General features: G+C 68.4%; 60 protein-coding genes and 2 pseudogenes (2 of these 62 only partly in view). 32 read left to right on the top strand and 30 right to left on the bottom strand.

Features of this window, described 5'->3' with window-relative positions; all coding sequences use genetic code 11:
* On the bottom strand, positions 1-1,043 hold the 5' portion of the coding sequence (locus NO345_RS15145) for a DUF8130 domain-containing protein (protein WP_256300560.1). It extends 274 nt beyond the left edge of the window; 1,043 of the gene's 1,317 nt are visible here — the first part of the coding sequence; the start codon lies at positions 1,041-1,043; its stop codon lies beyond the left edge, outside the window.
* A gap of 117 nt (positions 1,044-1,160) precedes the next feature.
* On the opposite strand from NO345_RS15145, the gene tenA reads away from it, so the two are divergent.
* Entirely contained in the window at positions 1,161-1,820 is a 660-nt protein-coding gene (tenA, locus tag NO345_RS15140) for a thiaminase II (RefSeq protein ID WP_256300558.1), read from the top strand.
* 18 nt (positions 1,821-1,838) lie between these two features.
* On the opposite strand, the gene NO345_RS15135 is transcribed toward tenA, so the two are convergent.
* Positions 1,839-2,258 carry a CBS domain-containing protein gene (locus tag NO345_RS15135; protein WP_256300556.1) on the bottom strand — a complete coding sequence of 140 codons (420 nt, stop codon included), beginning with the start codon at positions 2,256-2,258 and terminating at the stop codon, positions 1,839-1,841.
* A gap of 104 nt (positions 2,259-2,362) precedes the next feature.
* Entirely contained in the window at positions 2,363-2,590 is a 228-nt protein-coding gene (locus NO345_RS15130) for a DUF2249 domain-containing protein (RefSeq protein ID WP_256300554.1), read from the bottom strand.
* Positions 2,591-2,704: 114 nt separating this feature from the next.
* Between NO345_RS15130 and NO345_RS15125 the strand changes: the two genes are divergently transcribed.
* Together NO345_RS15125 and NO345_RS15120 are read left to right on the top strand one after the other, a co-directional pair.
* A complete protein-coding gene (locus NO345_RS15125; protein ID WP_256300552.1) occupies positions 2,705-3,355 on the top strand; it encodes a helix-turn-helix domain-containing protein in 651 nt (216 codons plus the stop codon).
* Positions 3,356-3,361: 6 nt separating this feature from the next.
* Positions 3,362-3,763, top strand: coding sequence for a DUF7342 family protein (locus tag NO345_RS15120; RefSeq protein ID WP_256300551.1), 402 nt, complete (start codon positions 3,362-3,364; stop codon positions 3,761-3,763).
* 24 nt (positions 3,764-3,787) lie between these two features.
* Here NO345_RS15120 and NO345_RS15115 read toward each other — a convergent pair whose 3' ends face one another.
* Positions 3,788-4,270 carry a halocyanin domain-containing protein gene (locus tag NO345_RS15115; RefSeq protein ID WP_256300549.1) on the bottom strand — a complete coding sequence of 161 codons (483 nt, stop codon included), beginning with the start codon at positions 4,268-4,270 and terminating at the stop codon, positions 3,788-3,790.
* Between the two features lie 581 nt (positions 4,271-4,851).
* Here NO345_RS15115 and NO345_RS19990 point away from each other — a divergent pair.
* From NO345_RS19990 to NO345_RS15085, 6 genes and pseudogenes are all read left to right on the top strand, one after another.
* A pseudogene (locus tag NO345_RS19990) lies at positions 4,852-5,170 on the top strand (nitric-oxide reductase large subunit); the annotation flags it as partial.
* Between the two features lie 120 nt (positions 5,171-5,290).
* Entirely contained in the window at positions 5,291-6,367 is a 1,077-nt protein-coding gene (gene nirK / locus NO345_RS15105) for a copper-containing nitrite reductase (protein WP_256300545.1), read from the top strand.
* 122 nt (positions 6,368-6,489) lie between these two features.
* Positions 6,490-7,014, top strand: coding sequence for a transcription factor (locus NO345_RS15100; protein ID WP_256300543.1), 525 nt, complete (start codon positions 6,490-6,492; stop codon positions 7,012-7,014).
* On the top strand, positions 7,014-7,688 hold the full coding sequence (locus NO345_RS15095) for a DUF2110 family protein (RefSeq protein WP_256300541.1): 675 nt from the start codon (positions 7,014-7,016) through the stop codon (positions 7,686-7,688). The genes NO345_RS15100 and NO345_RS15095 overlap by 1 nt, the downstream gene beginning before the upstream one ends.
* A 1-nt stretch (position 7,689) precedes the next feature.
* Positions 7,690-8,505, top strand: a complete 816-nt coding sequence (locus NO345_RS15090) for a DUF5803 family protein (protein WP_256300539.1) — start codon at positions 7,690-7,692, stop codon at positions 8,503-8,505.
* Positions 8,506-8,553: 48 nt separating this feature from the next.
* On the top strand, positions 8,554-9,246 hold the full coding sequence (locus tag NO345_RS15085) for a competence/damage-inducible protein A (RefSeq protein WP_256300537.1): 693 nt from the start codon (positions 8,554-8,556) through the stop codon (positions 9,244-9,246).
* A gap of 6 nt (positions 9,247-9,252) precedes the next feature.
* Here NO345_RS15085 and NO345_RS15080 read toward each other — a convergent pair whose 3' ends face one another.
* Positions 9,253-10,404 carry a site-2 protease family protein gene (locus NO345_RS15080; protein WP_256300535.1) on the bottom strand — a complete coding sequence of 384 codons (1,152 nt, stop codon included), beginning with the start codon at positions 10,402-10,404 and terminating at the stop codon, positions 9,253-9,255.
* A 317-nt stretch (positions 10,405-10,721) separates the two neighbouring features.
* Here NO345_RS15080 and NO345_RS15075 point away from each other — a divergent pair, with 317 nt between their 5' ends.
* Entirely contained in the window at positions 10,722-11,786 is a 1,065-nt protein-coding gene (locus NO345_RS15075; RefSeq protein ID WP_256300533.1) for an ATP-NAD kinase family protein, read from the top strand.
* Between the two features lie 128 nt (positions 11,787-11,914).
* Positions 11,915-12,946 carry a phosphate signaling complex PhoU family protein gene (locus NO345_RS15070; protein ID WP_256300531.1) on the top strand — a complete coding sequence of 344 codons (1,032 nt, stop codon included), beginning with the start codon at positions 11,915-11,917 and terminating at the stop codon, positions 12,944-12,946.
* 72 nt (positions 12,947-13,018) lie between these two features.
* On the opposite strand, the gene NO345_RS15065 is transcribed toward NO345_RS15070, so the two are convergent.
* Both NO345_RS15065 and NO345_RS15060 read right to left on the bottom strand, forming a co-directional pair.
* The gene (locus NO345_RS15065) at positions 13,019-13,474 is read right to left on the bottom strand and encodes a DUF7528 family protein (protein ID WP_368407883.1); all 456 of its coding nucleotides are present in this window, start codon (positions 13,472-13,474) and stop codon (positions 13,019-13,021) included.
* Positions 13,475-13,588: 114 nt separating this feature from the next.
* Positions 13,589-14,824 carry an LEA/WHy family protein gene (locus NO345_RS15060; protein WP_256300528.1) on the bottom strand — a complete coding sequence of 412 codons (1,236 nt, stop codon included), beginning with the start codon at positions 14,822-14,824 and terminating at the stop codon, positions 13,589-13,591.
* Positions 14,825-14,936: 112 nt separating this feature from the next.
* Between NO345_RS15060 and NO345_RS15055 the strand changes: the two genes are divergently transcribed.
* The 6 genes from NO345_RS15055 to NO345_RS15030 all read left to right on the top strand — a co-directional run bounded on the left by NO345_RS15055 (position 14,937) and on the right by NO345_RS15030 (position 18,485).
* Entirely contained in the window at positions 14,937-15,152 is a 216-nt protein-coding gene (locus tag NO345_RS15055) for a DUF7525 family protein (protein ID WP_256300526.1), read from the top strand.
* Positions 15,153-15,205: 53 nt separating this feature from the next.
* Positions 15,206-15,430, top strand: coding sequence for a DUF7123 family protein (locus NO345_RS15050; protein ID WP_256300524.1), 225 nt, complete (start codon positions 15,206-15,208; stop codon positions 15,428-15,430).
* A 44-nt stretch (positions 15,431-15,474) separates the two neighbouring features.
* Complete coding sequence (locus NO345_RS15045) at positions 15,475-15,909, top strand: SRPBCC family protein (protein ID WP_256300522.1); 435 nt, start codon at positions 15,475-15,477, stop codon at positions 15,907-15,909.
* Positions 15,906-16,718, top strand: a complete 813-nt coding sequence (locus NO345_RS15040) for a nitrilase-related carbon-nitrogen hydrolase (RefSeq protein ID WP_256300520.1) — start codon at positions 15,906-15,908, stop codon at positions 16,716-16,718. Before NO345_RS15045 ends, NO345_RS15040 begins: the two co-directional genes overlap by 4 nt.
* Before the next feature lie 485 nt (positions 16,719-17,203).
* Positions 17,204-17,668: a hypothetical protein gene (locus NO345_RS15035; protein ID WP_256300519.1), complete on the top strand. Its 465-nt coding sequence runs from the start codon at positions 17,204-17,206 to the stop codon at positions 17,666-17,668.
* 4 nt (positions 17,669-17,672) lie between these two features.
* The gene (locus NO345_RS15030; protein WP_256300517.1) at positions 17,673-18,485 is read left to right on the top strand and encodes a hypothetical protein; all 813 of its coding nucleotides are present in this window, start codon (positions 17,673-17,675) and stop codon (positions 18,483-18,485) included.
* A gap of 60 nt (positions 18,486-18,545) precedes the next feature.
* Here the strand turns inward: NO345_RS15030 and NO345_RS15025 are convergent, their stop codons facing one another.
* Positions 18,546-20,081: an aldehyde dehydrogenase family protein gene (locus NO345_RS15025; protein ID WP_256300515.1), complete on the bottom strand. Its 1,536-nt coding sequence runs from the start codon at positions 20,079-20,081 to the stop codon at positions 18,546-18,548.
* Positions 20,082-20,235: 154 nt separating this feature from the next.
* On the opposite strand from NO345_RS15025, the gene NO345_RS15020 reads away from it, so the two are divergent.
* Positions 20,236-20,679, top strand: a complete 444-nt coding sequence (locus tag NO345_RS15020; RefSeq protein ID WP_256300513.1) for a cupredoxin domain-containing protein — start codon at positions 20,236-20,238, stop codon at positions 20,677-20,679.
* A gap of 22 nt (positions 20,680-20,701) precedes the next feature.
* On the opposite strand, the gene NO345_RS15015 is transcribed toward NO345_RS15020, so the two are convergent.
* A complete protein-coding gene (locus NO345_RS15015; protein WP_256300511.1) occupies positions 20,702-21,466 on the bottom strand; it encodes a hypothetical protein in 765 nt (254 codons plus the stop codon).
* 4 nt (positions 21,467-21,470) lie between these two features.
* Positions 21,471-24,914 (bottom strand): DUF4350 domain-containing protein, encoded by a 3,444-nt coding sequence (locus NO345_RS19850; protein ID WP_256300510.1) that lies wholly within the window; start codon positions 24,912-24,914, stop codon positions 21,471-21,473.
* A 194-nt stretch (positions 24,915-25,108) separates the two neighbouring features.
* Between NO345_RS19850 and NO345_RS15005 the strand changes: the two genes are divergently transcribed.
* A complete protein-coding gene (locus tag NO345_RS15005; RefSeq protein ID WP_256300508.1) occupies positions 25,109-26,251 on the top strand; it encodes an acyl-CoA dehydrogenase family protein in 1,143 nt (380 codons plus the stop codon).
* Here NO345_RS15005 and NO345_RS15000 read toward each other — a convergent pair whose 3' ends face one another.
* On the bottom strand, positions 26,252-26,509 hold the full coding sequence (locus tag NO345_RS15000; RefSeq protein ID WP_256300506.1) for a hypothetical protein: 258 nt from the start codon (positions 26,507-26,509) through the stop codon (positions 26,252-26,254). It abuts the gene before it with no gap.
* Positions 26,510-26,607: 98 nt separating this feature from the next.
* Here NO345_RS15000 and NO345_RS14995 point away from each other — a divergent pair, with 98 nt between their 5' ends.
* On the top strand, positions 26,608-26,811 hold the full coding sequence (locus NO345_RS14995; protein WP_256300504.1) for a hypothetical protein: 204 nt from the start codon (positions 26,608-26,610) through the stop codon (positions 26,809-26,811).
* Between the two features lie 68 nt (positions 26,812-26,879).
* Complete coding sequence (locus NO345_RS14990; protein WP_256300502.1) at positions 26,880-27,422, top strand: GNAT family N-acetyltransferase; 543 nt, start codon at positions 26,880-26,882, stop codon at positions 27,420-27,422.
* 22 nt (positions 27,423-27,444) lie between these two features.
* On the opposite strand, the gene NO345_RS14985 is transcribed toward NO345_RS14990, so the two are convergent.
* The 3 genes from NO345_RS14985 to gdhB all read right to left on the bottom strand — a co-directional run bounded on the left by NO345_RS14985 (position 27,445) and on the right by gdhB (position 30,998).
* Positions 27,445-28,701 carry a Glu/Leu/Phe/Val family dehydrogenase gene (locus tag NO345_RS14985; RefSeq protein ID WP_256300501.1) on the bottom strand — a complete coding sequence of 419 codons (1,257 nt, stop codon included), beginning with the start codon at positions 28,699-28,701 and terminating at the stop codon, positions 27,445-27,447.
* Positions 28,702-28,781: 80 nt separating this feature from the next.
* Positions 28,782-29,636: an HpcH/HpaI aldolase/citrate lyase family protein gene (locus NO345_RS14980; RefSeq protein ID WP_256300499.1), complete on the bottom strand. Its 855-nt coding sequence runs from the start codon at positions 29,634-29,636 to the stop codon at positions 28,782-28,784.
* Positions 29,637-29,714: 78 nt separating this feature from the next.
* A complete protein-coding gene (gdhB, locus tag NO345_RS14975) occupies positions 29,715-30,998 on the bottom strand; it encodes a glutamate dehydrogenase GdhB (RefSeq protein ID WP_256300497.1) in 1,284 nt (427 codons plus the stop codon).
* 292 nt (positions 30,999-31,290) lie between these two features.
* Between gdhB and NO345_RS14970 the strand changes: the two genes are divergently transcribed.
* Positions 31,291-31,779, top strand: coding sequence for a MaoC family dehydratase (locus tag NO345_RS14970; RefSeq protein WP_256300495.1), 489 nt, complete (start codon positions 31,291-31,293; stop codon positions 31,777-31,779).
* 4 nt (positions 31,780-31,783) lie between these two features.
* Here NO345_RS14970 and corA read toward each other — a convergent pair whose 3' ends face one another.
* Positions 31,784-32,752 carry a magnesium/cobalt transporter CorA gene (corA, locus tag NO345_RS14965; RefSeq protein ID WP_256300493.1) on the bottom strand — a complete coding sequence of 323 codons (969 nt, stop codon included), beginning with the start codon at positions 32,750-32,752 and terminating at the stop codon, positions 31,784-31,786.
* Positions 32,749-32,910 (bottom strand): hypothetical protein, encoded by a 162-nt coding sequence (locus NO345_RS14960; protein WP_256300491.1) that lies wholly within the window; start codon positions 32,908-32,910, stop codon positions 32,749-32,751. Before NO345_RS14960 ends, corA begins: the two co-directional genes overlap by 4 nt.
* Before the next feature lie 81 nt (positions 32,911-32,991).
* On the opposite strand from NO345_RS14960, the gene NO345_RS14955 reads away from it, so the two are divergent.
* Positions 32,992-33,426 carry a DUF3054 domain-containing protein gene (locus NO345_RS14955; protein WP_256300489.1) on the top strand — a complete coding sequence of 145 codons (435 nt, stop codon included), beginning with the start codon at positions 32,992-32,994 and terminating at the stop codon, positions 33,424-33,426.
* 9 nt (positions 33,427-33,435) lie between these two features.
* Here the strand turns inward: NO345_RS14955 and NO345_RS14950 are convergent, their stop codons facing one another.
* The gene (locus NO345_RS14950; RefSeq protein ID WP_256300487.1) at positions 33,436-34,665 is read right to left on the bottom strand and encodes an MFS transporter; all 1,230 of its coding nucleotides are present in this window, start codon (positions 34,663-34,665) and stop codon (positions 33,436-33,438) included.
* A 274-nt stretch (positions 34,666-34,939) separates the two neighbouring features.
* On the opposite strand from NO345_RS14950, the gene NO345_RS14945 reads away from it, so the two are divergent.
* Positions 34,940-35,179 (top strand): DUF8015 family protein, encoded by a 240-nt coding sequence (locus tag NO345_RS14945; protein WP_256300485.1) that lies wholly within the window; start codon positions 34,940-34,942, stop codon positions 35,177-35,179.
* Positions 35,180-35,232: 53 nt separating this feature from the next.
* Positions 35,233-36,231, top strand: coding sequence for an ornithine cyclodeaminase family protein (locus NO345_RS14940; RefSeq protein ID WP_256300483.1), 999 nt, complete (start codon positions 35,233-35,235; stop codon positions 36,229-36,231).
* 21 nt (positions 36,232-36,252) lie between these two features.
* On the opposite strand, the gene NO345_RS14935 is transcribed toward NO345_RS14940, so the two are convergent.
* Positions 36,253-37,020 carry a DUF7509 family protein gene (locus NO345_RS14935; protein WP_256300481.1) on the bottom strand — a complete coding sequence of 256 codons (768 nt, stop codon included), beginning with the start codon at positions 37,018-37,020 and terminating at the stop codon, positions 36,253-36,255.
* Positions 37,021-37,153: 133 nt separating this feature from the next.
* On the opposite strand from NO345_RS14935, the gene NO345_RS14930 reads away from it, so the two are divergent.
* Positions 37,154-37,546 carry a winged helix-turn-helix domain-containing protein gene (locus NO345_RS14930; protein ID WP_256300479.1) on the top strand — a complete coding sequence of 131 codons (393 nt, stop codon included), beginning with the start codon at positions 37,154-37,156 and terminating at the stop codon, positions 37,544-37,546.
* A 52-nt stretch (positions 37,547-37,598) separates the two neighbouring features.
* Here the strand turns inward: NO345_RS14930 and NO345_RS14925 are convergent, their stop codons facing one another.
* The 5 genes from NO345_RS14925 to NO345_RS14905 are packed head-to-tail and all read right to left on the bottom strand — an operon-like array spanning position 37,599 to position 41,167.
* Positions 37,599-38,300 carry an SDR family oxidoreductase gene (locus tag NO345_RS14925; RefSeq protein WP_256300477.1) on the bottom strand — a complete coding sequence of 234 codons (702 nt, stop codon included), beginning with the start codon at positions 38,298-38,300 and terminating at the stop codon, positions 37,599-37,601.
* Positions 38,301-38,357: 57 nt separating this feature from the next.
* Positions 38,358-39,383, bottom strand: a complete 1,026-nt coding sequence (locus NO345_RS14920; RefSeq protein WP_256300475.1) for a presenilin family intramembrane aspartyl protease PSH — start codon at positions 39,381-39,383, stop codon at positions 38,358-38,360.
* Between the two features lie 57 nt (positions 39,384-39,440).
* Positions 39,441-39,662 carry an H/ACA ribonucleoprotein complex subunit GAR1 gene (locus NO345_RS14915; RefSeq protein WP_256300473.1) on the bottom strand — a complete coding sequence of 74 codons (222 nt, stop codon included), beginning with the start codon at positions 39,660-39,662 and terminating at the stop codon, positions 39,441-39,443.
* Positions 39,659-39,940, bottom strand: coding sequence for a signal recognition particle subunit SRP19 (srp19, locus tag NO345_RS14910; protein WP_256300471.1), 282 nt, complete (start codon positions 39,938-39,940; stop codon positions 39,659-39,661). The genes NO345_RS14915 and srp19 overlap by 4 nt, the downstream gene beginning before the upstream one ends.
* A gap of 45 nt (positions 39,941-39,985) precedes the next feature.
* On the bottom strand, positions 39,986-41,167 hold the full coding sequence (locus tag NO345_RS14905) for a PGF-CTERM-anchored ABC transporter substrate-binding protein (protein ID WP_256300470.1): 1,182 nt from the start codon (positions 41,165-41,167) through the stop codon (positions 39,986-39,988).
* A 70-nt stretch (positions 41,168-41,237) separates the two neighbouring features.
* On the opposite strand from NO345_RS14905, the gene btuC reads away from it, so the two are divergent.
* The 4 genes and pseudogenes from btuC (at position 41,238) to NO345_RS14890 (ending at position 44,540) form a co-directional block, all read left to right on the top strand.
* A complete protein-coding gene (gene btuC / locus NO345_RS14900; protein ID WP_256300468.1) occupies positions 41,238-42,365 on the top strand; it encodes a vitamin B12 ABC transporter permease BtuC in 1,128 nt (375 codons plus the stop codon).
* A 56-nt stretch (positions 42,366-42,421) separates the two neighbouring features.
* Positions 42,422-42,847, top strand: a pseudogene (locus NO345_RS20040) (ABC transporter ATP-binding protein); the annotation flags it as partial.
* A gap of 21 nt (positions 42,848-42,868) precedes the next feature.
* Positions 42,869-43,600 carry a hypothetical protein gene (locus NO345_RS20035; RefSeq protein ID WP_497007331.1) on the top strand — a complete coding sequence of 244 codons (732 nt, stop codon included), beginning with the start codon at positions 42,869-42,871 and terminating at the stop codon, positions 43,598-43,600.
* A 43-nt stretch (positions 43,601-43,643) separates the two neighbouring features.
* On the top strand, positions 43,644-44,540 hold the full coding sequence (locus tag NO345_RS14890) for a hypothetical protein (protein WP_256300464.1): 897 nt from the start codon (positions 43,644-43,646) through the stop codon (positions 44,538-44,540).
* Positions 44,541-44,546: 6 nt separating this feature from the next.
* Here NO345_RS14890 and NO345_RS14885 read toward each other — a convergent pair whose 3' ends face one another.
* From NO345_RS14885 to NO345_RS14860, 6 genes are all read right to left on the bottom strand, one after another.
* On the bottom strand, positions 44,547-44,840 hold the full coding sequence (locus NO345_RS14885) for an SUI1 family translation initiation factor (RefSeq protein ID WP_256300462.1): 294 nt from the start codon (positions 44,838-44,840) through the stop codon (positions 44,547-44,549).
* Between the two features lie 50 nt (positions 44,841-44,890).
* The gene (locus tag NO345_RS14880; RefSeq protein WP_256300460.1) at positions 44,891-45,313 is read right to left on the bottom strand and encodes a CoA-binding protein; all 423 of its coding nucleotides are present in this window, start codon (positions 45,311-45,313) and stop codon (positions 44,891-44,893) included.
* A gap of 212 nt (positions 45,314-45,525) precedes the next feature.
* Entirely contained in the window at positions 45,526-46,554 is a 1,029-nt protein-coding gene (locus NO345_RS14875) for a tyrosine-type recombinase/integrase (RefSeq protein ID WP_256300458.1), read from the bottom strand.
* The gene (locus tag NO345_RS14870; RefSeq protein WP_256300456.1) at positions 46,551-46,961 is read right to left on the bottom strand and encodes a DUF5805 domain-containing protein; all 411 of its coding nucleotides are present in this window, start codon (positions 46,959-46,961) and stop codon (positions 46,551-46,553) included. The genes NO345_RS14875 and NO345_RS14870 overlap by 4 nt, the downstream gene beginning before the upstream one ends.
* A gap of 759 nt (positions 46,962-47,720) precedes the next feature.
* The gene (locus NO345_RS14865; protein WP_256300454.1) at positions 47,721-48,620 is read right to left on the bottom strand and encodes a phosphoribosyltransferase HisG-related protein; all 900 of its coding nucleotides are present in this window, start codon (positions 48,618-48,620) and stop codon (positions 47,721-47,723) included.
* A gap of 41 nt (positions 48,621-48,661) precedes the next feature.
* Positions 48,662-50,302 (bottom strand): hypothetical protein, encoded by a 1,641-nt coding sequence (locus tag NO345_RS14860; protein WP_256300452.1) that lies wholly within the window; start codon positions 50,300-50,302, stop codon positions 48,662-48,664.
* A 98-nt stretch (positions 50,303-50,400) separates the two neighbouring features.
* On the opposite strand from NO345_RS14860, the gene NO345_RS14855 reads away from it, so the two are divergent.
* Both NO345_RS14855 and NO345_RS14850 read left to right on the top strand, forming a co-directional pair.
* The gene (locus NO345_RS14855) at positions 50,401-51,234 is read left to right on the top strand and encodes an MBL fold metallo-hydrolase (protein WP_256300450.1); all 834 of its coding nucleotides are present in this window, start codon (positions 50,401-50,403) and stop codon (positions 51,232-51,234) included.
* Positions 51,235-51,431: 197 nt separating this feature from the next.
* Entirely contained in the window at positions 51,432-53,078 is a 1,647-nt protein-coding gene (locus NO345_RS14850; RefSeq protein WP_256300448.1) for a rhomboid family intramembrane serine protease, read from the top strand.
* Positions 53,079-53,106: 28 nt separating this feature from the next.
* Here the strand turns inward: NO345_RS14850 and NO345_RS14845 are convergent, their stop codons facing one another.
* On the bottom strand, positions 53,107-53,292 hold the 3' portion of the coding sequence (locus tag NO345_RS14845; RefSeq protein WP_256300446.1) for an METTL5 family protein. 447 nt of this gene lie beyond the right edge of the window; the window shows 186 of its 633 coding nt (coding positions 448-633); its start codon lies off the right edge, out of view; the stop codon is at positions 53,107-53,109.

The following is a 53,292-nucleotide window of genomic DNA, read 5'->3' as shown; positions in this document are numbered from 1 at the left end:
AGGGAGAGGACGCCGAAGGGAGCCGGTGCGCCGCTCGTCACCGAGACGGTACCGTCGGCGTCGTTCCGCAGCCGGAGCTCGAACGCCGGAACGTCCAGGTCGGTGACGACCGTCGCCGACACCGAGACCGGCAACGGCTCCCGGTTCTCCACGTAGGTCGTGTAGAACCGGCCGTCGAGGTAGAGGTAGTCGTGGGCGTCGAGCCCGTCGAGCAGGCCCGCGGGCGGGTCGTCGAGGGCGAACGTCCCCGAGGTCGTCGCAGCCTCGGAGAGGGTCGAACGGACGTCGGCAGGGGCGTCCCGGGCGTCCCAGACGGGCTCCTCGACGAGGTCGGTCGGTTCGACCGCGGTGGCGGTGACGGTGAAGGGTGGTGCCGCGTCCTCGGTGGACCGGGTCAGGCGGACGACGCCCTCGCCGCGGTACTCCACCGCGTCGTACGCCGTGAGGAACTCGTCGAGCGACGGCCAGACGTACGGCGTCCTGAAGCCGTCCTCGAGGGCGATGCGGACGAGGCCGGAGAAGACGACCCCATCGTGTGTCACCGCCTCCCGGTAGGCCTCCTGCGAGGCGACGCTGTCGACCTCGCTCTCGTCGACGCGCTCGCCGGTGATCTCGGAGACGGGGAGGGTGTGCTCGAGCCGGTAGTACTGCTCGCCGTCGACCACGTGCCGTGTCCGGGCGACGAGGCGCTGGAGCCACAGTGGCGTCTCGTCGGTCTCGTACCCACCGTCGAGGGCCGCCTCGACGACGGTTCGCTCGGGGTCGTCGAGCTCGGAGACCGCCGCGGGTTCGGCCGCCGGGCCTCGCCCCAGGTCGTTCAACCGGAGGACGTACTGCCCCTGGTTCGTCGACTCGACGGCGAGGTCGGTGACCGACGGCGAGCCGTCACCGCCGTCAGTCGTGGCCCTCGTGGTCGTCGGGTCGCCCGTGGATGGGGTATCGGTTCCGGCCGGGTCCTCTGCGGAGAGGGAGTCGGTACAGCCGGCCAGGAGCCCGCCGAGTGCGGCCGTCGGGAGGAGCTTCAGGGCGTCTCGTCGCTGCATGCCAGGAGGTTCGAGACGCCAGCGCAAAAGCCCGGTCCAAGCTCAAACGTCCGTTGCACCGTGTACAATCTAGTTGTATTCGTAAGTTATACACGCCCCCGCGCCGATGACGGACGCATGGCCTTCAGCGACGAACTCCTCGCGGCGGGCGATCACATCTGGAAGGCACAGTACGAGCACCCGTTCGTGACCGAACTCGCGGACGGCACGCTCGACGAGGCCGCGTTCCGGCACTGGGTCGAGCAGGACTACCGCTACCTGCTGGACTACGCGCGGACGTTCGCCATCGCGGGGACGAAGACACGCGACGAGGCGACGATGGCCCACCTCCTCGGCGTCGCCCACACCGTGCTCGACTACGAGATGGACCTCCACCGCGAGTTCGCGGCCCAGTACGACCTCACGCCGGGGGACCTCGAATCCGTCCGGAAGACCCCGACCTGCGTCGCGTACACGAACTACCTCGTCCGGACGGCACACGAGGGCTCCGTCGCCGAGATCGCCGCGGCCATCTACCCCTGCGGGCAGGGCTACCTCGACGTCGCCCGGCACATGGCCGACCGGATGGACGACGAGCACCGGTACACCCCGTTCGTCGAGAAGTACACGAGCGACGAGTTCGTGGAGGCCGTCGGCTGGCTGCGCGAGTTCGTCGACCGCTGTGGCGAGCGCTACCCCGGCGAGCACGACGCCATGCGCGAGGCGTTCCTCACGAGCGCCCGGCTCGAACACTCGTTCTGGGAGATGGCGTACACGCGGGAGGACTGGGCGGTCTGAGGACCAGGGGGTCGGCGGTCAGTACTCCGGGCGCTGGGCGCGGACGAGGTCGGCGAGGTGCTGTTGCTCGTCGGCGAGGAGCTCGGTCAGGTCGTCGGCGGTGATGATCCCTTCGAGGGACTCCCCTTCACAGACCGGGAGGCGACGGACCCCGTTTTCGGCCATCGTGGTGGCCGCCTCGTAGAACCCGTCCCCGCGCTGGACCGTACAGAGGTCCTCGGTCATCACGTCCCTCGCGGTCAGGTCGGTCGGGTCACGCGCCGCTGCGAGGACCCGGACGGTCAGGTCGCGGTCGGTGACGATGCCGGCGGGCACATCGTCGCGCGTGACGACGACGCTCCCGACCGATTCTTCGTCCATGGTCGCAGCGAGGCTTTCGATCGATGTGTCTGGCGGTGCGGTCACGACGTCGCTTCTGGCTAGGTCTTCGATTGGCATTGGTGCTCCCCTCCAGTCCGAACTACGCGGAGTACCACATAAACAATTGTTATGGTTCTCGGTTCGGAGGAACGTCGCCGGGGCGCTCGGTCGACGGCGGACCGTCAGACCGCCTCGATGGTGACGTGCCACTCGTCGGGCGCGACCTGTTCGGTCCCGTAATCGAAGCCGCGCCGTTCGAGGACGTCGTACAGCGGGACCGGCTCGAAGGCGTTCACGAGCAGCAGTCGCTCGCTGTCAGACAGTTCGGCGAGCGCGTCGTCGATGTGGCCGAACGGCTCGCCGTCTACGTCCCGTACGTCGAGCACCCGCGTGGGCTCGTCGGTGTGCATACCGGCAGTTGGGATGCGTGACGGGTGGGCATTCTCCCGAAGGTGTTCGGCACGGTCCGAACATGTTCGGGAACACTGATTGGGGTGCGGTCCCACTACGGTGAGACAGGAACAATGCCACGCGCAGAACTCACCCTCACCGTACCCGAGGGGGTCTGGATCGGCGACATCTCGCGGGAACACCCCGAGGCGCGCCTCCGGATCCTCGCCGCGCTCACCGACGACGACGCCGGCGTCGGACTGGCGGAGGTCATCGCGGCGGACCTCCCACCGGTCATCACGGCCATCGACGCGGACGACACGGTCACCGAACTCGAGGTCCTGCAGGCCGACGACGGCAAGGCGCTGGTCCAGTTCGAGACCACGACACCGTTCCTCCTGCTCCCGGTGCAGGGCTCCGGTGTGCCGCTCGAGATGCCGTTCACGCTGGAGAACGGGAAGGCGGAGTGGGAGATCACCGCACCCCAGCACCGACTCTCGGCGCTCGCCGAACAGCTCGACACGTTCGGCATCCCCTACACCGTCGAACAGGTGAGCCAGCGCGTCGAACCCGAGCGACTGCTCACCGACAGCCAGCTCCGCCTGCTGCTGGCGGCCGTCGACCACGGCTACTACGACACACCCCGTGACTGCTCGCTCACCGAGCTCGCAGACGAGCTGGGGATGGCGAAGTCGACGGCCTCCGAGACGCTGCACCGCGCGGAGGAGGCCGTCGTGAAACGGTTCGTCGAGAACGTCGACGAGGACGTGCTGGTCGAGCACTGACCGACCATGAGCAGTGACAGCCTCGCCGTCGATAGCGACAGCCACGGACAGCCCGACCCTCGCGCGGTCGTCGGCGCGCTCGCCGACGACGACTGCCGGGCCATCGTCGAGTTCCTCGACGAACCCGCGACCGCAGGCGAGGTCGCCGAGGAGGCCGATGTCCCGCTCTCGACGACCTACCGGAAGCTCGACCGGCTGGTCGACGCCGGGCTGGTGACCGAGCGCACGGACGCGCTCCGGCGCGGCCAGCCGACGACGCGGTACCGACGGGCGTTCGAGTCGGTCCGGGTCGAGACGGACGAGGGCGGCTCGCTCGCGGCTGTCGTGGAGGAGCGGGCCGAGACTGCGGACGAGCGCCTCGAGGACCTCTGGACCGAACTCCGGATGGAGACCGGCGGCGGGACGTAACGCGAGAAGCGAAGGCCAGGGCTCCTATTCGACGACGACTGCGCCCCTCATCCCCTGTTGCTCGTGGGGCGTGCAGACGTACTTCGTCGTGCCTGTGGCGTCGAACGTGTGGTCGAACGTGTGGCCCTCGCTCCCGACGAGGTCGCTCTCGAAGCTCCCGTCCTCCGCGACGACGTTGTGGCTCCCGCCGCTGCCGGTCCACTCCCAGACGACGGTGGTGCCGGCGTCGACGCGGATGGCCGGCGGGTCGAACGCGAACGCGCCGCCGTTGCCCTGGGCACCGACGGTCACCGTCACCTCGGACTCGCCGGTGTGGTCGGCGACGCCGTCGAAGTTGCCGACGTTGTCGAACCAGCCGTCGAACTCGGTGTCGCCGCCGTCGTCGCCGTTCTCGTCGTCGTTGTCGCCACCCCCGCCGCCGAGACAGCCAGCGATGCCGGTGAGGGCGGTCGCGGTCGCTGCGGTCTTCACGAACGTCCGTCGGTCGAGTCTCGTATCGCGAGCCATTACAGGCGGGACTTACCCACTCGTCGGGAAAGGCGTCGCTCAGATTCCAGCCGGCCGAGAAGGCGTCCGAACACGTTCGCCGGGCGAAGGCCGCCTGCTCGTCGCTCACGAACTGGTTCATCTCCCGGTCCTTCCGCTGGCGAACCTGTTCGACCGGTCTCCTGTGGCCGGGGACCGGGGGTACCGTCACAAGTGGCCGACGGTACCAGCTCCGCCTGTATGCGAGTGAGACGAGGCACCCTCGCGAAACTGCTCGCCGTCGTGTTCAGCCTCGTCGAGATGGGGCCGGGGGCGCGCGCTACTCGTACCAGCACACCCCGCCCATCCCGACGGAGGTCGCCGGACCCGACGGCGACGTGGCCGTGACGGACGCACAGGTGCGTGAGGGCGAGACGGTGATGTAGCAGAACGGACTGATGAACCACGGCACCATCCTCGACGACGGCGAGGACTCCACCGCCGACGTGCTGGAGCTGAAGACGCGGTTCATGCGCGAGTACTACGCCGAGGAACGCTACGGCGGGGCCTCCGACGCGCTCCTGGCCGAGGAGCAGGCGGCGGAGTTGTCCGCCCGCCAGCGGCTGCGCTGGGCGTTCTGGCTGTGGAACGTCGGGCTGGCGGTGATGGTGTTCGTCTCCGTCCTGCCCGTCGGCTTCCTGCAGCTCGACGCCGCGTTCACCGAGAGCAACGCCTACGCGCGCAGTCTGGAGTTCTACAACAGCGAGACCAGCCAGCTGCTGTTCTGGGCGTGCCTCCCCGGTGACACGCTCATCATCCTCGGGACCGGGGTCTTCGCCTACGACGTGCGGCTGAAGCGGTTCTCGCTGCGGGACGTCTCCAGCAGCGAGGACCGACCCTCCTCCATTCCCGAACCGGGTGCTCGACGAGGACGACGACTGACCCCATCGCCCCGTTTAAGTACCTCGTCCGAACACCTTCGCGGTGGTTTCACCCGGGTGAGAACCGCCTACTCGGTTGATGTGGGGTCCGTGACAAGCAACGCACGTGGGGTGACCACCAATGTTTGACACCACGCGGCGGCGCGTCGTACAGGCCCTCGGTCTCGGTGGCGCAGCGAGTCTCGCCGGCTGCACCATCGGCGGACAGGAGGCACAGGGCACCCAGTCGACCACGGTAGCGTCCACCCGGAGCCAGGACGGCCCGGCCGAGACGACGGTCGACCGCATCGCGGCCGATCCACGCGACCTGCCGGATCCGGTCGACTGGAGCGAGCCGCGACGCCACGAGGTCGAACTCGAAGTCACCGAGGAGACCGCCGAGATCGAACCCGGCGTCACGTTCGACTACATGACCTTCGACGGGCGCGTGCCCGGGCCGATGCTCCGGGTGCGCCGGGGCGACACGGTCAACCTGACGCTCTCCAGCCCCGACAGCAACTCGATGCCGCACAACATCGACCTGCACGCGGTGTACGGGCCGGGCGGCGGGGCCGAGGCGACGAGCATCAACCCCGGCGAGAGCGCGACCATCGAGTTCCGGGCGATGTACCCCGGCGTCCACATCTACCACTGTGCGGTGCCGAACCTCGACCAGCACATCAGCGCCGGCATGTTCGGGGCCATCCTGGTCGAACCCGAGGACGGCCTGCCCGAGGTCGACCACGAGTTCTACTTCGGCCAGCACGAGATCTACACCGACAAGGCCGCCGGCGAGGAGGGTCACCACGGCTTCGACTTCGAGGCGATGAAGAAGGAGGAGCCGAGCTACGTCGTCTACAACGGCGAGGCGTACGCCTTCACCGAGAACGGCTACGGGCCCGTCGAGGTGGACAAGGGCGACCGCGTCCGCATATTCATGTCCAACGGCGGCCCGAACCTCACCAGCTCCTGGCACGCCATCGGCAACGTCTGGACCGACTTCTACCGGGACGGCGCGCTCGCGAACGAGCCCGAGAACTACGTCGAGACCGCGCCGGTCGCGCCGGGCACGGTGGCCTGCGCGGAGATCGACACGCCCGTCCCCGAGCCGATCAAGCTGGTCGACCACGCCCTCACCCGGGTCGCCCGGAAGGGCATGATGGGCGTCATCCAGGTGAACGGCTCGCCCGAACCCGACATCTTCGACCCGGACCCCTGACCGGTGACCGTCGCGACGGCACCCGCGACCGCAGCCCGGCGGGCGACAGCGGTCTGTCGTCCCGACGCCCGCACGGGGGCGGAGCGGTACTTTTAAACGCGTGAGACCCCCGAATTACGGTAATGGCTTTTGAGGAGCTCCTGGAAGACCCTGTCATCCAAAAGTACCTCCACGAGCTGGTCGGTCCGAAGGGCATGCCGGTCGCGGCCGCCCCGCCGGACGGCGAGGTCACCGACGAGGAACTCGCAGAGGAACTGGACCTGGAGCTCAACGACGTGCGCCGGGCCCTGTTCATCCTCTACGAGAACGACCTCGCCTCGTACCGACGGCTCCGCGACGAGGACTCCGGCTGGCTCACCTACCTGTGGACGTTCCAGTACCAGAACATCCCGGAGAACCTGGAGGAGGAGATGTACCGACTGCTCGATACGCTCGCGGACCGCAACGAGTACGAGCGCAACCACGAGTTCTACCTGTGTGAGGTCTGCTCCATCCGCTTCGAGTTCGGCGAGGCGATGGACTTCGGCTTCGAGTGCCCCGAGTGTGGCTCGCCGGTGGAGTCGATGGACAACGAGATGCTGGTCACGGCGATGGAGGAGCGCATCGCGGACCTCCGTGACGAACTGAACGTGGACGCGAGCGCATAATGGTCGTCCTCGCAACCAAGGTGTACGTCGAGGGCGACGCGCGGAACCGGTCGCTGGACGCGCTGCGCGCGCTGGTCGACAACGAGGTCGGCGAGCTCGACGTCGAGTACGACATCGGCGTGCGACACGACGACTTCCCGACCGTGACAATCGAGGGGCCGGACGCCGTCGCGGCCCGGAACGTCCTCGCCGAGGAGTACGGCGAGATACTGCCCCAGCTCGAAGCCGGCGAGACGTACGTCGGCACCCTCCAGCGGTGGGACGACGAGGGCTTCGTCCTCGACGCCGGCCAGCACGTCCGCATCCCGGCGGACGAGCTCGGCCTCGGCCCCGGCAGTCCGGAACAGATCCGCGACCGCTTCGGCATCGTCCAGCACCTCCCGATGCGGTTCGTCTACGGCGGCGACGACGAGCCCTCCCGGCTGGCCGACGAGGAGCGCGACCGGCTGTACGAGTGGACCCGCGGCACGGGCCGGCTGAACGTCAACAGCGCGACCCGCGGCGAGGTCCGCGCGACCATCAACCGCGCCGGTCACGCTCAGGACATCGTCACCGTCGAACGCCTCGGCCTGCTCGAGCACTCCGTGGTCTGCCGCGAGGGCACCGACCCGCCGGGCCTGCTCGCCAGCGTCGGGGAGTACCTCCCGGCCGAGCTGAAGTGCGTCGTCCCATAGTATGAACCGTCGACTGCTGCTCGGAGCCGGGCTGGCCCTGCTGCTCGTCGCCAGCGCCGGCTGTCTCGGGTTCTTCGACGACGGCATCTCCGACGCACGGCTGGACCGCAACGCCACCTACGAATGGGAGGAGGTCCCGAACTGGGACACCACGAACGGCACACCCGAGCCCGTCGAGACCGACGAGACGACCGACGTGTACGTCAACGTCACCGGCGGTGCGTACCACGCGGTCTACCACATCGACAACCGCACCGACGAGGAGTTCGAGGTGTGGACCCGCGGCATCAGCAACGACAACCCCGTCGACATCTCGGCGCTGCGGTTCCGCTACGCGAACGGGACCACGGTGAACGGCTCCGAGCTCCGGGTGTACAAGACCAACTACCGGACCCACGTCGTCCTCCCGACCGAGGAGGAGGGCGACACGGTCAACGGGACGCTCGCGTTCTCCGGTCCCGCCGAGCCCAAGCACTTCCGGATGTGGAACTACATGGAGGGTACCTACGAGGTCGTCCTGCCGGCCGGCTTCCGCACGTCCTTCTTCCTGTTCGGGCAGGTCGTCCCCTCGGCGGACAACAGCTACGTCGACGACGACAACCGGCTCCACCTCGAGTGGACGGACGAGGAGAGCCCCGTCTCCGGCCGGATGACGATCAAGTACTACCTCCAGCGCGACTACTACATCTTCACCGGCACCGCAACCATCCTCGGGCTGGCGGCGGTGTTCGGGCTGGGCTACTACTGGTACCAGATCCGGGAGCTCACCGAGCTGCGCGAGGAGATGGGCTTCGACAGCGGTGACGACTCCGGATGACTCCCCGCTAGCGCGCGTTTTTTGTCCACGCCGACCCTTGCCCGAGGTATGCGCGTAGCCGTCGTGACCGTCGGCGACGAACTCCTGAGTGGCGACACGGCGAACACCAACGCGACGTGGCTCTGTCGCCGGCTCACCGAGCGCGGCGTCGACGTCGAGCGCGTCCTCACGGTGCCGGACGACGTGGGCGACATCGCCCAGGTGGTCAACGAGTCGCTGGCGGCGTACGACGCGGTCGTCGTGACGGGCGGGCTCGGACCGACGCACGACGACCTGACGATGGAGGGTGTGGCGGCGGCGGTCGGCCGGGAGGTCGAGTCCAGCGCGGAGGCCGAGGCGTGGCTCACCGAGCAGGGAGGCTACGCGGCGAGCGACCTCGCACCCGGCACTACGCACCTCCCGGCTGGAGCGCGGGTGCTGCACAACGAGGCCGGCGTCGCGCCGGGCTGTGTCGTCGAGTCCGTCTACGTCCTGCCGGGCGTTCCCGAGGAGATGGAGGCGATGTTCGAGCAGGTCGCCCCGGAGTTCAGCGGGACGATACGCCACGTCGAGGTCGTCGACGCCGACGAACCCGAATCGGCGCTCGTCGAGCGGGTCGCCGAGCTGCGCGAGCGCTTCGACGTACGGGTCGGCAGCTACCCGGGCGAGACGGTGTCGGTGAAGCTCTCCGGGGTCGACGAGGACGAGGTACGGGCGGCGGCGACCTGGCTGCGCGAGCGGGTCGACGAACCCGGAACGTAGGCCCGGTCAGGCAACCCGGTCGTCGGGTAGCCCGGAGCCGAACTCGCGCTGCATCGAGAGCGCGTGGGCGAAGTCGGCCTCGGAGAGCACGCCGATGACGGAGCCGTCCCGCGTCACCAGCGCGTTCTTCGCTCGCGTGCTGTTCAACGCCGCCAGCGTCTCGAAGGCGTCACCGCTGGCCTCGAACTGGGGTACCTCCTTTGCGACACTGCCGACCGTGGTGGTCTCCCTGTCGTCCGGATCGACGGAGCGCATGTCGGCGAGCGTGACGATACCGACGACGGTCCCGGCCTCGTCGGTCACCGGGTAGGTCGTCCGTCGCTCGCGAAACATCCGGTCGGTGAACGCGGCGACGGTCTCGTCGGCGGGGACCGTCGGCACGTCCCGGCTCATGACGTCCCCGACGGTGATGCCCTCCAGCAGCTCGTCGAGCAGCACGGTCCGGGACTCGGAGGTCGCCGCGCCGTAGATGAACAGCGCGAGCAGCAGCAGGATGGGGTCGAAGTTGATGGCGCCGACGACCGCGAAGAGCATCGCGAACACGATCCCGATCCGAGCCGCGATGCGCGTCGCGCTCCCGTACGGCCGGTTGCGTGCGAGCAGCGCCCGGAGGATGCGGCCGCCGTCCATCGGGAAGGCGGGCAGCATGTTGAACACCGCGAGGATGACGTTCGCGACCGCCAGCCACCCGAAGACGAACTGGACGACCGGCAGCGACGACGGCGTCACGAGCAACAGCCCGGCGGCGACGGCGGCGGTGACCACGCTCGTTATCGGCCCGGCGATGGCGATCCAGAACTCCTTGTTCCACTCGCGGGGGATCTCCGAGAGCGCGGCCAGTCCGCCCAGAATCCAGAGCGTGATGGACTCGATGCCGAGCCCGTACCGGAGCGCGACCCAGGCGTGGCCGAGCTCGTGCAGCGTCACGCTGACGAACAGCCCGACCGCGGCTGCGGTGCCGACGACCCACGGCGTCGAGCCGGTACTGAGTGCCTCGGTGTCGACCGCGACGCCGAACGCACTCTCTATCCAGCCCGCGTAGAGGCCGATCTGTGTGCCGCTGCCGAGCAGCCAGGCGAGTATCGGCAGGAACACCACGAGCGAGATGTTGATGCGGATTGGGATGCCCCAGACTCTGAGGACGGTGAGATTTCGCATACCCCCCTCTAGGGGCCTTGGTGGGTTAAAACGGGCGCACGGATAGCGGTCTACCGGTAGATGTGGAGCAGCCAGCCGACGGTCAGTGCCAGGCTCGCGACGAGGACGACCCACCCGGTGCCCGGGAACGGCAGCGCGCTCTGCAGGACGAAGTTCATCATGGCTCGCGCTTGCGTCCCCGATAGCTTAAACGTTCACATGTCGGGCAATGCGGGGACCGGGCTTTCGGGTGCTGCAACGTCGGGGTGGCGTCGTGCAGGGCGATTCGGGTACCGGAAACGCGTCCTTTTTCCACCGGACCGACCAAGGGACGGCAAATGCGAATCGGGGTCGTCGTCAATCCCATCGCCGGGATGGGCGGACGCGTCGGACTGAAAGGGACCGACGGGAAGGTCGCCGAGGCACGCGAGCGCGGCGCGGAGCAGCGCGCACCCGAGCGTGCGGTCGAGGCACTGACGACGCTCCGCGGGGCCGCGGGCGAGCCCGTCGAGCTGTTCACGGCCGGCGGTGCGATGGGCGAGCAGGAGGCCCGCGAGGCCGGGTTCGAGCCGACCGTCGTCACCGAGACCGGCGACGAGACCGATGCTGGGGACACGCGCGCGGCGGTCGAAGCCTTCCTCGACGCCGACGTCGACCTCGTGCTGTTCGTCGGCGGCGATGGGACCGCTGTCGACGTGGCGAAGACGCTCCAGGCGGCCGGCGTGGACACGCCGATGCTCGGCGTGCCCGCCGGCGTCAAGATATACTCCTCTGTGTTCGGCGTGACGCCCAGGGACGCGGGGCGCGTCGCGGCGACGTTCGACCGCGTCGCGGACCGGGAGGTGAACGACATCGACGAGGACGCCTACCGCGGCGGCGAGGTACGGACGACGCTCCACGCGGTCGTCCCGGTGCCGGTCGCGGAGGCGGTGCAGTCCTCGAAGCAGGTCGGTGGCGGCACCGTCGACTCGCTGGCGGAGGGGTTCGCCGAGGAGGTCGACCCCGACGTGACGTACATCCTCGCACCGGGGAGCACCGTCGGTGCCATCAAGCGCGAGCTCGGCTTCGAGCCGTCGCCGCTGGGTGTGGACGTCTGGCGCGACGGCGAGGTGCTGGCGTACGACGCGACCGAGGACGAGATACTGGACGTGCTCGGCGAGCGGAACGTCATCGTCGTCTCGCCCATCGGCGGGCAGGGGTTCATCTTCGGCCGGGGCAACCATCAGATCTCGCCGGCGGTCATCGAACGCAGCGAGGTCGAGGTCGTCGCTTCCCGGGACAAGCTCGACGACGTTGGCGTCCTCAGGGTCGACACCGACGACGAGGCCGTCAACGAGTCGCTGCGGGGCTGGCAGCAGGTCCGGGTCGGCCGATACGAGCGACGGCTGCTCAAGGTCGCCTGAGTCGTCGGCCCCCAGAGGCGGCTAATCCTGCCACACCCGGAGTTTCGTAAGGGGTGGTATTATCAGGTACTACGGGATATAATCCCGAGGGAGTCAAATATAAGGTCTCCCCATGGCTACGGGAGGGCATGGAAACGCGAAAGGTCCAGCGGCTCGGACCGTCCACGCTGGCGATGACGCTGCCGGCAGAGTGGGCGAAGGAGCAGGACGTCGAGAAGGGCGACGAGGTGTCGCTGCGGATGGGTGGCAAGGGAACGCTGACGGTGATGCCGGAGTCGGCGAGCACCGAGGAGTCCGAGGCCATCATCCACGCGGACAACCTCGACGCGGACGCCGTCGAGCGCGCCATCGTCGCGCAGTACGTGCTCGGGCGGCGGGTCATCCGCGTCGTCCACGAGGGCGGCACGCTCCCCTCGGAGCACATCAACGCGGTCTACCAGGCCGAGACGCAGCTGATGGGTCTCGGCGTCATCGAGGAGACGCCCGAGAGCATCGCCATCCGCTGCTCCGTCGACCCCGAGGACTTCACGCTCGACAACCTGCTCGAGCGCCTCGAGTCCACGGGCTCGACGATGCGCGGCGAGGCCATCAAGGCGCTCGCCCACGGCAACCCCGACATGGCCCAGCGCGCGCTCAACCGCGAGCGCCAGGCGAACAAGATCTTCGTGCTGATGCTGCGGCTCATCTTCACGGCCTACCAGAACCCGAACCTCGCCCGCGCGGTCGGGCTGGACGAGGGCTTCCCGCTCATCGGCTACCGCTCCATCGCGAAGAACCTGGAGCTGACCGCGGACAACGCCGAGGACATCGCCGAGATCGTCATGGAGACGGAGAATCACACCCTCAACGTCGACCAGCCCGTGATGCGCCGCATCCGCGAGTTCACGGAGAAGGTCGACGAGATCACCGCACTCGCGGTCGAGGCGGCCGTCGAGCGCGACTACGACAAGACCATCGAGGTGCGCCGGCTGTTCCACGAGATCAGCGACCGCGAGCGCGAGATCCTCGACGACCTCCCCGAGATGGACAACAAGGACCTCCTGCAGGTACGGGAGGTGCTCGTCAGCCTCCAGCAGACCGCCCAGTACGCCATGCGGAACGCCGAGATCGCGGTCAACCTCGCGCTCAACGAGGAGTCCGAGCACGTCGAGATCAACTGAGCGCGCAGTACTCTCGTTCTCCGTCCGGAGCTACCGCTCGTCGAGGCTGTTGGAACCCGGACGGCGTCGGCCTCAGTCGGCCGTCGCCTCCGGCATCGGCTCCTCCTCGTTCGCGTCCGCGGACTCGGAGTCGGTCTTCGCGACCGTCAGCGGACTCCGGCTCGTGATCTCGCAGTCGAAGGCCGGATGCTCCGCGAAGTGTCGCACCAGCATGTGCCGGCGCGAGCCCGTGATACCGGTCCGACCGACCGCGTCGGCCCCGAACTCGTCGGGCAGGCGGTCGTACAGCCGGCGGACGGTCTCGAAGCTCTCGAACACCTTCGCGTTGCCCGCGGAGTCGGCCCCACGACGGGTCACCTCGTAGGAGCCGTCCTCGCGGTGGACGCCCGTGGTGCGGAAGAACTCGCGGCGTTCGACCAGCGCGTCGCCGATCTGGTCCTGCAGCGCCATGGCTTCTCGGCGCGTGAGCGTGCGGTTCGATTCACCGATAGAAACGACGATGGACTCTGGAGTGGATTCGACGGTGATCTCGTTACCGTCGGAGAACTCGACCAGGAGACTGGGTACTCCGGTTCATGTACGCTACTGTGAGCGTGCCGGGATAATAAGCGTGTTGCCGGCGTCAGCACTCGCCGCACCCGTTCACGCGAGTCTTGCCGCATCTGTCGGTGCCGCACCAGCCGTGCGGGCACCGAGGATGCCGCCGCCGTCGGTGGTCGTCCCGCCACCGCTCGTCGTGCCGTCGTCACCGGAGCCGTCGTCGGTCGTGGTCCCGCCGTCCGTCGCGGTGTCGTCACCACTCCCGGTGGTCCCGTCGTCGGTCTCGGACCCATCCGTCCCATTCTCACCGCCCGCGTCGGTCGCGTTCTTCGTGCCGAAGATGTCCGTCTCGATGGTCTCGGTGTAGGTGAACCGGTCCATCGGGATCTGGATGCTCGTCCCGCCGATCCGGGTGGTCACGCTGAAGTCGATGCGGAGGTCGGTGACCTGATCCCGCTGGAGGTGGCTCACCCACCACTCGTCGAGGTTCGTGTTGTCGATGGTCGTCACGGTCCTGACCTGGGTCACCTCGCCGGGTTCGAGGATGTACTCGCGGTCGTTCGTCCCCTCGCCGACGGTGATGTCGTTCATGTTCACCGCGTACTCGATCTGGGAGATGGGGATCGCGTAGGACTTCGGGTTGTAGACGTAGAAGTCGAGCACGATGGGCGTCGACTCGTTGGTCACGTCGCCCCACTGGCCGGCGGTCCGGTTGACGTACAGCACCGGGTCGGACACCAGCGGCCGGTCCGCGTTCACCTCGCGCGTCTCGGTGGAGTTGAACGACGAGAGCAGGTCGGTCCGGATGGTCCGCTCCTGTGGCACCGCGAACGAGCGACCGACGAGCCCCGAGCGGACCGTCGCGTCGATGCGCACCTGGGTCTGCTCACCACGACGGATGTGGCTGGCCCACCAGCGCGGTATCTCCTCGTTCTGGAGGTAGCTCCGGGTCGTCACCGTCGACTGCCCCGGCTGGACGTCGATGTCGTCCCGCCCGCCGGTCGCCATCGTGATGTCGTTCATGTTCACCTCGTAGTTCGCGGAGACGTCGAGGAAGCCCGTCCCGACCGGGTTCGGGTTCTGTACCCCGAGCTCGGTCTCGATGACCGTCGTCGACTCGTTCGTCTCGCCGAAACGGTTCTCGACGCCCGTCACCGACGGGACACCGAGGAGGCCAAGCAGGTACGCCGCGACGACCATCCCCACGAGGCCGACCACGACGACGGCACCGACCCGGAGTTTGCTCCCGAACAGGAGGCGCTTCACCGTCGCGGGCCCACCACCACTGCCCGTCTTCGCACTTGCCGACCCGTCACCGCCGTCCGTTCCCTCTGTCATTCCGCTTGACCGAAGTGCCCCACCGGTAAAAGCTCTTGAGCCAACGTCCGTAGGATGGTGGGTCGCACCGTCGACAGCAGGGATTAAGACCCTCCCCTCGATAGTCACGCCCATGAGTCAACACACGTCCGGGTCGAGCGACAAGGCGATCGGCTTCTCCACCGCCTTCGGCATCGCCGCCGTCCTGAGCGCCGTCGCGATGGCCGTCTTCGGCATCCAGTATCTCGGTGGGACGTCCAGCGCACAGGTGGCCGGCAGCGCGGCGTTCGCGGGCGCGATGGTCTTCGCGATGCTCTCGGTCTTCGCGCTGCAGTGGTGGGACCGCTGACACGGTGGAGCAAAAATCGTTATTAGCGTGAGGCCCCTACCTCCAGTTAGACGATGAGCGATTACTCCGACGAGGAGCAGCGGATACTCGCCTACCTGCGAGACAGCGTCTCGAAGGGGCAACAGTACTTCCGTGCGAAGAACATCGCCGACGCCATCGACCTCTCCTCGAAGCAGGTCGGCTCGCGGCTCCCACACCTCTCGGAGAAGTCCGAGGACGTGGACATCGAGAAATGGGGTCGCTCCCGGTCGACGACCTGGAAGGTAACGGTCAGTTAACCCGATTCCGCTGCGTTTTTGGCCACGAGGGAACCAGATATCGTATGACAGTCCGGGTCGAGCGCACGTTCGAGTTCCCGGTTACCCCCGAGCGGGTCTGGGCGTTCATCGCGGACCCGGAGCTCCGCGCTCGCCCCATCAGCGTGGTGGACCGCTTCGAGCTCCGCAACGAGGACGGCACCGAGGCGACGTGGCACGTCGAACTGCCGATCCCGCTCATCCGGCGTACCGTCGCCATCCGGACCCGCGACGTCGACCGTCGCGAGCCCGAGTTCGTCCGGTTCGAGGGCCGTTCGAAGGTGATGCGGGTCACCGGTGAACACGAGATCCGGGAGACGGAGGAGGGCTGTACCCTCACGAACCGGTTCATCGTGGACGGCAAGCTCCCCGGCGTGGAACGGTTCTTCGAACGGAATCTGGACGGCGAACTGGACAACCTCGAAGCCGCACTGCGCGAGTATCTGGAGCTGCCGGCATGAAGCTCGCACTCGCCCAGCTCGAGGTCGAGCCCGCCGCCGTCGACGCCAACGTCGACCGCGCGGCCGCGGCCGTCGAGTCCGCCGCCGACCGTGGTGCGGACCTCGTCGCGCTGCCGGAGCTGTTCAACGTCGGCTACTTCTCGTTCGACGTCTACCAGCGCGCCGCCGAGGGACTCGACGGGGAGACGCTCACCCGGCTCGCCGACGTCGCCGCCGACAACGACGTCGCGCTGCTCGCCGGCACCGTCGTCGAGGACCTCGCGGAGACCGCCGCCTCCAGCGCGGTCCCGACGCCCGCCGAGGACGGGCTGGCGAACACCGCGGTGCTGTTCGACGCCGACGGCGAGCGCCAGCTCGTCTACCGCAAGCACCACCTGTTCGGCTACGGCTCCGCCGAAACCGAGCTGCTGGTGCCCGGCGAGCGCATCCCGACCACGGAGCTCGGCGGTTTCACCGTGGCCGTCACGACCTGCTACGACCTGCGGTTCCCCGAACTCTACCGCGAGCTCAAAGACCGGGGCGCGACCCTGACCCTCGTGCCGAGCGCGTGGCCCTACCCCCGCGTCGAGCACTGGCAGACACTCCCCCGTTCCCGGGCCATCGAGAACCTCTCCTACGTCGCCACCATCAACGGCAGCGGCGCGTTCGACGACGCCACCCTGCTCGGCCGTTCGACCGTCTACGACCCGTGGGGCACGCCCGTCGCGACGACGGACGACCGCCCCGACCTCGTCGTGACAGCGGTGGACCCGGGCGAGGTCGACCGCGTCCGCGAGGAGTTCCCCGCCCTCGACGACGCTCGTCTCTGAGCGCTGTCAAAGTCGCGGAGTTTATACGTTCGCGCTCCAAAGCAGTGGTTGCCGGAGAGACGCTTTTCACGTCGATTCCGGCAAACGCCCGTCGCACCTACGCCCGCGCCCACTTCCGTTCCGCGGGGCTACCTAGGAGCCTATCGCGGAACGGAACTCTCGCCTCTACCTTGCCCGAAGCGGCGGCGGCGTCGCTTCGAACCCGCCACTCTCGTGGCCCGCACTCCTGTCCCTCGCGGGCCGTCGTTCGCGGCGACCGACAGCCATCCGTTGCCGTGAGGAGCCATCGCTGTTTCCGTGTCCCGTCAGCCGAGGCATTCCCACCAGCTATCGACGATGCGCACTGGTCAATTCTCATACATTTGCTCCGCGAGGGCGCCCGACAGCGCCGAGGACTGCCGCAGAACGTAACTGACTCCCCGACTGTTCAGGTTCACGAAGTACGTCGGGTCCCGATTTATACCCCCTCGGGGGAGACGCTCCCCATGGTTCGACACGAATCACCGAAATCTTCGGGTGGCCGACTGCCCGACAGGTCGGGCGACGAACCCGGCGGAGCACGTGACGGCGTGGTGAACAGGCGGACACTCCTTCAGACGATGTCGCTCGTCGGGGGCGTCGGTCTCGCGGGGTGTGCGACGATAGAGGCCTTCGTCGGGGGAGATGACGGGTCGGACGAGTCGGACGAGCAGACCACGACGTTCGGGTACGGCGGCACCCCGACGCCGACCGCCACGTCGGTGGCGACCACGGTCGCCACGACCGCGGCCGGCTCGAGCACGACGACGGCCACTCCGACGCGGACCGCGACCGAGACGTCCACGCCGACGGCGACGCGGACCGCGACCGAGACGTCCACGCCGACGACGACCAGAACGACGACGACCACTCCCGAGGACGATTACGGCGAGCAGGGCTACGGGCAGTACGGCTACGGGGGGACCCGCTGATACGATGACCGACAATCACTCCTACAACACGCCCACGAGAGGGGCGACCGACTGGCACGTCCCGCTGAACGACAACTTCGAGCGACTCGACGCCGACGTCGAGGTGAGAGACCGCGAGTCGAACCGCGACGACTACGCCGCGAAGGCCGGCGCGAAGTTCTTCGCGACGGACACCGGTGCGACGTTCATCGGTGACGGCTCGAACTGGAACCGGCTCGCGACGACCGGCGAGGCTCCGACCTACCAGAACGTGAGCGTCACGGACCCGCCCGCCGCGAACACGGACGTCGCGCGCAAGGCCGAACTCGACGGGAAGGCGGACACGGCACACACCCACTCCGGGGACGACATCTCGCCGGAGACCGTGACCGCGGACCGAATCGAGGCGACCACGGTGGTCGCGTCCGACGCCGGCACGACGGTCTGGGGGGCCTACCAGCATCCGGTCCCGTCGGGAACCACGACGACCGTCGAGTTCGAGAGCGTCGAGACCGACCAGCGTAGCCAGTGGGACGACGCGAACCACCGCATCGAGGTCACCGAGCCCGGGAACTACCTCGTCTCCGCGGGGGTCTCCTGGTACGACACCCCCAGCGAGGGCACGAACCACTGGTTCACGGTCAGACGGAACGGGAACCTGGGCGTCCTACAGGACTTCGACAGGGGAACCGCGGACTCGACGCTGCAGGCGACCAGGCCGGTGCTCGGCGTCCAGACCGGCGATACGTTCCAACTGGAGGTCGAGCAGTACGAGGGGAGCGAGCTCCGAATCGGCGGCAGTCGTATCTCGACGTTCCTCTCGGTCGTCCAGCTCTGAGCCGTCCCCCGTGACTACCCAGCTTAAAGAAGAGAGCGAGTACGTAGCGTCGCCGGGTCCTCAGTCGTCCGTCTGCGTCTTGATGTCCGCGCTCAGGCCCTGTGCCATCTCGATGTCCTTCGAGTTGTTGAGCGTCCAGGCGGTGCGCTCGGTGACGGCCTCGATGACCTCGCGTGCGCTCGGGTAGCCGTTGCCGGACTTCTTGACGCCGCCGAAGGGCAGCTGGACCTCGGCACCGATGCAGGGTAGGTTGCCGTAGGCGAGGCCGATCTCGGCGTTGTCGCGGTAGTAGTTGATCTGACGGTAGTCCTCGGAGATGATGGCACCGGCGAGCCCGTACGGCGTGTCGTTGTGGATCTCGACGGCGCGCTCGATGTCACCCGAGTACTCCAGCAGGGCGACGTGCGGGCCGAAGCACTCCTCCTTGATGCAGCGCAGGTCGGTGTCGTACTCTATCTCGTAGACGAACGGGCCGACCCAGTGGCCGTCCTCGTGGCCGTCGGGGATCTCGTCGTCGTTGAGCTCGAAGCGGTCGACGAGCACGTTCGCGCCCTCCTCGCGGGCCATCTCGTTGTGGCGGCGGATCTTCTCGACGTGGCCCTCCTCGATGGCCGGGCCCATGAACGTGTCCTCGTCGAGCGGGTCGCCGACGGCGATGTTCTGTGCGACCTCGACGTAGCGCTCCTTGAACTCGTCGTAGACGTCCTCGTGGACGATGAGGCGCTCGGAGGAGACACAGCGCTGGCCGGTCGTCTTGAAGCTGGACATCACGGCGGAGTGGACGGCGACGTCGAGGTCGGCCTCCTCGGTGACGACGATGCCGTTCTTGCCACCCATCTCACAGGCTGCGAGCTTGCCGGGCTGACCGCCGACCTTGCTCGCGACCTCGTGGCCGACCTCCGCTGAGCCCGTGAACAGCACCGTGTCGGTGATGTCGCTGTCGACGATCTCCGCACCCGCGTCGCCGAAGCCCTGGACCATGTTGAACACGCCGTCGGGGATGCCCGCGTCGACGAACATCTCGGCGATGATCTGGGCGCACCACGGCGTCTGCTCGGCGGGCTTGAACACGACGGTGTTGCCCTCGACGAGCGCGACGGCCATGTGCCAGAACGGGATGGCGACCGGGAAGTTCCACGGCGTGATGCAGCCGACGACGCCGCGCGGTTTCCGCCGCATGTAGGCGTCCTTGCTCGGGATCTCGGAGGGGACCACGTCACCCTTCGGGTGGCGGGCGTCGCCCGCGGCCCACTCGACCATGTGCGCGGCCTCGACCACGTCGGCCTTGCCCTCGCTGATCTCCTTGCCGCACTCCTTGGTCACGACCGCGCCGAGCTCGTCGGTGCGCTCGCGCAGCTCGTGGTAGATGTCCCAGAGGTACTCCGCGCGGTCGATGTGGGACATGGCCTGCCACATCTCGGCGGCCTCGTCGGCGGCCTCCAGGGCCTCCTGTACGTCCTCGGGTGTTCCACGGTGGAACTCGCCGAGGGTCCCGCCCGTCGCCGGGTTCTTGCTCTCGAAGGTCTCGTCGCCGTGACCGTCGGTCCACTCACCGTCGATGTAGTGCTGGTAGGTGTCGATGTCCTGCTGGCTCATAACGAATCAGGTAAAATTTTCGCTGCCACCCGTCAAAAAGGCTGCTATGTGCGGGACTGCGCGTCCCGCCCATGGTCGGATACACGTTCAAATCCGGTGTTGGTTTCACACGCAGAAATGTAATTTTATCGACTGGACGTGGGTGTCTCTGGGTATGAACACCTCGCGCCGCGAGCTGCTCGCCGCGACCGGCACGTGCCTGGCAGTGGGGGTGTCCGGCTGCAACGACGGTGGCAGCAGCGACCCAGCGACGACCGCACCGCCGACCACCAGCCCATCCCCCGCCGACGCGACCGTCGAGGTCGACGCCGCGGGCTTCGAACCGCTGTGCGTCTCCGTCGACCCGGGCGACCGCGTCCGCTGGGGGAACGTCGACGCGACCGCACACGACGTCACGCCCGACACCGATGTCGGCGGTGCCACCGACTGGTCGTTCGACGCCGAGACCGTCGCGGCGGGCGAGCCGCTCGACCGCGTGTTCGAGGAGCACGGACTGTACGCCTACCGGTGCAGCATCCACGGGCGCGAGGCGATGTGCGGCGCGGTCGTCGTCGGCGACGTGAGCGTCGACACGGCGTTACCCTGTCAGGACGGATAGGAGGAGACGCTGAACCCAGTTCTCAGTGCAGGCGAGGACCTGCGACGAGCACCAGTGCCAGCGCAGCGACGGTGAGCAGCCCGCCGGCCGCACCGAACCCGAGCCCGACCGAGCCGTCATCGTCGTCCGTCGTCGTCGGGGCCGGCCCCGTCCCGGGCTGGTCCGTCGCGCTCGGCGTGCCCTGCTGGTCGGTCGTCGGTGCCGGCGTCGGGGTGGCCGTCGGCGTCGCGGTCGTCGCGTCGCCGACGGTCAGCAGGCCGTCGTCGGCCGTCGGGTCGACCCGCGCGCCGTCGTCGTCGTCGACCTGCTCCACCGACAGCACGAGGCCGACCTGTCCGGCTGTCTCGCCGGCGAGCGTGACAGTTCCGAGGGTGACGGGGCCGTCACCCGGGCCGACCTCGTCGTCGAGGTCGGCGGACTTCAGGCGGACCGAGCTACCGTCGTCGGCGACGACGACCGAGCCGTCGCCGATGGCCGGGAACGGCTCGGCGAGCGCCGCGTCGGTGACCGTCGCCGTCTCCGTGTCGGCGACGGCGACCGTGACGTTGAACCCGGAGAGCCCCGCGGGCACGGCGGACAGCGTCAGCGTCGTCTCGGTGGTCCCGCCGGGGTCGACGCTCTCGTCTGCGACGACGAGCGTCGGGTCGTCCGCCTGTGCGCTCTCGCCGGCGGCACCGGTCGTGCCGGCGAGTGCGGGCGCGAGCGCGAGCGCCAGTACGAGCACGATGACGGACGCATGCGTGGCGAACGCCGACCGGTGGTCGGTCGTCCAGTCGCGGCGGTCCATCGCTCTATATCTCCTCGAACAGGGTCGTGATGTCGTCGAAGTCGATGCGACCGTTGTCGTTGAAGTCGAAGGAGTCGACGTAGTCCTGGATGGCGTCCGACTCGCGGTTCTCGAAGAAGACGACGACGTCCTCGAAGTCGAGCTGGCCGTTGCCGTTCAGGTCCTCGTAGACGCCGTCGTCGTCCGGGTCCGTCGGCAGGTCGTTGTCGCCGATGCGTTCGACGGGGGCGATGGTCAGGTCGCCGGTGCTGGTTCCGGCGTCGATGACCGATCCGTCGTCGGCGTCGAGCGCCCCAATCTCGAGGTCGATGCCGGTGGTGCCGGCCGACTGCGGTTCGAGGGAGACCGTGGCGAGCGGCACGTCCGACGCCCCGGTGCCGACGTTTTCCTCGATGTCCGCGGCCTCGAGGGAGACCGTCGAGCCGTCGGCGCTGATGGACGCCTCGGTGGTCGAGTCCGGGAAGACGTCGTCGAAGCCCACGTCCGTCACGGCGGCGACACCGGTGTCGGCGATGCTGATGGTCACGTCGAAGCCGGCGAGTCCGTCGGGCGCGTTCGACAGGGAGAGGTCGGCCGGGACGGCGCTGCCGGCACCGTTGCGCTCGGGGAAGCTGACAGAGAGCGTCGGCTGGCCCGGCTCTCCGCCGCCCGTGCCCGGCTCGTAGACGTCGAACAGGTCGAAGTCGTCGTGGAAGTTCGTCGTCGTGACGAGTCCGGCGTCGCCGTTCACGTTGTTCGAGCCGTCGGTGACGGCGTCGCCGGTGAGACGCAGGTCGGAGCCGAGGGCGCTCGCGAGGGAGTTCAGGTTCTCGCGTGCCGCGTCGGTCGCGTCGGCGTCGCCGAGCAGGACGATGGCACCGCCGTCGTCGCGGAAGCTCCGCAGGGCATCGACCTCCGCGTCGGAGAACGCCTCGGTGGGGCTCGTGACGAGCAGCGCACGACCACGCGAGAGCTTCTCGGCGGTCGGCTCGTTCACCTGCTCGAAGTGCAGGCCCGCGCCCTCGAGGAACCGCTGGTAGTAGGCCGCGTCCTCGTTCGAGAGGGCGAACTCCGCGCTGAACTGGCCGTGACCGCCGTCGACGAGCACGTCGCCCTCGCGTCCGGAGAGCGAGTCCGCGAGGTTGGAGACGAACGTGAAGTTCTCGAAGCCGGAGACGTCGTAGCCCGAGCCCTCGGCCTCCTCGTGGGACTCGTCGACGAGGAGACCGCCGAGCATCGCGACGCTCTTGCCCTGGTCGACGCCGACGAGCGGGGCCTCGCTCTCGCTGGCGCTCGACTCGGCGTTGACGGGGACGCGACCCTGGCCGAGCGCGCCGTTCGCGGAGCCGACGGCCGCGGGCGTCGGGACGAACAGGTCCTCGACGGGCCGGTTCCGGTAGCTCGGGGCGGACACGACGTCGCTCTCGGCCCAGAGGCCGGTGCCGGCGGTGCGGGCGTCGTGTTCGTAGCTCCAGAACTCGTCGTGCTTCGAGAGGCCGGAGCCGTAGACGCGGGCGTACCCCTCCTCGATGAGCCGGGCGTTGTACAGCGTGTCCTTGCTACCGTCGCCGGTGGCGTCGTACGCGACGTAGCCGAGCAGCCGGTCGAACGGGTCGGTGACGCCCTCGTTCTCGTCGAAGCTGACGACGACGTCCGCGCCGGAGAGCTCCTGGGCCGCGAACTCCGTCGCCTCGCCGGCCCACTCCTGGAGGTGCGCGAGCGGGTCCTCGCTGTCGCCGCCGAAGTACGGCGCGTAGCTGTCCGTGTTGAACTGCTCGGTGCCGAACGAGAAGTCGCCGTCGACGACGACCTGCGCGTCGTTGTAGCGGAACGCTGCACCGATCTCGGAGAGGACGGTGTTCAGCGCCTCGGTCCGGTCGAAGTCGTTGTAGTCCGACTTGCCGATGAAGGTCACCGGGTTACCGTCAGCCGCGAAGCTGGCGACGGCGGCTAGGTTCGCGTCCGAGAGCGCGTTCGGCGACGAGAGCACGAACGCGTCCGCGTCGCCTGCGGCCGCCGCGAGGTCGCTGGCGGACTCGAGCGTGTAGCCCGCGTCCTCCGCACGCCCCTCGAAGTTGCCGAACACGTCGCCCAGGTTGTCGAACTGGCCGTTGTCGAGCCAGACGACGGTGCCCTCGCCACCGAGCTGGGCGTCCCAGACGTTCAGCACGAAGTCGCAGTTGTCGCCGTCCCACCCGCCCTGGTCGTTGACCATGTTGGCGCTGAGCCCCACGAGGTTGCCGTCCTTCACGGCGAGCGGGATGTCGGCGTCGGGGTAGCTGACCGCGTCGCCGCCGTTCTGGTCGGTGACGGTGGCGTTCGACGGTGCCCAGTAGAGGACCGTCGCGGCGTCGGTGAGCGGCTCCATCGCGTCGTCCAGGAAGCAGGTGCCGCTGTAGTGCGAGAGTGTGTCGACGGGACGGGCGTCGCTGGCCGTCTCGTAGGCGAGGCCCTCCCACTCCTCGGGGCGTTCGGCGCTCGCGTTCTCCGGGCTCTCCGGCGTGTCGACGCCGAGGACGCGGATGGACTGTGCGCCCACGTCCTGGTTCTCGAACTCCACGGTGAAGGTGTCGCCGTCGGCGACGCTCGTCACGGTGCCGGGGTAGCTCTCGCCCGGTTCGAACGGGAGTTCACCGCCGCCGCCGATGCCCTCACGGGCCGCGAACAGCTCGGGGTACTGCTCGGTGTTGCCGTTCTCGGTGAGGATGACGAAGTTCTCGAAGCCGCTGTTCTCGTCGTCGTACACCTGGTCGTCGTTGAACCGGAACGCCGCGCCGACGGTCTCGGCGACGGCGTTCAGGTTCGCGGTCTGGTCCTGGTCCTGGAAGTCCGAGGCGTCGTGGAGGAACAGCGCGCCACCGCCGTCGACGAACGAGGCGACGGCCGAGAGCTCGCTGTCGGAGAGTGCCGTCGTCGGGCGGGCGAGCACCAGCCCGTCGGCGCTCCCGAGGTCGGCCGCGAGGTCGGTCGTCGCGTTCACGGTGTAGCCGTTGTCCTCCGCGTAGCCGGCGAACGTCGAGATGTCGGACCGCGTGATCGCGTTGTCGTGGCCCTCGTCGACGAGGACCGTCGCGTCGCCGCCGGTGAGGTCGTCCCACACGTTCAGGAGGAACTCCTCGTTGCCGGCGTCGCTGAACGACTCCTGGTTGTTGACGAGGTCGTTGCCGATGCCGACGACGGTCCCGTCGATGCCGGCGAGCGGGATGTCGGTGCCGTCGGGGTAGCTGACCGCGTCGCCGTTGCCGTCCTCGTCGGCGTTGTACGCCGTCGGCTCCGCCCAGACGAGCACGTTCGAGCCGTCGGTGAGCGGTTCACCGGACGCGTTCAGCAGGCTGCCGGTCGAGTAGAACCGGAGTTGGCCGACGTCGAGTGCTGCGCTCTGACCGAACGATGCTCCCGCTCCCGTGGCCGACACGACGCTCCCCAGCGAGGTCGCGGCGAGTGTGGCCATGAAATCACGTCGTTGCACACCGAACCAACTCGTAGAAACCGATATAAATACACTGGTCTGTTTTTCAGATTAAAGATATAGAGTATATAGTATTATAAGGGACTATATCTGTACGAACGAGCCGAAGATACCTGTCTCTCGGTCTCCCGGACGGGCGTCCCGGTGGGGTCGACCTTCGGCATTTTTATTTCGACCCTCGGCAAGTGTTGCGTATGGACTTCACGCTGCCGGACGAGCACCGGATGATCCGCGAGGAGGTGCGGCGCTTCTGCGACGAGGAGATCGAACCCGTCGCACAGGAGATCGAGGACGAGCACCGGTTCCCCGAGGAGATATTCGACCAGCTCGCCGAACTCGACGTGATGGGCGTCCCCATCTCCGAGGAGTACGGCGGCCTCGGCGGCGACACGCTGATGTACGCCGTCGTCGCCGAGGAGCTGGGTCGCGTCTCCGGCTCTGTCGCGCTCTCGTACGTCGCCCACACCTCGCTCGCCTCGAAGCCCCTCGAACTGTTCGGCACCGAGGCACAGAAGGAACGCTGGCTCACGCCGCTCGCCTCCGGCGAGTACCTCGGCGGGTGGGCGCTCACCGAGCCGAGCAGCGGCTCCGACGCCTCCGACATGGACACGACCGCCGAGAAGGAGGGCGACGAGTGGGTGCTCAACGGCACGAAGCAGTTCATCACGAACGCGAGCGAGGCCGGCAGCGTCCTCGTGAAGGCCGTCACCGACCCCGGCGAGGGCTACGGCGGCATCTCGACGTTCATCGTCGACCCCGAGGCGGACGACGGCTTCGAGGTCACGACGCTCTGGGACAAGATGGGCCTGAACGCATCGCCCACCTGCGAGATCAAGCTCACCGACGTGCGCCTGTCCGAGGACCGGATGCTCGGCGAGCGTGGCGACGGCTGGGAGCAGACGAAGAAGACGCTCGACGGCGGCCGCATCTCCATCGCGGCCATCTCGACCGGGCTCGCACAGGGTGCGTACGAGGCCGCGAAGGAGTACTCCAAGGAGCGCGAGCAGTTCGGCCAGCCCATCTCGAAGTTCGACGCCATCCGTGACAAGGTCGTCGACATGGACCGCAAGATAGAGCGCGCCCGGCTGCTCACCCACAAGTCCGCGTGGCAGTACGACCAGGGCCAGTCCGTCACGAAGTCCTCGTCGCTCGCCAAGCTCGACGCGAGCGAGGCCGCCCGCGAGGTCGCCGAGGAGGCGGTCCAGACCCTCGGCGGCTACGGCTACACCGAGGACTTCGCCCCGCAGCGGTTCTACCGCGACGCGAAGCTCATGGAGATCGGCGAGGGGACCAGCGAGATACAGCACCTCGTCATCGGCCGCGAACTCGGACTGTAGTCAGAAACCGCGCCGTTCGTACTCCTCGTCGTTGCCGCCGAGTCGGTCCTTCGCCCGTTCGACGTTCGCCCGGAGCGCGAACACCATCCCGACCAGCAGCAGGACGCCGATGAGGACGCCCAGCCCGTAGAACCCCTCCGCGCGCAGCCACGGGAACACCACCAGCCCGTAGCCGAAGAGGACGATGACGTAGAGGTTGTTGTACTCCTTGAAGAAGCCCGTGAGCGAGTCCCTGAGCGACCGGTCGGAGTCTGGCATCCCCCGACACTATCGGTCCAGCGGGCAAGAATCCACCGGAGCCAATCCGGTTTGGCCGACGTTTGAACTGCTTCGCGCACCCGTTTTCGGGTGTAGCCATGACCGACCACCAGACACAGAGCGAATCGGCAGGCGACGCGGTCGACGACGCACTGGCCAGCCTCCGGTCGAAGCTCGACGAGTTCGGTGGCGACGGCGGCAAGAAGGAGAAGGCGGCGAGCAAAGGCCACGAACTGGTCGACGAACTGGAGGAGACGATCACGGATCTGACGAGTTCGAGCGACAGTTCGTCGAACTACTGACGCCGCGGCACCCCCACCGCAACACCGACGCCGCAAGTTTCTCCGTGTCCACGCGAGGACCGTCCCGCATGGACGACCTCGTGGTTCGTCGGTTCGAAGCCAGCGACACCGACGCAGTCTGGCGTGTCCACGACCGGGCGTTGCGTGCGTCCGCGATGGCGTACGACCCCGAGTACAACCGCTATCTCCGTCACGTCGAGCGCGAGTTCTTCGAAACAGGCGGCTGGTTCACCGTCGTCGAGGCGGCCGACCCCGGCACAGCAGCGACCACCCGCGACCACGCCGCCGAGCCGGCCATCGTCGCGATCGGCGGGTTCCAGCCGCTCGCGTACGTGCGCGAGGAGTCGGACCCGCCGTCGTGGCTCCCGGCGGCCGTCGACGAGACGTGCCGGATCCGGAGCGTCGCGGTCGCCCCCGACCTGCAGGGTGTGGGCGTCGGCACCGCGTTGCTCGACCGGCTCGAACGACGGGCTGCCGAACGAGGCTTCGGGGACACGATACTCCACACGGAGGCGTCCATGGAGCAGGCGTGTCGGTTCTACGAGCACCGGGGCTACGCGACGCTGGCGGAGACTGACGGGGAACGGTGGTACGGAAAACGGCTCGACTGACTGCGGGACGTTCGACCGGGGCTCAGGGCCAGTTGCCCGAATCCATGTACGCGTCGACGACGCGCTGGACGGCGTTGACGTAGCAGGCGGTGCGGAGGCTCGGCGTGTCGAAGGACTCGTGGGCCTCGGTCATGCGGTCGAAGGCGTCGACGATGATGGTCTCCAGCTCGTCGTTGACGCGCTCCTCGGACCAGTAGAACCGCTGTCGGTTCTGAACCCACTCGAAGTACGAGACGGTGACGCCGCCCGCGTTGGCGAGGATGTCGGGGACGACCCACACGTCGGACTCGGTGAGTACGTCGTCGGCGTCGGGCGTGAGCGGGCCGTTCGCAGCCTCGACGATGACGTCGGCCTGCACGTCGTGGGCGAGCTCCTCGTCGATGGCGTTCTCCAGAGCCGCCGGGATGAGGAGGTCGACGTCCATCGTCAGCAGGTCCTCGTTCGAGACCTCCTCGTCGGCGTCCTCGTAGCCCGTGACGGAGCCCGTCTCGCGCTTGAAGTCCTTGACCGCGACGGGGTCGAAGCCGTCGGCCCTGTGGATGGCACCGGAGGAGTCGGAGACGGCGACGACGTCCGCGCCGAGTTCGTCGACGAGCTTTGCCGCGATCCAGCCGGCGTTCCCGTAGCCCTGCACGGCGACGGTCGCCTCAGAGATGTCGCGGTCGAGGTAGTCGAACACCTCGCGGGAGGCCAGCATGGTCGAGCGTCCGGTCGCCTCGACACGACCCTCGCTGCCGCCGGACTCGATGGCCTTGCCCGTGACGACGCCGGGCTCGGTCTTGTTCTCGAGGGTCTCGTAGGTGTCCTTGATCCAGTTCATCTCGCGCTGGCCGGTGTTCACGTCGGGCGCGGGGATGTCCCTGTCCTCGCCGACGAGCGGCCGGAGTTCCTTCGCGAACGACCGGGTGACACGCTCCAGTTCGTCCGCGGAGTGCTCGGACGGGTCGATGACGATCCCGCCCTTGCCGCCGCCGTAGGGGATGCCGACGGTCGCGCACTTGTAGACCATCCAGCCGGAGAGCGCCTTGACCTCGTCCCGGCTGACGCCCGGGTGGTAGCGGATGCCCCCCTTGTAGGGGCCGCGGTCGCCGTTGAACTGCGAGCGGAACGCCTTGAACCGGCCGATGCTCCCGTCGTCCATGTCGACGGTGAGGTTCGTCTCGAGTACTCGTTCGGGGTGTTTCAGCCGGTCGAGTACGTCGTCCCGGACGTCGAGGTACGCGGCTGCGTCGTCGACCTGCTCCTGGAGACTCTCGAACGGGTTGGCCTCGTCTGTCATCAGCCGAAAAATCTCGGGGGTGGGGGTTAAGCGTGGCGGAATATAAACTATTTCGTGATATTAAAGCCGTCTAAACACCCTTATACGCCGTCTGCCGCCTCGGCACGTGCGACGACGCGCTCGGCCTGTGCGATCAGCGGCGCATCGATCATCTGACCGTCCACCTGGAAGACGCCGCGGCCCTCCTCGTCGGCTTCGGCCCTCGCAGCCAGCACGCGCTCGGCCCACTCGACGGCCTCGGCATCGGGCGTGAACGCCTCGTTGATGACCGCCACCTGTGACGGATGGATGGCCATCTTGCCGTCGTAGCCCAGTTCGATGGCGAACTCTGTCTCCTCGCGCAGCCCCTCGCCGTCGGAGAAGTCGGTGTGGACGGTGTCGATGGCGTCGACGTCGGCCGTGGCGGCCGCGAGCACGACGTGCTCGCGCGCGTAGAGCACCTCCGTGCCCTCGTCGGTCCGGGTCGCCCCGATGTCGGCCGAGAGGTCCTCCGCGCCGAACACCAGCGCGTCCGTCGCGTCGGCGGCCGCCACGGACTCCGCGTGGAGCACGCCCGCTGCACTTTCGACCAGCGCGAGCACCGGCGGCGTCTCGCCGGGAACCAGCGAGTCCAGCGCGTCGACGTCGTCGCCGTCGGTGCACTTCGGGAGCATCAGCGCGTCCGGCCGGGCGTCGCCGTCGTACACCACCGTGAGGTCGTCGGCAGCCGTCGTCGCGGAGTCCTCGACCGGGTTGACCCGCACGCAGACCTCGGCGTCGGGGTCGAACGCCGGGTCCGAGAGCACGTCGCGGACGGCCGCACGAGCCTCGTCCTTGCGGGCCGGTGCGACGGCGTCCTCCAGGTCGAAGACGATGGTGTCCGCACCGGTTCCGGGAGCCTTGCGCATCAGTTCCGGTCGGTCGCCGGGCGAGAACAGCACGCTACGTCTGAGCATATCCGGACCGACGGCGGGCGTGTTGTTGAAACTCCCGGGTCCGGGGCCGCCGACTCGGTGACCGGGCGGCCGTCCGCCCTACGGCCAGAGCCCGCGGGCCTCGTGGGCCTCGGCGACGCGGTTCAGTGCGACCGCGTAGGTGGCGTCGCGCCAGCTGACGTCGCGGCGGTCGACCTGGTCGCGGACCGCGTCCCACGCCTTCAGCATCTCGGTGCGCAGCTCCTCGTTGACGCGGTCGAGCGACCACTGGCGGCGGTTGATGTCCTGCAGCCACTCGAAGTAGGAGACGGTGACACCGCCGGCGTTGGCGAGGATGTCGGGGACGACGGGGATGTCGCGCTCGTCGAAGACGGCGTCCGCGGCGGAGGTCGTCGGACCGTTCGCGCCCTCGACGATCATATCGGCCTGCACGTCGTCGGCGTTGTCGGCGGTGAGGACGTTGCCGATGGCGGCCGGGATGAGCACGTCCACGTCGAGTTCGAGGAGTTCCTCGTTGGCGAGGCTCCGCGGGGCGTCGTAGCCCGACACCATGCCGGGGCGCTCGTCGTGGTCCTCGACGTCGCGTGTGTCGAGGCCGTCGGGGTCGTAGATGGCCCCGTCGACGTCGCTCACGGCGACGACGGTCGCGCCGAGGTCGTCGAGGTAGCGGGCGGCGTACGCGCCGACCGAGCCGAAGCCCTGCACGGCGACCGTCGTCCCGTCGATGTCCCAGTCGTAGTAGTCGATGGCCTGCTCGGCGATGATGCCGACCGAGCGGCCGGGTGCGCCCTCGCGTCCGAACGAGCCGCCGATGACGGGTGGCTTGCCGGTGACGACGCCGGGGGTGGTCTCGCCCTCCTGCATCGAGTAGGCGTCCATGAACCACGCCATCTCCTGCGGGCCGGTGCCCATGTCGGGGGCCGGGATGTCGCGTTTCGGACCGATGACGTCGCGCAGCTCCTGTGCGAACCGGCGGGTGAGGCGCTCCTTCTCGCCCTCGCTGAGGGTCTTGGGGTCCACGACGATGCCGCCCTTCGCGCCGCCGAAGGGGAGGTCCATCACGGCGCACTTCCAGGTCATCCACATCGAGAGCCCGATGCACTCCTGCTCGGAGACGCCGGGGTGGTAGCGCAGGCCGCCCTTGAACGGGCCGCGGACGCTGTCGTGCTGGGCGCGGTAGCCGGTGTACACCTCGGTCGTGCCGTCGTCGCGCTTCAGCGGGATGGAGACCCGCTGGACGCGGTCGGGGTGGTTCAGGCGCTCGATGACGCCCTCGTCGACGTCGACCAGTTCGGCCGCGCCGGCGAGCTGTCGTCGAGCGGTCTCGAGTGCGCTCTCCTCGTGCTGTTCCGTCTCGTCTTCCGATGTTGTGGCTGTGACCATGACTGTGACCTCCCACCGATGCGTGTCACCGTCCGTCGTCTGTTCCCGCTGGTCGTCGACGGCGGCGTTGTCGTGTGAGACGGTGGCACGGCATCTGGCGAAGTTCGACCGGCAGTGAGAACCCCCACGTGGTGGGACTGCCGGTGCATCTACGGGCCGTACCCCGCAGACGAATTTAAACAAAACGGTTTCGGTCGGGGCAGAAGTTACAATCCGGTCGCGAGTGAACCGAACCGGCGGGAACGGACACCGAAGCGTACCGACTAAGACCGGGCCGCGAGTCCCTTCGGGTATGACCGGCCGCTACTACGAGGCGTTCGAGGTCGGCGAGACCATCGAACACGAGCGACGCCGCACCGTCTCCGAGAGCGACAACCAGCGGTTCTGCGACATGACGATGAACCAGCAGCCGCTCCACCTGGACGAGTCCTTCGCGAGCGACACGCAGTTCGGCCAGCGGCTCGTCAACGGCATCTACACGCTGGCGCTCGCGGTCGGTGTCTCCATCCCCGAGACGACCGACGGCACCATCGTCGCGAACCTCTCCTACGACGAGGTCGAGCACCCCGCCCCGGTGTTCCACGGCGACACGCTCCGCGTGCAGTCGACCGTGACGGACAAACGCGAGACGAGCGACGGCGAACGCGGCGTCGTCACGATGCACGTCGAGGCGTTCGTCGTGGACCTCGACGACGATGACGACCGCGGCGAGGGCGAGGTGCTGGTCTGTGAGTTCGACCGGACCGTGCTCTCCCTGAAGCGCGAACACGCCGGGGACTGAGTCCCTACAGCCAGCCCTCGCGTCGGAAGTACAGCACCATCACACCGGCGATGCCGGCCATCCCGAGGACGACGGCGTGGTAGGCGTACGGCCACGCCAGCTCCGGCATCCGCTCGAAGTTCATGCCGTAGACGCCGACGACGAACGTCAGCGGCAGGACGATGGTCGCGACGACCGTCAGCGTCTTCATCACCTCGTTGGTCGACATCGACAGCGAGTTGAGATAGATATCGCGTGCGCCGGTGACGAGGTCGCGGTACGTCTCGTTGAGCTCGACGAGCTGGACGACGTGGTCGTACACGTCGCGGAAGTACTTCTCCGTCGTCTCGTCGACGAAGTCGAGGTCGCCTCGGGCGAGCACGCCGACGGCGTCGCGGGTCGGCCAGAGCACGCGCCGCACGGAGAGCAGGTCCCGTCGGAGCTCGTTGATGTCCTCGAGCAGGTCGAGACCCGTCGCGCCGACGACCTCCTCCTCGACCGCCTCGATGTCGGATTCGATCTCGTCGAGCACGTGGAAGTAGCCGTCGACGATGGCGTCGATGATGCGGTAGGCGGTGAAGTCCGGCCCGCGGGCGAGCAGTCGTCGCTCCTCGCGGGTGACGGCGTCCCAGACGACCCCGACGGCCGGGATGGTGTGCGTCGACAGCGTGACGAGCCAGTCCGGCCCGACGAAGATGCCGACGCTCCGGGTCTTCACCTCCTCGGCGAAGGTGGTCTCGCCCTCACGGAGTGTCGCGGTCTTCAGCAGGACGAACAGGTGGTTCTCGAACTGCTCGACCTTCGGCCGCACGTCGTTGCGCACGTCATCGAGCTCGAGCGCGTGGATGTCGAACGTCTCCGCGACCGCCTCCAGCTCCTCGCTCGTGCCATCGGAGACGCGGGTCCACGTCGTCCCGGGGGCCTCCTTTGCCGCGGCGAGGTCGTCGTGCTCGTCGACACCCGCGGATTGGAACACGTGGCTCTGGACCGTCACGAGCCGCCACCTCCGAGCCCGACGGCGGCGAGGGTGATGCCGACCATGATGCCGACCAGCGAGAGCTCCCGGCCGGGGTACGGCGTCGACACGCCAACGCCGTAGCCGACGAGCCCGGCGAGTGTCAGCACGACCCCGAGCACGAACGTTCGCTCCATGGTACTCCCTCTGACGGCGACGGGAAAAGCGTTGGCTCGGAAACCGGGAGAGCGAAGGCCCTCCCGTTCCAAGCTCGGCGCATGCACGCGCTCGATCGCCTCCGCACGGTGGCAGCCGGCGGGAGCACGGCCGGCGACCGCCTGCGGGTCGTCGTGGCCGACGTCGTGGTGCTCTGTGCGCTCATCGTCGCGGGCGAGCTTCGCCACCAGATCAACCCGGTCGAACAGCCCCTCGTGCTGGCCGAGACCGCCGTGCCGTTCCTGCTCGGCTGGGCGGTCGTGGCCACGCTCGTCGGCGCGTACGGGGAGCGCGCACTCGCCGACCGTATCTGGTCCGTCCGCACCGCCGTGGGTGGTTGGCTCGGCGCGGTCGCCATCGGGGCCATCCTCCGCGGCTCCCCGTACTTCGCCGGTGCCATCCCGTGGACGTTTCTCGCCGTGATGGCGGGACTGGGAACTGTCGCGCTCGCACTCGTCCGGTTCGTCGCGGTGACGCTGCTCTCCTCGACGCGGTAGCGCGGTCTCTCAGCCCCGTCGGCCCAGAACCAGGCTCGCCGTCGCGCCGAGCAACCCGATCCCCGCGAGCACCAGGAACAGGACGTCCACGTCCGCGTAGGTCAGGATGCCGCCCGCGAGCGTGCCGCCGAGCGCGCCGACGCCGAAGACGCCGAGGTAGGTGTAGCCGTAGGAGAGTCCGCGGGTGCCGGCTGGCGTGTGCTCCGCGACGGCGGCCTGGTACAGCGGCTGGACGACGAACAGGGCGACGCCGAGGACGCCACAGAGCGCGAGCACCGGCAGGAGGCCGAGTCCGGAGACGGGGACGAACACCAGCGCGAGCAGGCCGAGGAGGCCGAACGCGAACGGGAGGGCGCGGCTCGGTGCCACGCGGTCGGTGAGTCGCCCGCCGACGTACTGGCCGACGACGCCGACCATCAGCAGGCCACTGTAGACGTACCGACCGGGCTCGAGGTCCTCGCCGGCGAACTCGACGGGCTGGAGCGACTGGAAGTCGCCGAGGATGTCCGGCAGGAACGTCAGGACGCCACGGTAGTACAGCCCGGAGCAGACGACGATGGCGAGGATGACGAGGAAGCCGCCGGCGAACAGGCGCTTCGAGCCGGCGACGAACTCCGGCCACGACTCCACCGCGTCGGCCTTCGAGTCACCCGCGTCCGTTCCGCCGTCGGCGACGGCCGCGCGCTCGTCCACGTCGAACCGGAGCGCGAGCGCAGCGCCGAGGACGGCGGGAACCGCGAGCACGAGCGCGACGCCGCGCCAGTCGAGTACCAGCAGGAGCAGCGTCGCGGCGAGCGGGCCGAGCGCGATGCCGACGTTGCCGGCCATCCCGTGGTAGGCAAAGGCGGAGCCGCGGGCCTCGACGCCGCGGCTGATGAGCGAGAGGCCGGAGGGGTGGTAGACGCTGGCCGCGACGCCCCAAAAGCAGAGCGCGACGGCGACGAGCCAGATGGACGAGGCGACCGACAGCAGCGCGAACGAGCCGGCCATCCCCAGGAGGCAGCCCACGATGAGTCGCTTCGAGCCGACGGTGTCGGCGAGCACCCCACCCGGGAGCGCGCCGAGCCCGAACAGGCCGTACCCCACCGTCGTGACGACTCCGAGCGTCGCCGCGTCGACCGAGAACGCCGGGCTGGTGAGCCAGACGCTCACGAAGATGGGGATCGAGAGCTCGTAGGTGTGCACCATCGCGTGACCGAGCGTGACGAGCGCGACGATGGCACGGTCGTTACGGTTCACAGCTACAGTGTCGGCTGGTCGCCCGTTCAACGCTCCGGTTCCGGCAGTCGTCCGTGCGTAGCGGTACCACGACTCTGAGTACTTATTTATGTGATGCTCAAAACGAGAGGTTAGCGAGAGCAGAAACGCAGTACTGCAGTACGATTACCGGGTGATAGGATACTCATAACTTATGAGAATCCTGGGTAGTAAATATGGGTTCCCAACCGATGAACTACCGCAGGGATATCTCCCAAAGTTTTTTATGTACGGTACGCATAGATATCGACAGATTATGACTGGGTACTACGACATCGTTCTTGGCCTGATTCCCGTCTCGTTCATCGGAGGAACCGCCGCGCTGACGACCGTCGCGGACATGGCCTTGAGCACGGCCATCCCGGTCGCCGCCGTCCTCTCGGTGCTGCTCATCGGCCACGCGATGTTCGTGAACGCACCTGTCGACGTGGTGGCCGAGGAGGCAGAGCCCGCGAAGTCCACGCCCAGCACGGCCGCGCCGCCGCAGGCGGACTGAGACCAACGTACCCAGCACCGCTCTTTTTGGTGCCGGCCCTCGATTCTCAGCGTATGACGACCGCCCGTTTCCTGACGAGTAGCGATGTCGCCGACCTCGCCTCGCCCGCCGAGTACGTCGCAGCCGTCCGCGAGGGCTACCGCCAGCGCGGCGAGGGTGCGGCCGCGAAACCCCGCTCGACCCTCCGCAACGGCGACCCACCCGGGATGCTGTTCAGCTACGCCGCAATCCTCCCCGACACGGGAGCGATGGGCGGCTACATGTACTCCGCCGGCTTCGGCGAGGTCGACGCCTGGTTCGTGACGCCGCTGTTCGACGCCGAGAGCGGCGCGCCGCTGGCACTCGTGGACGGCGCACACATGAACCCGTTCAAGACCGGCGCGGCGGGGGCGGTCGCCGTCGACGAGCTCGCCCGCGAGGACGCGACGAAGCTCGCGGTCATCGGCTCCGGCCCGCAGGCCCAGGGGCAGCTCAAGGCGACGATGACGGTGCGGGAGTTCGAGACGGTGAACGTCTACTCCCCGACGAAGGACAACCGCGAGTCCTTCGCGGCCGAGATGAACCGCCGGTACGACGACGCCGCGGTCGGCGCGGTCGCGTCCTCGGCCGCCGCGGTCGAGAACGCCGACGTGGTCATCACCGCGACGACCGCCTCGGAGCCCGTGTTCGACGGTGACCTGCTCGAACCCGGCACGCACGTCACCGCGATGGGCCAGTACCACCCCGAGAAGCGCGAACTCGACCACACGACGGTCCGCCGGGCGACGTACGTCCCCGACCTCCGCGAGCGCGTCACCCAGGACGCCGGGTCGTTCATCTCCGCGATGGAGGCCGGGCTGGTCGGCGAGGACGACGTCCACGCCGAACTCGGGGAGGTCGTCGCAGGCGAGGTCGACGGCCGGACGAGCGACGACGAGATCACGGTGTTCGACTCCGGCGGCACCGGCATCGAGACGACCGCCGGTGCGTACCTGCTGTACGAGAAGGCGGTGGAGCGGGACCTTGGGAGCGAGATCGAGTTCGCCCCCGCGAGCGAGGCGCTGCAGGGCTGACAGTCCGAGGGAACGGGTCGTTCACTCCTCCGGCGCGTACGTCTCACCGGGGACGAACACCGGGAGGTCGGTGTCCCGTGCCTCGCGAGTCAGCGCGTCGAACCAGTTCCGGACCTTGTCGTGGAGGTCGTCCCGCCGGCGGAACTCGTCGTAGCGCACGTCGAAGCCGTAGGGGAGTTCGTCGACCGTCGCGCTGCCGAACTCGGCGTCCTGGTAGATGGCGACGCGCTGGCCGGGCTTGTGCGTCGTCGCGGGGTTCCCCCGTCGGAGGTGGAACTCGCCGAGGATGCCGCCCGTCTCGGTGCCGACGCCGGTGGTCAGCCCGCCCTGCGTGAACAGGAACAGCACGGCGTCGCTGTGGGCGGCGAAGGCGATGGACTGGTCGAGCGGGGCCATGCCCTGGACATCGGGCTCGTCGTCGTCCCGCTTCTCGTTCAGCTCCCGAGCCTGCCGGTAGGTCGGGATGCCGATGTCGCTGGCGATGAATGCCCGGCAGCTGTGGCGGTCCCGGAGCTCGGCGCAGAAGTCACGGAGTGCCCGCTCCATGTCTCCGCGGCCGCTCTCGGTGACGTGTCGCTCCGGGTCGAACAGCGGGTCCGACTGGAACGGTGTCGCGAGCCGGTCGCCGTCGTCGTAGGCGTAGGCCGCACTGAAGGCGGTGTACGGGCCCATCACGTACACGGTGAAATCGTTCTGCCGGCTGAACCGCGGCGGCTCCGGGGCCTGCTCGGCGAGGATGTCGGCGATGGGGCGGCCGCCGTAGCGGAAGGTCGTCTGTCCGTCGAACATCTGTTGATTGCGTTCACGGGAGGAGGAAATAAGACGAGGGGGAACGCCAGCAGAGCAGTCAGCAGAAAAGGAAGAAATATTTCTCTCTAATCGGTGGATACTTGTTCCGTCACGTCGTAGCACCAGGTGTACCATGGCCGCCGAAACCGACGACCAACCGACCCCGCCCGACGAGCGCGACCTTGAGAGCTACGTCGACGACCGGCTGTTCGACGACAGCATGGGCACGCTCGCGGACCACGCCGCCCGCAAGGCCGCGCTGGGGGACGCCCGGCGCTACGCCATCGTGTTCCTGCTGTACGAACGCGACGAGGTGCCCCGGAGCGAGCTCGCCGACGCGGTGGACGACCCCACGTTCGACCTGACCCACCACCTCGGAGAACTGGTCGACGCCGGGCTCGTCGCCCGCACCGGCGCGCCCGAAGGCGCGGACGGCCGGCGGACGTTCTACGAGATCACCCACCTCGGCCGGCAGGAGATCGCGGCCGACTACCGCAACGTCACCGGGCACGATCCCGGCGAGTAGCCGACCCTCGGTCCGTCCGTTCGGCGTCCACTTCTCGGGCGGCCCCCTCCGTTCAGACCGAGTCCGTCAGCCCGCCGTCCACCCGCAGGTTCTGTCCGGTCACGTAGCTCGCGTCGTCCGAGGCGAGGTACGCGACCGCGTCGGCTATCTCCTCGACCGCAGCGGGCCGACCCATCGGGATCTCCGCCAGCGTCCCGTCGTCGACCTCGTAGCTGTCGGCGAAACCGGGCAGGACGCAGTTCATCCGGATGCCGGCGTCGGCGTACCGGTCGGCGTAGAGCTTCGTGAACGCGCCGAGGCCCGCCCGCAGCACCGACGAGACGGGGAAGTCGAGCGACGGCTCGTACGCGGAGAACGTCGAGATGTTGACGACGCTCCCGCCACCCTGCTCCTCGAAGACGGGTGTGACGAGCCGGGCCATCCGGACGACGTTGAGCAGCACGAGGTCGAGTCCGTCGTGCCAGTCCCCGTCGTCGATGTCGAGCAGGTCGCCCGTCGCCGGGTGGCCGGTGTTGTTCACCACGACGTCGATGCGTCCGTACCGGTCGAGCGCCGCGTCGACCAGCGCCTCGAGGTCTGCCGGGCCGGTCACCGAGCCCTCGAAGCCGACGCCGCCGAGTTCCTCGGCCACCTCCTTCGCCGCGCCAGATTTCGACAGCAGTACCGGTGTGTACCCGTCCTCGGCGAGCTGTCGGGCGCACGCTGCGCCGATGCCACGGCCCGCCGCGGTCACGACTGCTACCCGTTCGGTCATGGGGGAGAGAGGAGCGAACAGTCAAAACACGTTCGGACCGCGGCAGTCCGGGCCGGTTCAGAGCCCGAGCGCGGCCATCAGGGGGACACCGCTGGCGAGCGCGCCGACGAGGTAGCCGCCGATGGCACCGCCGTTGAGCAGCGGGAGGCCGGCGTGGGCGCGACCCTTCAGCACCATCCACATCAGCACGAGCAGGCCCAGGATGGTGCCGACCATCGCGGTCAGCCCGGGCAGGTTGAGCAGGATGGGGTCGGTGACCAGCGCGTCGACGGTCCCACCGGGGACGGCGGTGTGGAAGTGCACCGCGGAGACGACGATGATGCTCGGCATGACGGCGTCGCCGAGGCCGATGAAGAACGCGTCGCGCTCCATCGGCGACTGGTCGGTCACGCCCTCGTCGTCGTCCTCCGGGCTGTCCGTCTCGGCCGTGTCGGGCCGCCCACCGTCGCCGGTGGCTGTCTCGTCGGGCCCGCCGGCCTCCCCCCCGTCCTGGCCGCTCCCCAGCTTCCGGAAGGAGAACGAGAGCGTCGTCGGTGCGACGAGCACGACGGGCACCTTCATGTCCATGACGCCCTCCGCGAGCGTGAGCATGTGTTCGGTGCCGTACACCGAGATGGCGTCGTACACCGCGAGCACCGTCAGCAGGAGGATGGCGGGGAACAGGCCGAACGAGATGCCGAACAGGCCGGCGGCGGCCGCACCCATCACCACGCCGGCTGCGTCGATGACCCACCATTCGGGGTAGACGAGCAGGCCGACCGCGATGAGCGCAGCGGGGACCGCGGCGACGAGCGGGGCGAGGAACGCCGCGAAGACGTACCACGAGAGCATCCCGCTCGTGAGGATAATGAACCCGCGGATGAGCCACTGGAGGTCGTACCGGAAGGCGAGCAGCATCAGCGCGGTCGCGACGAGGATGGCGGCGACGTAGACGATGCTGTTCGTCGGGTCGTTCGGGTTCTCGACGACCTGCCGGTCCTGCGCCTCGAAGGGCTGGACCAGGGAGAGCGCCCCGAGCTGGACGAGGAGGAAGATGGCGACGACGAGGCCGACGGCCCCGAGGACGCGCGTCCGGTCGTTCATGGCCGTCCGTTCCGGCCGGCGGTTTATCGGCTTTCCGTTCGCTGGACGCCCCCGCCGCTACCGGGCGTACAGGGTCTGTCCGAGCAACAGCGCGGGGTCGTCGTCGGTGGTGACGGCGACGTACGGCTTCGAGACCGGGCCGAAGACGTCGACAACACGGCCGACCGCGTTGAGCGATTCGTCGACCGCCTCGGTGCCGATGTCGGGGTACTCGTCGCCCTCGCTCCGTGCGACCGCGAGCCCCTGTGCGACGCGGACGACCTCGCCGACGCGCTTCATTCGCGGAGGGCGTTGACGTACGCCGCGACGGCCTGGACGATGTCGTTCTTCGAGTCGTCGTCGGGGTTCTTCACGAGGACGCGGCCGCGCTGGCGGTGGCCCTCGCGGGAGTAGCTCTTCTCGCGCTCGATGACCGCGTCGTAGCCGACCTGCTGGACGGCCTTCGCGATCTCCTCGACGTCCGGCTCCTCGACCGCGAGGTCGTCCGGGACACGTCGTCCCTTCGACCGCGTGAGGCCCGCGTCGAAGTACGCGGGGTAGATGACGTTCTCGACCATGCCCCGACCGAGGGGCGGGGGTCGTATCGGCCTTTCGGAGTCGCGTTACGTCCGGCGGGCGATGCCGGCGAGCGAGAGCGCGGCGACGAGTGCCGCCACGACGCCGAAGCCGGGCGAGCCGCCGTCGTCACTGCCGTCGGTCGATGCGGTCGGTGTGTTCGTGTCCGCGTCCGTCTGACTGCCGTCGGTTGCCGTCGCGGTGGGGCCACCGGACGTCGCGGTCGTCCCAGTCGAGGCCTCACCGCGGATGCTCGCGTTGGCCTCCGCGTACGCCTCCGGGAACCACGCCTGCGAGAGGTTCCGCATCACGTAGACGCTGCGGGGGGCGGGCTGGCTCACGTAGTTCTCGTTCAGGACGATCGTCTGGTCCTCCTGCACTGCGATGGTGTTCTGGTAGGCCTCGGACTCTGGAATCCGGGGTTCGGGCTGGCCGCCGTTCAGCAGCAACCACTCGACGGTCATGTTCGCGACAACCTCGGGATTGATGCGGGCGTAGCCCGCCTGGCTGTACTCCAGGTCGGCCGATGCCGCCAGGTTCTCCGCGCCAGCGGTCGTCATCAGGTCGTTGATGTACGTGTCCGGGCCGGGCGTCGTCCCGTAGAAGACGTACAGCGCCTGCGGGGACTCCTGTCCCTCGGCGGCGCGCTGGACGACCTCGAGTTCGGTCTCCATCCAGTCGCGCGTCTCGCTCGCACCCTCGCAGGCACCGACGAGCTGACCGGTCACCTCGACCTTCTCGAGGACGGCGTCCATGCTGCTCGCGCTCCGGAACTTGTACACCGTGATGCCGGCGTCGCGGAGGCGTTCGACGGTGTCGTCGCTCACGATGTTCTCCGCGAGCACGAGCTTGGGCTGCTGGGCGACGACGCGCTCGACGCTGACGAACGCCCGACCGGAGCCGGAGATGTTCGCCCACGCGTCGGAGCCGTCCAGATAGCTCGCGTACTGGGTCGCCCCGACGACCTTCGAGCCGGCACCGATCTCGACCATCGTCTGTGCGGCGGCGGGTCCGAGCGTCACCACCGAGTCAGGTGCTTCCTCGACCGTCACTTCGGTTCCCGTCGCGTCCGTCGCGGAGAACGGGAACGAGCAGTCCTCCTGTGCGGTGGCGGCCGTCGCACTGGTCGGTTCCATGGCTGCCGTGGCCCCACCGACGGGGGCCACGACGGCCGCGAGTGAACCGACCAGCAACAGTGCCACCACGAGCGTCGTCCGTGTACCTGTCATCACACCCAACTCGCGACGTATGCAATAAGTATTTACCTAAAGCAAGTAGAATTGTGAACAAGCGCCAGCGATGCGTACCGACCTCAGAGCAGTCGTGTGGTCCTGCGGCCTCGTAGCCCTGCTGTTCGCCACCGTCGCTGTCTGTACGACCGTCGGCCCCGTCGACATCGCACCGACCGCCGTCGCCGCGGCCATCCTCAACGCGCTCTGGATTCCGACGGGCGTGCACGCGACGGAGGGCTCGACTGGCCTCCTCGGCGTGACGCTCCTCCCGTTCGGCGTCGGGGTCGAGACGACACACCCGTTCTCGTTCCACGTGGCCGAGACCACCCGGGTCATCGTCATCTCGTTGCGGCTGCCGCGCATCGCACTCGCCGCCGTCGTCGGCTTCGCGCTCGCCGCCGCCGGCACCGTCATGCAGGGGTTCTTCCGGAACCCGATGGCCGACCCCTCCATCGTCGGCGTCTCCTCCGGTGCGGCGGTCGGTGCGGTCGCGTTCATCACGCTCGGCGGTGCCATCCCGCTGGTCGGGACCGCCGTCCCGTTCGGCATCGAGGGCGCAGCGTTCGTCGGCGCGGTCGCCGCCGCGTTCCTCGTCTACACCATCGCGACCGAGGGCGGCCGCACCCCCGTCGCGACCCTGCTGCTCGCCGGGGTCGCCGTCCAGACGTTCCTCGGGGCGGTCGTCTCGTTCCTCATGGTCACCAGCCCCGAGGGCACGCTCCAGCGGGCGTACTACTGGCTGCTCGGCGACCTCGGCATGAACGCCGCCTGGGAGCCGGTCGGCGTCGCGTTCGTCGCCGTCGCCGCCTGCTTCCTCCTGCTCCTGCCGTTCACGCGGGACCTGAACGTCCTGATGCTCGGCGAGGAGGACGCCCACCACCTCGGCATCGAGGTCGAACGCACGAAACAGATCCTGCTCGCGGTGTCCAGCGCCATCACGGCCGCCGGCGTCGCCGTCGCAGGGGTCATCGGCTTCGTCGGGCTCGTCGTCCCGCACGCGATGCGCCTCGTCGTCGGCCCCGACCACCGGGTGCTCCTGCCGACGAGCGCGCTCGCCGGGGCGACGTTCCTCGTCGTCGCGGACACGCTCGCGCGCTCGACCGCTGAGGTGCTCCCCGTCGGCGTCGTCACCGCCGCCGTCGGTGCGCCGTTCTTCCTGTTCCTGCTCAGCCGCCGGGAGGTGCACGCACTGTGATCGACATCGACGGCGTCACCGTCTCGTTCGGCAACGCGACCGTCCTCGATGACGTATCGCTCGCCGTCGAACCCGGCACCTTCCTCGGACTCGTCGGCCCGAACGGGGCGGGGAAGACGACGCTCCTCCGGACCGTCAGCGGCGCGCTCGACCCCGACGGCGGCACCGTCTCTCTCGACGACGACCGGCTCGACAAACTGGGCTCGAAAGCCGCCAGCCGGCGGGTCGCCGTCGTCCCGCAGGACACCACGGTCTCCTTCGGGTTCACCGCGCGCGATGTGGTCGCGATGGGACGCACACCGCACCGGGGACGGTTCGAGCCCTCCACCCGGACGGACCGACAGGCGGTCGACGACGCACTCGCCCGCGTCGACGCCGAGCACCTCGCGGACCGCCGGATCGACGAGCTGAGCGGCGGGGAACGACAGACCGTGACCATCGCCCGTGCACTCGCACAGGAGACACCGATCCTCCTGCTCGACGAGCCGACGGCGAGCCTCGACGTGAACCACCAGGTCGAGACGCTGGAACTGGTCGCGGACCTCGTCGCCGACGGGAAGACCGTCGTCGCGGCCATCCACGACCTCTCGCTCGCGGCCAGGTACTGCGACGAACTGGCGCTGCTCGCCGACGGAGATATCGTGGCTACTGGTTTACCGGAGTCGGTGCTGACACGCGACCGTCTCGCCGACTCGTTCGACGCCCGCACGGTGCTCCGGCGCGACCCGGTCACCGAGAGCCTCGGTGTGACCACGCTCGCACGCCAGCCCGGGGCCGTCGACCGCTCGGTCCACCTCGTCGGCTCCGGCTCGGTCGCCGCCCGGACGCTGGAACGACTCGTCGGCGCGGACGCGAGCGTCTCAGTCGGGCCCGTCACCCAGGGCGATGCGCTGGCCGAGACGGCGGCTCTCCTCGACGTCGAGACCATCGAGCGCTACCCCCACGAACCCCTCGACGACGCGACCCTGTCGGCCACCCGCGAGGCCGTCGACCGTGCTGCCGTGGTCGCCGTCGCGAACCCCGCGCTCGTCGCCGGCGACGACCAGGTGTACGGGCTCCTGGACGGCCGCTCGCCGCTGGTCGTCGTCGATGAATCGGGTGGAGAGCAGCAGCCACCCAGGCGCGCCGCGTCACGCGCCGAAACGCTCCGACGACGGGGCGAGGTGACCGACGTACGCGGGGTCGCCGACGCGATTGCACGCGCGAAACGGCTCGTGGAAGCGACGGACGACTGAGGGCGTCCCAACGTTCAAGCGCCGGCCGTCCTAACCGCGAACGATGGACAGGGGGCCGTGGCTCGCGCTCGTACTGGTGCTCTCGATGGTGCTCGCCGGCTGTGGTGGCACCGCTGGCGTCCAGACACGGGACCCGTTCTCGGTGCCAGAGACGTCCGTACCCGACCCCTCGGAGACGGAGTCGATGCGGGCCACCCCACCGTTCTCGCCCGACCCGGAGACGGACACCCTCGGTGACCCGGCCGTGTTCCTGGACTCCCAGGCGCGCCGCCTCGAGGGGACGAGCTACAGTCTGGACTACGAACTCGACGTCAGGTACGACAACGGGACGAGGTGGAACAACGTCGTGGTCGACGCCCGGTTCGCCCGGAACCAGAGCATCTACGTCTCGAACGTGACCCAGCGCGGCCGGGCACTGAACGTGACCAGGCTCGCGTACGTCAACGGGAGCCGCCTGTACGCCGCGCGCGGGCCGGCTGGCCTCTCACCATCGGCCGCGAACTTCTCGATCGCCCGGACCGCCGACGGGACGCCGGTCCCGCCCGGGGAAGGCGTGACGCTCCGGGCGCTCCGTCCCGAGTTCCTCTACAACGGCTTCTCGTCGATGAACGTGACCGTCGTGCGTGAGCTCGACAGGGTCCCCGCGGGCGTCAGCGACCAGCTGTTCTACGTCCGCGCCACGGAGGTCACGCAGCCGGACACCCTCGTCAACAACGCGTTCACCGGCGGGGACGACGCCGGCGTCGAGAACGCGACGCTGGAAGCGATCGTCGCCAGCGATGGCTTCGTCTACGAGTACAGGATCGAGTACACCGTCGTGCGGGAGGACGGAACGCACCTCACCGTCTCCCGGCGACTCATCTACCGCAACGTGGGGACGACGACCGTAGCCGTGCCGTCGACGTGGGGCACGAACAACACGACGACGGCCGTTCGCTAATCACCCCTACGATTCGATGGAGTAGCCGCGCTCCCGGAGCAGTTCCTCGACGCGCTGGGCGTGGTCGCCCTGGACCTCGATGTGATTCTCCTTGACCGTGCCACCGGTCCCGAGCGCGGACTTGAGGTCGCTGGCGAGGTCGCCGAGGTCGCCGTCGCCCTCGAATCCCTCGATGACCACCATCTTCTTGCCGTACCGACGTTCCTCGGTCCGAACCGCCAGTGTCTGGGTCGCGCGGTCGAGGTCGGCCGTCGGGTCGTCGGAGACGTCGAGACCCTCGAAGGGGTCGTTGTCACTCATACAGATGGGACCGTTGGCGGTCACGACGTAAGAACGTTGGCCGCAGCGTCTCAGTCCATCGGGTTGCGGACGAGCTGGCCGTGTTCGACCTTCATGCACCGGTCCTGTACGACGTCGATTCCGGCCGCCTCGGCCTTTCGCGCCGCGTCGTCGTCTCCGACACCCGGCTGCATCCAGATTGCCCTCACGTCGTCCCGGTCGAGAGCCTCGCCGACGATCCCCGGAACCTCCTCGCTCGGGCGGAATATCTCGACGATGTCCACGGAAGCCGGAACGTCGGTCAGCGAGTCGAACGCTCGCCGACCGAATATCTCGTCGGCTGTCGGATTGACGGGCCACAGTTCGTAGCCGTGACGCTGCAGGTACGCCGGGACGATGTGGGCTGCCTTCTCGAACGATGTGGACGCACCGACTACGGCGACGCGGTCGTAGGCGAGTACTCGCCGGAGATCGTCCGGCGATTCGAGTGGCATACGGCCGATAGCGCGCGGCGAGGAATCAGTCTACCGCCGGGCCGGCCCGACCGACGAGCCGGCCCCTCGCGTGAGACGTGAGTACAGGCTCTCGTTCCTGCATTTCACTACCGGCCGACCCCCGGATTTGATATAGCGATATGCAATTTATCTGTTCGGCACCACACGTCAGCAGATGTCGGAAATACTTCAAGAGAGGCCGCCAGAACGGCTCAGAGCAGCCGATAGACGTTCGATTCGTAGACGTCCCGCACCTGGCCGCCCCAGTTGTGGGTGTACGTGTCGATGATGTCGCTCGCAACGTCTCCCCGGAGGTACTTGACGATACCACGGTCGCCCGTCCTGTCCCTGAGGTGGGTCGTGAAGAAGTGCCGGAAGTAATGGGGGGTGACGTTCTCCGTCGCCCCACCACCGTCCGTATACCACCCGTGGGCCCTGGCGTGTCGCTCGACGACGTTCCTGACCGCCTGTGGACTGAGCCGCCCGCCCCAGTCACCGCTCGTGGAGAGGAAGAGCGGCTCTGCGGGCGATCTGGCGTCCGGCCGGATGGCCAGCCACGACTTCAACACCGCTGCCAGCTCGCCGTCGACGGGGATGACGGTCGCCCGCTTTCGCTTGTTCGAGGCCGTCCGCTCCTCGCCGTTGTAGGAATAGCCACGGGCGGGTTCGGCAGCCACGTACAGCGATTCGGGCCGACCGTCCAGCTGGACGCGCCCACCGAGATCGAACTCGGCCACCAACTCGGGGTCAGAGAGCGAGAGGTCTCGCAGGTCGAGGTTGCACAGCTCGCCGACACGCACGCCGGTCTTCAGCAGCGTGATGACGAGCGCCCGCTCCAGCGGGTGCGATATCGCCCCGACGAACCCCCGCATCTTCGGCACCGAGATCTCCCGTCGCGTCGGGTCCTTGTCGATGGACTCGTCCATCTCCTCGACGACGAGCGCCATCGGGTTCGAATCGAACTCCCCGACCTGGGTCATGTAGGCGTAGAACCGATGGACGTAGGAGGCGTAGGACGCGACAGTGCTGGGTGCGTGCTCGCCTCTGAGGGAGTGGACCCACGCCATGCACGCCCTGCGCCCCGCCTCCTCGGGCGTGAGCGACCGTCCGCTGGGGCCGCTGCCCTCGTCGGCCAGGAACGACTCGAACCGCCTGAGGACCCGCTCGTAGGCCTCTCGCGTCCGCTCTGACTTCCCGTGGTACTCCTGGTCCTCGAGGTAGTACGAGACCGCGTCGGTCATCGGTCACCAGTTGGAACGTAGCCACCGTCACGGCCGCTGTACCGGAGCTCCCCCGCCTCCTGGAGGTCTCCCAGCGCCTCGTCCAGTCGTTCCTCGACGTCGTTGGTCACTGCGGCGACGAGGTCGTCCCACGTCTGGGGGTCGTCGCGGTCGTCTAGGATGGTCAGCACCCGGTCGGCCAGCTCGGCCCCGTCGGTGTCGTCCGCTATCGACTCGTTCGTGTCCCCGCTGTCGTCGCTATCGGGTGACTCGTCGAGGTCGAACGACCGGCGGCCGGCCTGGACCATCGTCCGGACGAACTCGCTGTGGCTCATGTCCAGCGCGTCGGCCTCCTCGGCCCACTGTTGCTTCTGGTAGGTCGGAACGTAGGTCCGGACTGCGGTGCGAGCCGTCTCGTCCTCGCTCATACCTCGAACACCTCCGCCGGGCGACAGGAGTCCCCGGGCGTCTGCAACCCTGTTCTGGAGGGACGAACCCCCGGGGTTACGTGCTCAGGACGGGGTTCGCCGAAACGGGGTTCCAGCGGAAATCCGTTGCCTTCCAAACGACTGGTTCCGGGTCGCCGTCCGGACGGTTCGAACCTGTGACCGAACGTCGGATCGAGTGGTCCACTCATCCGTTCGGGGCGACTCGCGCCCCGGTAATCAATCTACCCCTACAATCTGGGATAAGAGCCCTTATCTTCCTATGTATGTCTGTAATATCCGGCGGTCGAACGCAATATCCAATTATCTGGTAGCACTATTTGCATTTTGTAGGGCCATAATAGTTGATACTAAAACCATATCCTGTCCTTTCTGGGCGGACGGAATTTGAGTGGTCAACGGTGGTTGCTTCGGTGTACTGCCGAGGTGCATCAACCTGGCAGGTTGGCACTGGCAACTGAGTGGGCATCAGTTCGATGAGGTGGCTGGAGCTGGTGGCTGAACCGAGACGGTCTCTACTGCATCGAAGTGGCCCGGTACTGGCGTAGTCGGCACTGGACTCGTAAAGCCGATGTTCGATGCACGATCCGAACCCCGTCATCGAGTTGCACGAGGCTCGGATTCGGTGGCTCTATCCGCTGCCGAGGGCGCTCGCCGGGGAACTCGCGGTTCAGAAGGTCCGTTCGAGCACCAGCTGATAAATCTAATATCGCTATATCCAATTGGCGGTCGGGAGCGAACTCATCTCACTGCCAGTTCCGTCTCGACCTCGCCGAACAGCTCCCGCACGTCCTCGTCGCCGTCTGTCGATTCCGCGACGTTCTCCATCAGGACGGTCTCGCTGGGGAACAGCTGCGTGCCGAGTTCGAGCCCGTGGTCCCGGGCGGTGCCGCCGGTCATCGTGAGGTACACACCGACGCCCGTGTCGGCGATGCCGGCCTCCTCCTCCTGGCCGTCGTCCGGGTAGCAGAACTCGACGTCCCGCATCGCATCCGTGCCGAGGACGGCCTCGACCAGTCGCTCGTACCGGGGCGAGATGCAGAGCTCGCCCTCGTACTCGGCGACGAACTCGCGGGTCGCACCGTCGGCACGGTAGCTGTCGAGGAGCTCCGGCGTCGCCATCAGCGTGTGGTACACCGTATCGCCCAGGCCGGTGACGACGCGGACGTCCGTGTCGTGCGGGTCGATGCGGGCGTTCACGTCGGCGATGGTGTCGAGGGGGTCCGGACGGAGCGCGACGACCTCCTCGAGGACGAGGTCCGCACTGTCGAAGCCGAACGCGAACGAGTGGGTCCGAAGCGAGCGGAACGGCTCCTCGCGGCCGACGAGCTGGATGCGCCCGGAGCCGGTCTCGACGGTGACGCTGTCGAAGACGACCCGGCGGGGCAGCCCGTCGCGGTCGTCCCGGAGCAGGGTGAACTCCGGTCGATGGGGATGGCCGAGGTCGCTGTAGTCCGCGAGCCGTTCGTACACGTCTCGGGGGTCGTCCGTGTTCCCCTTCGTGATCGCCTTCTCGTACCGGAGCGTGGAGATGATCGAGTCGGCGAGTTCGGTCGCGTCGGCGCGTGATGCGACCCGCTCGAGGACGGCTTCGAGCGGACGTCCCTTCCGTGGGACTGCGACGGCTGTCGTCTCGGCCATTTCCCGGACGAACGGCTTCGGGGAAGAAAACGTGTTCGTTCTCAGCTGAACATCTCGCCGAGCTGGTCGCGCCACTCCTGGACCTCGGTGACCTCCTCCTCGACCTCGTCGACGCGGGACTCGACCGCGTCGAGGTCGTCCTCGAGCCCGGTCACGTCGGCCTGCACGTCGTCGATGCTGTCGGTGGCGTCGGCGATGTCGTTCTCCAGGGAGTCGGTCGACTCGTCGAGGTCGGTGCGGAGTCCGGAGACGTCACTGGAGACCGATTCGAGGTCGTCCTCGAGCCCGGTCACGTCGGCCTCGACGCTCTCGACGGACGAACGCACGTCGTCGACGTCGCCGTACAGCGAGGTGATCTCCTCGTCATGCCCGTCGATGTCCTCCGTGAGTGTCGAGACCTCGTCGCGCAGGGAGCTGACCTCGCGCTCGTACTCCTCGAGGAGCTGCTGGGCGGTGCCCTCCTCGTCGAGGAACTCCGCCAGCGCGTCGGTGTAGGCGGCGACCTCCTCGACGCGGGACTGGAGGTGCTCTACCTTCGCGATGTCGGTGCCGGCGGCCTCCACGTCGAGGGCCTGCCGGAGCTCGCGGCGCTCGTTCTCGGTCAGCGTGCCGTTCCGGAGCTCCTCGACGAGTGCGGTGGCGACGCTCCCATCGACGGCAGGTGCGGACGGAGCGTCGTCCGTGTCGTCGACTGCCTCGGGTTCCGTGTCGTCCGCGTCGTCGACTGCCTCGGGTTCCGTGTCGGCCGTTTCGCCGGCGACTTCGGGTTCCGCGTCGGCCTCGTCGTCGGCCTCGGTCTCGACCTCCGCGTCCAGCTCGACGTCCTCAGCCGGCGCTACCTCCGCTTCGGTCTCTGCGTCGGCTTCCGCGTCGGTCGCGGTTTCCATCTCCGATTCGGCCGCCTCTGCGTCGGCTTCGGCCTCCGCGGTCTCGTCGGTCTCCGCGCCGGGGTCGTCGATATCGAGATCGATCTCGGGTTCGTCGTCGGCCTCGCTCTCGGTCGCCCCGACCTCCTCCTCGGCGGCCTCGAGGTCGAGTTCGATCTCCGGCGTGTCCTCGTCAGCGGCTTCGTCGGCCTCGGCGGCGTCCGCGTCGCCGAGGTCGAGGTCGATGGAGCCGCCGTCGCCCGACGCTTCGGTGGTGTCGGCCTCCGCCGCTGCCGCGGCGGGCTCGTCGTCCTCGAGGCCGGGCATCTCGTCCTCGCCGGCGAGCATGTCCTTGACGACCTGGTTCGAGTCGTTGGAGACGATGTCGTCGATGGTGTTGTCGTCCTCGACCTCCTCTTCGCCCTCTCCCGCGTCGGCTGCCGCGCCCTCGGCGTCGACCTCGGTGAGCTGTGGCTCCGTGAGGAACTTGGCGGCCTCCGCCCCGTCGTCGATACGGATGCCGTAGACGGTGGTCACCTCCTCGCCGGGGTCGAGCGTGCGCTCGTACTCGACGTGGTGGTCCTGGAAGGCTGTCCAGTTCTCGCTCTCGTAGTCGGGGTGGAAGCCGACACCGTCCATCGGGAACTCCTCGGGTATCTCCTCGTGGATCCTGATGGTGACGGTCTCCGCCCGGTCGGACGTGATGCCGAACCGGATGGCGGGGACCGGGAACTCGTCGGCCTCGAACGACTTCGCGACCGAGACCCCGTCCGCGTCGACCTCGATTGTTGTCTCCTCGTCGACCTCGCTACTCATACAGCCACGTACCTGCACCACGAACATAAAGGAAACGGGCACGACCGCTGGCGGCCGGAGTGACAATCCTTAGGGCGGCGGCTCGCACACGGTCGGGTATGACAGTGAGCGACTGGGGCGACTGGCTGCCCCGTGCCGTCGAGGACGCGTCGCCGGATGGAATCGCGGTCTGGTATCTGGGCTGTAACGGCTTCGTACTGAAAGCCAGCGACGGGACGACCCTGTTCGTCGACCCCTACGTCGGACTCGGCGACCCGCCGCGCACCGTCCGTATGATCCCGGTGCCGTTCGACCCCGAGGACGTGACCGAGGCCGACGCGGTGTTCGCCACCCACGAGCACACCGACCACGTCCACGGGCCGAGCCAGGCCCCAATCCTCGAACGGACCGGCGCGACGTTCTACGCGCCCGACGACAGCCTCGTCGTCGCCCGCGAGGCGGAGGTCTGGACCGACGACCACGACATCGACGAGCACCAGTTCCACGAGGTCAGGGAGGGCGACACCGTCGAGGTCGGCGGCTTCACCGTCCACGTCGAGCCCGCGAACGACCCCGACGCCACCCACCCCGTCAGCTACGTGTTCGAGCACGACGGCCACACCGTGTTCCACGGGGGCGACACCAAACCCAGCGACGAGTTCGCCGCCCTCGGCGAGCGCTACGATATCGACCTCGGCATCCTCGCCTTCGGCACCGTCGGCCAGATTCCGGACAAGGAGACCCGCGAACCGAAGCGCACGCGCTGGTACAACGACGAGAACCAGGTCGTCGAGGCCGCCAGCGACCTCCAGTTCGACCGGCTCCTGCCGAGCCACTGGGACATGTGGAAGGGCCTGACGAGCGACCCGAAGGTGCTGCACCACCACGCCAAGAGCTTCGCGTACCCCGAACGGCTCGAGATCGGTGAGATCGGCGACCGCGTCGACGTGTAACCGGCGCTCCGCTCGTTCTCGGAGGTTCACGTCCCCACCACCGGCACGCATCTGTCGAGACTGGGAGAGCGAAGCGAGGACGTCGAGACACCACGCGAGGGGCGAGAACCGGCAGTTCGTTGCAGCGGCCGCCCCACCGTACGACGACCCCGACCACGGCACGAACGCATTAGTACGAGCCGTCCCTCCCGGCGGATATGGATCTGCTGTCGACCGCCCTCGTCGGCTTCGTGCTGGTTTCGCTCGCCGTCTCGGTGGGCATCGTCGCCCGGATCGACCGGCCGGGCGGGGAGTGGGGGGCGCGGCTCCGTTCGCGCTGGGTGATGGGCGTGCCGTGGGGGACGCTCGTGGTCGTCGGCTTCGTGCTGGCGGTGTACCTGTTCGTGCAGGGCGGCTGGGACCACTGGCGGGACCCGGTGGTGCTCCCGTTCCGGGCGTGGTCGTACCTCTACCCGACGGGGCTGCTGACCGCGGGGTTCTCGCACGCCAGTCCGGGGCACCTGACGGGCAACCTCATCGGTACGCTCGTGTTGAGCCCGCTGGCGGAGTACGCGTGGGGCCACTTTCCCGAGAACCGCGGGTCGGAGTCGTTCGCGTCGTGGCGGACGAACCCCTGGATCCGGGCACTCGTCGTCTATCCCACCGTGGTCGTCGCCGTGGGGCTGCTGACGGCGCTGTTCTCCATCGGCGCGGTCATCGGCTTCTCGGGTGTCGTGTTCGCGTTCGCGGGCTTCGCGCTGGTCCGGTACCCGCTGACGACCGTCGTGGCGGTGCTGGGCGGCCAGCGGTTCCTCTCGCTGCTGTACGACGTGCTCCGGGACCCCGTGCTGGTGCAGGGGGCGTCGCCGAGCCCGCCGTCGCCGCCGTGGTGGGCCGGCATCGCCATCCAGGGCCACGCGTTCGGGCTGTTCGTGGGCTTCCTGCTCGGCGTGGCTGTGTTCTACCGGCGGAGCGACCGACCGAGCGCGCTACGGCTCTGGCTGGGTGTACTGTTCTTCGCGGTCGCGAAGAACCTCTGGGCGGTGTACTGGTACCTCGGCAACGACGAGTACGTCCTCTACCGCGGCGTGGGGCTGGTGCTCGTCGTCGGGCTCGCGGTGGTGGTCGCGCTGGCGCTCGACGTGACCGAGCGGGACTTCGACGCCTTCACGCTCCGGACCGGCGCGGTGACGGTGCTCGTGGTCGTCGCGGCGGTGATGACCGGACCGGCGGTGTACAGCAACCTGACCACGGTGTCGGACGACTCCGTGCCGGGCGAGGGAGCCGTCGAGGTGGAGGGCTACCAGGTGACCTACGCCGAGGACGTCCGCAACGAGCTCATCCCGGTCATCGATGTGGGGCCGCTCTCCCAGCAGACGAACGTGAGTTCCTCGGGTGTCATCGTCGTCAACCAGGACCGGAGCATCTGGTACGAGAGCGTCTCGGCCGGACGGCTCGCCTATACTGGCTACACCCGGGTCCGGGTCGGCGGCGTCGGCTGGAGCGCCGACGTCGGCGTCGACCGCGACGGCTGGTCTGCCGTCGGCGGCGGCACGTCGTACCGGGTGTTCCTCCGGCCGCCCGACGGCGACTGGACGCTGGTCCACGAGAGCAACGCGGTGACGGCCGAGCCTAGGCTGGACGGGAAGAACGTCTCCATCATGCCTGCTGGTGGTGCGCCGTACCAGCTCGTCGTCAGCCAGAACGGTTCTGTCGTCGGGCGCGATGCGGTGCCGCGGGTGAACGACTCGGTGACCGTCGGCGGCATCGAGTTCGTCCGCGAGGAACGCGGCGACGGGGACCGCATCTACGCGGTCGTCGGCGATACACGGGTCCGCGTGTTCGCCGAGGAGACGTACCGGTAGCGGGCAGCCGGTGCGGCCCGCCCGTCGCTCAGTCGTCGCGGTGCCACTCGATCCTGAACACCTCCGCGTCGACGGTGTGGGTCGCTGACTCGTGGAAGGGGAACTGCCGGTCGAGGTCGAGCTCCGCCGCGAAGGCGTGGGTGACCTCGCCCGCGTTGTCGGCCGCGAAGGACTCGACGAACGTCCGGCTACCCTCGTTGTGGACGGAGTAGGA

The organism is Haloarchaeobius salinus, assembly GCF_024464185.1.
Taxonomy (GTDB): Archaea; Halobacteriota; Halobacteria; order Halobacteriales; family Natrialbaceae; genus Haloarchaeobius; species Haloarchaeobius salinus.
The sequence above is the reverse complement of the archived record's forward strand: the minus strand, read 5'-3'. Positions and strand labels throughout refer to the sequence as shown.

Bases quoted from the DNA above. Each gene is read 5' to 3' on its own strand.
- tenA (WP_256300558.1), top strand. From the start codon at position 1,161: ATGGCCTTCAGCGACGAACTCCTCGCGGCGGGCGATCACATCTGGAAG.
- NO345_RS15120 (WP_256300551.1), top strand. From the start codon at position 3,362: ATGAGCAGTGACAGCCTCGCCGTCGATAGCGACAGCCACGGACAGCCC.
- NO345_RS15060 (WP_256300528.1), bottom strand. From the start codon at position 14,824: ATGACAGAGGGAACGGACGGCGGTGACGGGTCGGCAAGTGCGAAGACG.
- btuC (WP_256300468.1), top strand. From the start codon at position 41,238: ATGCGTACCGACCTCAGAGCAGTCGTGTGGTCCTGCGGCCTCGTAGCC.
- NO345_RS14935 (WP_256300481.1), bottom strand. From the start codon at position 37,020: ATGTTCGACGGACAGACGACCTTCCGCTACGGCGGCCGCCCCATCGCC.
- NO345_RS15045 (WP_256300522.1), top strand. From the start codon at position 15,475: ATGACAGTCCGGGTCGAGCGCACGTTCGAGTTCCCGGTTACCCCCGAG.
- NO345_RS15005 (WP_256300508.1), top strand. From the start codon at position 25,109: ATGGACTTCACGCTGCCGGACGAGCACCGGATGATCCGCGAGGAGGTG.
- NO345_RS15055 (WP_256300526.1), top strand. From the start codon at position 14,937: ATGAGTCAACACACGTCCGGGTCGAGCGACAAGGCGATCGGCTTCTCC.
- NO345_RS15040 (WP_256300520.1), top strand. From the start codon at position 15,906: ATGAAGCTCGCACTCGCCCAGCTCGAGGTCGAGCCCGCCGCCGTCGAC.
- NO345_RS15135 (WP_256300556.1), bottom strand. From the start codon at position 2,258: ATGCCAATCGAAGACCTAGCCAGAAGCGACGTCGTGACCGCACCGCCA.
- NO345_RS14875 (WP_256300458.1), bottom strand. From the start codon at position 46,554: ATGACCGACGCGGTCTCGTACTACCTCGAGGACCAGGAGTACCACGGG.
- NO345_RS14960 (WP_256300491.1), bottom strand. From the start codon at position 32,910: ATGGAGCGAACGTTCGTGCTCGGGGTCGTGCTGACACTCGCCGGGCTC.
- NO345_RS15020 (WP_256300513.1), top strand. From the start codon at position 20,236: ATGAACACCTCGCGCCGCGAGCTGCTCGCCGCGACCGGCACGTGCCTG.
- NO345_RS14920 (WP_256300475.1), bottom strand. From the start codon at position 39,383: ATGAACGACCGGACGCGCGTCCTCGGGGCCGTCGGCCTCGTCGTCGCC.
- NO345_RS14865 (WP_256300454.1), bottom strand. From the start codon at position 48,620: ATGGCCGAGACGACAGCCGTCGCAGTCCCACGGAAGGGACGTCCGCTC.
- NO345_RS14970 (WP_256300495.1), top strand. From the start codon at position 31,291: ATGACCGGCCGCTACTACGAGGCGTTCGAGGTCGGCGAGACCATCGAA.
- NO345_RS14860 (WP_256300452.1), bottom strand. From the start codon at position 50,302: ATGAGTAGCGAGGTCGACGAGGAGACAACAATCGAGGTCGACGCGGAC.
- NO345_RS14880 (WP_256300460.1), bottom strand. From the start codon at position 45,313: ATGCCACTCGAATCGCCGGACGATCTCCGGCGAGTACTCGCCTACGAC.
- gdhB (WP_256300497.1), bottom strand. From the start codon at position 30,998: ATGGTCACAGCCACAACATCGGAAGACGAGACGGAACAGCACGAGGAG.
- NO345_RS14990 (WP_256300502.1), top strand. From the start codon at position 26,880: ATGGACGACCTCGTGGTTCGTCGGTTCGAAGCCAGCGACACCGACGCA.
- NO345_RS14890 (WP_256300464.1), top strand. From the start codon at position 43,644: ATGGACAGGGGGCCGTGGCTCGCGCTCGTACTGGTGCTCTCGATGGTG.
- NO345_RS15030 (WP_256300517.1), top strand. From the start codon at position 17,673: ATGACCGACAATCACTCCTACAACACGCCCACGAGAGGGGCGACCGAC.
- NO345_RS15100 (WP_256300543.1), top strand. From the start codon at position 6,490: ATGGCTTTTGAGGAGCTCCTGGAAGACCCTGTCATCCAAAAGTACCTC.
- NO345_RS15125 (WP_256300552.1), top strand. From the start codon at position 2,705: ATGCCACGCGCAGAACTCACCCTCACCGTACCCGAGGGGGTCTGGATC.
- NO345_RS14885 (WP_256300462.1), bottom strand. From the start codon at position 44,840: ATGAGTGACAACGACCCCTTCGAGGGTCTCGACGTCTCCGACGACCCG.
- NO345_RS15090 (WP_256300539.1), top strand. From the start codon at position 7,690: ATGAACCGTCGACTGCTGCTCGGAGCCGGGCTGGCCCTGCTGCTCGTC.
- NO345_RS15025 (WP_256300515.1), bottom strand. From the start codon at position 20,081: ATGAGCCAGCAGGACATCGACACCTACCAGCACTACATCGACGGTGAG.
- NO345_RS14930 (WP_256300479.1), top strand. From the start codon at position 37,154: ATGGCCGCCGAAACCGACGACCAACCGACCCCGCCCGACGAGCGCGAC.
- NO345_RS15075 (WP_256300533.1), top strand. From the start codon at position 10,722: ATGCGAATCGGGGTCGTCGTCAATCCCATCGCCGGGATGGGCGGACGC.
- NO345_RS14855 (WP_256300450.1), top strand. From the start codon at position 50,401: ATGACAGTGAGCGACTGGGGCGACTGGCTGCCCCGTGCCGTCGAGGAC.
- NO345_RS14850 (WP_256300448.1), top strand. From the start codon at position 51,432: ATGGATCTGCTGTCGACCGCCCTCGTCGGCTTCGTGCTGGTTTCGCTC.
- NO345_RS15085 (WP_256300537.1), top strand. From the start codon at position 8,554: ATGCGCGTAGCCGTCGTGACCGTCGGCGACGAACTCCTGAGTGGCGAC.
- NO345_RS14945 (WP_256300485.1), top strand. From the start codon at position 34,940: ATGACTGGGTACTACGACATCGTTCTTGGCCTGATTCCCGTCTCGTTC.
- NO345_RS14870 (WP_256300456.1), bottom strand. From the start codon at position 46,961: ATGAGCGAGGACGAGACGGCTCGCACCGCAGTCCGGACCTACGTTCCG.
- srp19 (WP_256300471.1), bottom strand. From the start codon at position 39,940: ATGGTCGAGAACGTCATCTACCCCGCGTACTTCGACGCGGGCCTCACG.
- NO345_RS14915 (WP_256300473.1), bottom strand. From the start codon at position 39,662: ATGAAGCGCGTCGGCGAGGTCGTCCGCGTCGCACAGGGGCTCGCGGTC.
- NO345_RS14925 (WP_256300477.1), bottom strand. From the start codon at position 38,300: ATGACCGAACGGGTAGCAGTCGTGACCGCGGCGGGCCGTGGCATCGGC.
- NO345_RS15130 (WP_256300554.1), bottom strand. From the start codon at position 2,590: ATGCACACCGACGAGCCCACGCGGGTGCTCGACGTACGGGACGTAGAC.
- NO345_RS14940 (WP_256300483.1), top strand. From the start codon at position 35,233: ATGACGACCGCCCGTTTCCTGACGAGTAGCGATGTCGCCGACCTCGCC.
- NO345_RS15015 (WP_256300511.1), bottom strand. From the start codon at position 21,466: ATGGACCGCCGCGACTGGACGACCGACCACCGGTCGGCGTTCGCCACG.
- NO345_RS15070 (WP_256300531.1), top strand. From the start codon at position 11,915: ATGGAAACGCGAAAGGTCCAGCGGCTCGGACCGTCCACGCTGGCGATG.
- NO345_RS15115 (WP_256300549.1), bottom strand. From the start codon at position 4,270: ATGGCTCGCGATACGAGACTCGACCGACGGACGTTCGTGAAGACCGCA.
- NO345_RS15000 (WP_256300506.1), bottom strand. From the start codon at position 26,509: ATGCCAGACTCCGACCGGTCGCTCAGGGACTCGCTCACGGGCTTCTTC.
- NO345_RS15035 (WP_256300519.1), top strand. From the start codon at position 17,204: ATGGTTCGACACGAATCACCGAAATCTTCGGGTGGCCGACTGCCCGAC.
- NO345_RS14905 (WP_256300470.1), bottom strand. From the start codon at position 41,167: ATGACAGGTACACGGACGACGCTCGTGGTGGCACTGTTGCTGGTCGGT.
- nirK (WP_256300545.1), top strand. From the start codon at position 5,291: ATGTTTGACACCACGCGGCGGCGCGTCGTACAGGCCCTCGGTCTCGGT.
- NO345_RS14955 (WP_256300489.1), top strand. From the start codon at position 32,992: ATGCACGCGCTCGATCGCCTCCGCACGGTGGCAGCCGGCGGGAGCACG.
- NO345_RS14980 (WP_256300499.1), bottom strand. From the start codon at position 29,636: ATGCTCAGACGTAGCGTGCTGTTCTCGCCCGGCGACCGACCGGAACTG.
- NO345_RS14995 (WP_256300504.1), top strand. From the start codon at position 26,608: ATGACCGACCACCAGACACAGAGCGAATCGGCAGGCGACGCGGTCGAC.
- NO345_RS14985 (WP_256300501.1), bottom strand. From the start codon at position 28,701: ATGACAGACGAGGCCAACCCGTTCGAGAGTCTCCAGGAGCAGGTCGAC.
- NO345_RS15095 (WP_256300541.1), top strand. From the start codon at position 7,014: ATGGTCGTCCTCGCAACCAAGGTGTACGTCGAGGGCGACGCGCGGAAC.
- NO345_RS15050 (WP_256300524.1), top strand. From the start codon at position 15,206: ATGAGCGATTACTCCGACGAGGAGCAGCGGATACTCGCCTACCTGCGA.
- NO345_RS15080 (WP_256300535.1), bottom strand. From the start codon at position 10,404: ATGCGAAATCTCACCGTCCTCAGAGTCTGGGGCATCCCAATCCGCATC.